General features: G+C 65.6%; 47 protein-coding genes and 1 pseudogene (2 of these 48 cut by a window edge). 26 read left to right on the forward strand and 22 right to left on the reverse strand.

Annotation, left to right across the window (positions count from 1 at the left end; all coding sequences use genetic code 11):
- A protein-coding gene (locus E3C22_RS09475; RefSeq protein WP_134761732.1) for a metallophosphoesterase family protein crosses the window boundary here: on the reverse strand, positions 1-255 show its beginning. Its footprint begins 879 nt before the window's first position; only the first 255 of its 1,134 coding nucleotides appear in the window; it begins with the start codon at positions 253-255; its stop codon lies beyond the left edge, outside the window.
- A gap of 201 nt (positions 256-456) precedes the next feature.
- Here E3C22_RS09475 and E3C22_RS09480 point away from each other — a divergent pair, with 201 nt between their 5' ends.
- A complete protein-coding gene (locus E3C22_RS09480; protein ID WP_134761733.1) occupies positions 457-996 on the forward strand; it encodes a gamma carbonic anhydrase family protein in 540 nt (179 codons plus the stop codon).
- Positions 997-1,117: 121 nt separating this feature from the next.
- On the forward strand, positions 1,118-2,230 hold the full coding sequence (locus E3C22_RS09485) for a pyridoxal phosphate-dependent aminotransferase (protein ID WP_134761734.1): 1,113 nt from the start codon (positions 1,118-1,120) through the stop codon (positions 2,228-2,230).
- 40 nt (positions 2,231-2,270) lie between these two features.
- On the opposite strand, the gene E3C22_RS09490 is transcribed toward E3C22_RS09485, so the two are convergent.
- Positions 2,271-2,543 (reverse strand): hypothetical protein, encoded by a 273-nt coding sequence (locus E3C22_RS09490; protein WP_134761735.1) that lies wholly within the window; start codon positions 2,541-2,543, stop codon positions 2,271-2,273.
- Between the two features lie 447 nt (positions 2,544-2,990).
- On the opposite strand from E3C22_RS09490, the gene E3C22_RS09495 reads away from it, so the two are divergent.
- Complete coding sequence (locus E3C22_RS09495) at positions 2,991-3,329, forward strand: DUF2147 domain-containing protein (protein ID WP_134761736.1); 339 nt, start codon at positions 2,991-2,993, stop codon at positions 3,327-3,329.
- Between the two features lie 43 nt (positions 3,330-3,372).
- On the opposite strand, the gene E3C22_RS09500 is transcribed toward E3C22_RS09495, so the two are convergent.
- The gene (locus tag E3C22_RS09500; RefSeq protein ID WP_167591706.1) at positions 3,373-3,942 is read right to left on the reverse strand and encodes a DUF4760 domain-containing protein; all 570 of its coding nucleotides are present in this window, start codon (positions 3,940-3,942) and stop codon (positions 3,373-3,375) included.
- A 318-nt stretch (positions 3,943-4,260) separates the two neighbouring features.
- On the opposite strand from E3C22_RS09500, the gene E3C22_RS09505 reads away from it, so the two are divergent.
- The 7 genes from E3C22_RS09505 to E3C22_RS09535 all read left to right on the forward strand — a co-directional run bounded on the left by E3C22_RS09505 (position 4,261) and on the right by E3C22_RS09535 (position 12,666).
- Positions 4,261-4,608: a DUF2147 domain-containing protein gene (locus E3C22_RS09505; protein ID WP_134761738.1), complete on the forward strand. Its 348-nt coding sequence runs from the start codon at positions 4,261-4,263 to the stop codon at positions 4,606-4,608.
- 262 nt (positions 4,609-4,870) lie between these two features.
- Complete coding sequence (gene rpsO, locus E3C22_RS09510) at positions 4,871-5,140, forward strand: 30S ribosomal protein S15 (protein WP_134761739.1); 270 nt, start codon at positions 4,871-4,873, stop codon at positions 5,138-5,140.
- A gap of 358 nt (positions 5,141-5,498) precedes the next feature.
- A complete protein-coding gene (pnp, locus tag E3C22_RS09515; protein WP_134761740.1) occupies positions 5,499-7,631 on the forward strand; it encodes a polyribonucleotide nucleotidyltransferase in 2,133 nt (710 codons plus the stop codon).
- A 221-nt stretch (positions 7,632-7,852) separates the two neighbouring features.
- Positions 7,853-8,581 carry a hypothetical protein gene (locus E3C22_RS09520; protein WP_134761741.1) on the forward strand — a complete coding sequence of 243 codons (729 nt, stop codon included), beginning with the start codon at positions 7,853-7,855 and terminating at the stop codon, positions 8,579-8,581.
- A gap of 17 nt (positions 8,582-8,598) precedes the next feature.
- Positions 8,599-10,251, forward strand: coding sequence for a COG3904 family protein (locus E3C22_RS09525; RefSeq protein ID WP_134761742.1), 1,653 nt, complete (start codon positions 8,599-8,601; stop codon positions 10,249-10,251).
- 136 nt (positions 10,252-10,387) lie between these two features.
- Positions 10,388-11,557, forward strand: a complete 1,170-nt coding sequence (locus tag E3C22_RS09530) for a pyridoxal phosphate-dependent aminotransferase (protein WP_134761743.1) — start codon at positions 10,388-10,390, stop codon at positions 11,555-11,557.
- Positions 11,554-12,666 carry an AbrB family transcriptional regulator gene (locus E3C22_RS09535; protein WP_134761744.1) on the forward strand — a complete coding sequence of 371 codons (1,113 nt, stop codon included), beginning with the start codon at positions 11,554-11,556 and terminating at the stop codon, positions 12,664-12,666. Before E3C22_RS09530 ends, E3C22_RS09535 begins: the two co-directional genes overlap by 4 nt.
- 65 nt (positions 12,667-12,731) lie before the next feature.
- On the opposite strand, the gene E3C22_RS09540 is transcribed toward E3C22_RS09535, so the two are convergent.
- From E3C22_RS09540 to E3C22_RS09550, 3 genes are all read right to left on the reverse strand, one after another.
- Positions 12,732-13,109 carry a cupin domain-containing protein gene (locus tag E3C22_RS09540; protein ID WP_134761745.1) on the reverse strand — a complete coding sequence of 126 codons (378 nt, stop codon included), beginning with the start codon at positions 13,107-13,109 and terminating at the stop codon, positions 12,732-12,734.
- A gap of 76 nt (positions 13,110-13,185) precedes the next feature.
- Positions 13,186-14,463 (reverse strand): 5-aminolevulinate synthase, encoded by a 1,278-nt coding sequence (gene hemA / locus E3C22_RS09545; RefSeq protein WP_134761881.1) that lies wholly within the window; start codon positions 14,461-14,463, stop codon positions 13,186-13,188.
- A 235-nt stretch (positions 14,464-14,698) separates the two neighbouring features.
- Positions 14,699-14,944, reverse strand: a complete 246-nt coding sequence (locus E3C22_RS09550) for a hypothetical protein (protein WP_134761746.1) — start codon at positions 14,942-14,944, stop codon at positions 14,699-14,701.
- 177 nt (positions 14,945-15,121) lie between these two features.
- On the opposite strand from E3C22_RS09550, the gene E3C22_RS09555 reads away from it, so the two are divergent.
- Entirely contained in the window at positions 15,122-16,438 is a 1,317-nt protein-coding gene (locus tag E3C22_RS09555) for an NAD(P)H-dependent oxidoreductase (protein ID WP_134761747.1), read from the forward strand.
- A gap of 15 nt (positions 16,439-16,453) precedes the next feature.
- Here E3C22_RS09555 and E3C22_RS09560 read toward each other — a convergent pair whose 3' ends face one another.
- Positions 16,454-16,888 (reverse strand): MarR family winged helix-turn-helix transcriptional regulator, encoded by a 435-nt coding sequence (locus E3C22_RS09560; protein WP_167591707.1) that lies wholly within the window; start codon positions 16,886-16,888, stop codon positions 16,454-16,456.
- A 138-nt stretch (positions 16,889-17,026) separates the two neighbouring features.
- Positions 17,027-17,743, reverse strand: coding sequence for a class I SAM-dependent methyltransferase (locus tag E3C22_RS09565; protein WP_134761749.1), 717 nt, complete (start codon positions 17,741-17,743; stop codon positions 17,027-17,029).
- Positions 17,744-18,109: 366 nt separating this feature from the next.
- Between E3C22_RS09565 and E3C22_RS09570 the strand changes: the two genes are divergently transcribed.
- The 4 genes from E3C22_RS09570 to E3C22_RS09585 all read left to right on the forward strand — a co-directional run bounded on the left by E3C22_RS09570 (position 18,110) and on the right by E3C22_RS09585 (position 22,743).
- Entirely contained in the window at positions 18,110-19,387 is a 1,278-nt protein-coding gene (locus E3C22_RS09570; RefSeq protein WP_134761750.1) for an NAD(P)/FAD-dependent oxidoreductase, read from the forward strand.
- 173 nt (positions 19,388-19,560) lie between these two features.
- Positions 19,561-20,001: an RDD family protein gene (locus E3C22_RS09575; RefSeq protein WP_134761882.1), complete on the forward strand. Its 441-nt coding sequence runs from the start codon at positions 19,561-19,563 to the stop codon at positions 19,999-20,001.
- 149 nt (positions 20,002-20,150) lie between these two features.
- On the forward strand, positions 20,151-21,977 hold the full coding sequence (locus E3C22_RS09580) for an SLC13 family permease (protein ID WP_134761751.1): 1,827 nt from the start codon (positions 20,151-20,153) through the stop codon (positions 21,975-21,977).
- A 16-nt stretch (positions 21,978-21,993) separates the two neighbouring features.
- Positions 21,994-22,743: an arginyltransferase gene (locus tag E3C22_RS09585; RefSeq protein ID WP_134761752.1), complete on the forward strand. Its 750-nt coding sequence runs from the start codon at positions 21,994-21,996 to the stop codon at positions 22,741-22,743.
- 48 nt (positions 22,744-22,791) lie between these two features.
- On the opposite strand, the gene E3C22_RS09590 is transcribed toward E3C22_RS09585, so the two are convergent.
- Both E3C22_RS09590 and parC read right to left on the reverse strand, forming a co-directional pair.
- Positions 22,792-24,621, reverse strand: a complete 1,830-nt coding sequence (locus E3C22_RS09590) for an ABC transporter ATP-binding protein (protein ID WP_134761753.1) — start codon at positions 24,619-24,621, stop codon at positions 22,792-22,794.
- A 436-nt stretch (positions 24,622-25,057) separates the two neighbouring features.
- Positions 25,058-27,310, reverse strand: coding sequence for a DNA topoisomerase IV subunit A (parC, locus tag E3C22_RS09595; protein WP_134761754.1), 2,253 nt, complete (start codon positions 27,308-27,310; stop codon positions 25,058-25,060).
- Between the two features lie 273 nt (positions 27,311-27,583).
- Here parC and E3C22_RS09600 point away from each other — a divergent pair, with 273 nt between their 5' ends.
- The 3 genes from E3C22_RS09600 (at position 27,584) to E3C22_RS09610 (ending at position 30,325) form a co-directional block, all read left to right on the forward strand.
- Positions 27,584-28,777: a hypothetical protein gene (locus E3C22_RS09600; RefSeq protein ID WP_134761755.1), complete on the forward strand. Its 1,194-nt coding sequence runs from the start codon at positions 27,584-27,586 to the stop codon at positions 28,775-28,777.
- A 322-nt stretch (positions 28,778-29,099) separates the two neighbouring features.
- Complete coding sequence (locus E3C22_RS09605; RefSeq protein ID WP_206026923.1) at positions 29,100-29,552, forward strand: DUF421 domain-containing protein; 453 nt, start codon at positions 29,100-29,102, stop codon at positions 29,550-29,552.
- A gap of 260 nt (positions 29,553-29,812) precedes the next feature.
- Positions 29,813-30,325: a 2'-5' RNA ligase family protein gene (locus E3C22_RS09610; RefSeq protein WP_134761757.1), complete on the forward strand. Its 513-nt coding sequence runs from the start codon at positions 29,813-29,815 to the stop codon at positions 30,323-30,325.
- A gap of 162 nt (positions 30,326-30,487) precedes the next feature.
- On the opposite strand, the gene aspS is transcribed toward E3C22_RS09610, so the two are convergent.
- Positions 30,488-32,278: an aspartate--tRNA ligase gene (aspS, locus tag E3C22_RS09615; RefSeq protein WP_134761758.1), complete on the reverse strand. Its 1,791-nt coding sequence runs from the start codon at positions 32,276-32,278 to the stop codon at positions 30,488-30,490.
- A 402-nt stretch (positions 32,279-32,680) separates the two neighbouring features.
- On the opposite strand from aspS, the gene E3C22_RS09620 reads away from it, so the two are divergent.
- The 3 genes from E3C22_RS09620 to rnd all read left to right on the forward strand — a co-directional run bounded on the left by E3C22_RS09620 (position 32,681) and on the right by rnd (position 37,581).
- Entirely contained in the window at positions 32,681-34,504 is a 1,824-nt protein-coding gene (locus tag E3C22_RS09620) for a tetratricopeptide repeat-containing sulfotransferase family protein (RefSeq protein ID WP_134761759.1), read from the forward strand.
- 354 nt (positions 34,505-34,858) lie between these two features.
- Complete coding sequence (locus tag E3C22_RS09625) at positions 34,859-35,800, forward strand: Hint domain-containing protein (protein ID WP_134761760.1); 942 nt, start codon at positions 34,859-34,861, stop codon at positions 35,798-35,800.
- 626 nt (positions 35,801-36,426) lie between these two features.
- The gene (gene rnd, locus E3C22_RS09630) at positions 36,427-37,581 is read left to right on the forward strand and encodes a ribonuclease D (protein ID WP_134761761.1); all 1,155 of its coding nucleotides are present in this window, start codon (positions 36,427-36,429) and stop codon (positions 37,579-37,581) included.
- Positions 37,582-37,744: 163 nt separating this feature from the next.
- Here rnd and ilvA read toward each other — a convergent pair whose 3' ends face one another.
- The 3 genes from ilvA to ccmA form a co-directional block, all read right to left on the reverse strand.
- Positions 37,745-38,998 (reverse strand): threonine ammonia-lyase IlvA, encoded by a 1,254-nt coding sequence (ilvA, locus tag E3C22_RS09635; protein ID WP_134761762.1) that lies wholly within the window; start codon positions 38,996-38,998, stop codon positions 37,745-37,747.
- 424 nt (positions 38,999-39,422) lie between these two features.
- Positions 39,423-40,082: a heme exporter protein CcmB gene (gene ccmB / locus E3C22_RS09640; protein ID WP_134761763.1), complete on the reverse strand. Its 660-nt coding sequence runs from the start codon at positions 40,080-40,082 to the stop codon at positions 39,423-39,425.
- 379 nt (positions 40,083-40,461) lie between these two features.
- Positions 40,462-41,190, reverse strand: a complete 729-nt coding sequence (gene ccmA / locus E3C22_RS09645; protein WP_425364965.1) for a heme ABC exporter ATP-binding protein CcmA — start codon at positions 41,188-41,190, stop codon at positions 40,462-40,464.
- A 371-nt stretch (positions 41,191-41,561) separates the two neighbouring features.
- Between ccmA and acnA the strand changes: the two genes are divergently transcribed.
- Together acnA and E3C22_RS09655 are read left to right on the forward strand one after the other, a co-directional pair.
- Positions 41,562-44,321: an aconitate hydratase AcnA gene (acnA, locus tag E3C22_RS09650; protein WP_134761883.1), complete on the forward strand. Its 2,760-nt coding sequence runs from the start codon at positions 41,562-41,564 to the stop codon at positions 44,319-44,321.
- A 308-nt stretch (positions 44,322-44,629) separates the two neighbouring features.
- Positions 44,630-45,427, forward strand: coding sequence for a DUF1223 domain-containing protein (locus E3C22_RS09655; protein ID WP_167591708.1), 798 nt, complete (start codon positions 44,630-44,632; stop codon positions 45,425-45,427).
- 42 nt (positions 45,428-45,469) lie between these two features.
- Here the strand turns inward: E3C22_RS09655 and E3C22_RS09660 are convergent, their stop codons facing one another.
- Entirely contained in the window at positions 45,470-46,471 is a 1,002-nt protein-coding gene (locus tag E3C22_RS09660; RefSeq protein ID WP_134761766.1) for a 2-hydroxyacid dehydrogenase, read from the reverse strand.
- A 180-nt stretch (positions 46,472-46,651) separates the two neighbouring features.
- Here E3C22_RS09660 and E3C22_RS09665 point away from each other — a divergent pair, with 180 nt between their 5' ends.
- Positions 46,652-47,203, forward strand: coding sequence for an SH3 domain-containing protein (locus E3C22_RS09665; RefSeq protein WP_134761767.1), 552 nt, complete (start codon positions 46,652-46,654; stop codon positions 47,201-47,203).
- Between the two features lie 451 nt (positions 47,204-47,654).
- Here the strand turns inward: E3C22_RS09665 and E3C22_RS09670 are convergent, their stop codons facing one another.
- The 7 genes and pseudogenes from E3C22_RS09670 to E3C22_RS09700 form a co-directional block, all read right to left on the reverse strand.
- Complete coding sequence (locus E3C22_RS09670) at positions 47,655-49,514, reverse strand: methyl-accepting chemotaxis protein (RefSeq protein ID WP_245514866.1); 1,860 nt, start codon at positions 49,512-49,514, stop codon at positions 47,655-47,657.
- A 445-nt stretch (positions 49,515-49,959) separates the two neighbouring features.
- A complete protein-coding gene (locus tag E3C22_RS09675) occupies positions 49,960-51,021 on the reverse strand; it encodes an ABC transporter ATP-binding protein (RefSeq protein ID WP_134761769.1) in 1,062 nt (353 codons plus the stop codon).
- Between the two features lie 12 nt (positions 51,022-51,033).
- The gene (locus E3C22_RS09680; RefSeq protein WP_134761770.1) at positions 51,034-52,083 is read right to left on the reverse strand and encodes an NAD(P)-dependent alcohol dehydrogenase; all 1,050 of its coding nucleotides are present in this window, start codon (positions 52,081-52,083) and stop codon (positions 51,034-51,036) included.
- Between the two features lie 3 nt (positions 52,084-52,086).
- Positions 52,087-52,257 (reverse strand): annotated as a pseudogene (locus E3C22_RS24930) (DUF2160 family membrane protein); the annotation flags it as partial.
- Between the two features lie 103 nt (positions 52,258-52,360).
- Positions 52,361-53,197 carry a carbohydrate ABC transporter permease gene (locus E3C22_RS09690; protein ID WP_134761772.1) on the reverse strand — a complete coding sequence of 279 codons (837 nt, stop codon included), beginning with the start codon at positions 53,195-53,197 and terminating at the stop codon, positions 52,361-52,363.
- Positions 53,198-53,202: 5 nt separating this feature from the next.
- On the reverse strand, positions 53,203-54,078 hold the full coding sequence (locus E3C22_RS09695) for a carbohydrate ABC transporter permease (protein ID WP_134761773.1): 876 nt from the start codon (positions 54,076-54,078) through the stop codon (positions 53,203-53,205).
- Positions 54,079-54,308: 230 nt separating this feature from the next.
- Positions 54,309-55,760, reverse strand: coding sequence for an extracellular solute-binding protein (locus E3C22_RS09700; RefSeq protein ID WP_134761774.1), 1,452 nt, complete (start codon positions 55,758-55,760; stop codon positions 54,309-54,311).
- A gap of 193 nt (positions 55,761-55,953) precedes the next feature.
- Between E3C22_RS09700 and E3C22_RS09705 the strand changes: the two genes are divergently transcribed.
- Positions 55,954-56,943, forward strand: a complete 990-nt coding sequence (locus tag E3C22_RS09705) for a sugar-binding transcriptional regulator (RefSeq protein ID WP_134761775.1) — start codon at positions 55,954-55,956, stop codon at positions 56,941-56,943.
- Between the two features lie 67 nt (positions 56,944-57,010).
- Positions 57,011-57,671, forward strand: partial view of a sugar phosphate isomerase/epimerase family protein gene (locus E3C22_RS09710; protein ID WP_134761776.1) — the 5' portion only. Its footprint extends 224 nt past the window's final position; the window shows 661 of its 885 coding nt (coding positions 1-661); the start codon lies at positions 57,011-57,013; its stop codon lies off the right edge, out of view.

The following is a 57,671-nucleotide window of genomic DNA, read 5'->3' on the forward strand; positions in this document are numbered from 1 at the left end:
GGGCAGGAACACCCAGGGACCGGCGAAACCCGACATCTGGTCGAGCACGCGGTTGAGGTCGCGATCCTGAACGGTGTTATCGTCGAAGGCGTCGCCGGCGACCAGCACGGCATCGGCGCCGCGCTCGGCCGCCAGCGCTGCGATGCGGCCAACGGCGGCAAAGCGCGCCGAGCGAAGCTCGACGCCGCGCTCCTCGTCGAAGCTGCCGAAGGGCTTGCCGATCTGCCAGTCTGCCGTGTGGAGAAGCCTGATCATCGCATGCTCTGATCGAATCGCATCGTGTGAGCGAAATTGCGCGGCGGACGGTGCCTCCCGGTCGCAGTCGAGGCAAGTGCAGCCATCAGTCTTTTCAACGAGTTTTTGGCGCGGCGGGGTCATGCCGGCAAAGCTGCCGGCTTGACCCCTTAGCAGAGCTTCGCGCAAGTTCGCCGGCAATCATTGAAAGGGAGGAATGCCATGCCGGTCTATCAACTCGGCGAAGATCGCCCTCAGATCGGCGAGGACGTCTTCATCGCCCCGGGTGCGCAGGTCGTCGGCCGGGTGCGGCTCGGCAAGGGCGCCAGCGTCTGGTTTGGCGCGGTCGCGCGCGGGGACAACGAGTGGATCGAGATCGGCGAAGGCTCCAATATCCAAGACAACGCCGTGCTGCACAGCGACATGGGCTTTCCGCTGACTATCGGTGCCGGCTGCACCATCGGCCATGCGGCGATCGTCCATGGTTGCACGCTTGAAGAAAACGTCCTCGTCGGCATGGGGGCGACGGTGCTGAACGGCGCCCGCATCGGCAGGAATTCCATCGTCGGTGCCAATGCGCTCGTCACCGAGGGCAAGGAATTTCCCGAAAACTCGCTGATCGTCGGCGCACCGGCCAAGGCGGTGCGCAGCCTCGATGCCGAAGCGGCGGAAAAGCTGCGGGAATCGGCGCGTCATTATAGGAGGAACGGCCGGCGTTTTGCCGAGGGCCTGAAACGCATCGACGAAGACGGTCTCGTGTGACGGTACACAACGGTGCGACATCGCCCTTTTCCGACCCGGCGACGTAGCGTAAGACGCCTCACCTCGATCGAACCGCCTTGTCTGGCCCGATGGCCGGGCGCGCGAGCGCCGGAACCCGCCGATGCCTCTCTTTACCGAACTTGCCCGCTCGCTTCCTGCCACCATTCCCTTTGTCGGGCCGGAAGCGCTGGAGCGTCGCATGGGCTTGCGGTTCCGCGCCAGGCTCGGCGCCAATGAGAGCGTCTTCGGCCCCTCCCCAAATGTCGTCGAGGCGATGGCCCGGGCGGCGCGGGACAGCTGGGCCTATGGCGACCCCGAGCAGTACGAGTTGAAGGCGGCGATCGCCGCCCATCACGGTCTCGCCATGGAGACCATCGCGATCGGCGAGGGCATCGACGGGCTGCTCGGCCATCTCGTCCATCTCGCCGCCGATCCGGGCGATACCGTCGTCACCTCCTACGGCGCCTATCCGACCTTCAACTATCATGTCGCCGGCCATGGCGCGAAGCTCGACTTCGTCGCCTATCGCCATGACGACCACGAGGATCCCGACGAACTCATCGAGCGTGCAAAGGCGCTGAGGCCGAAGCTTCTCTATTTCGCCAATCCCGACAATCCGACCGGCAGCTGGCACGACGCCGTCGCCATCGAGCGGCTGATCAACGCTGTGCCCGAGGAGACGATCCTCGTCCTCGACGAGGCCTATTCGGACCTCGCGCCCGAAGGCGCGCTGCCCTCGATCGCGCTGATGCGGCCGAATCTTCTGCGGTTTCGCACCTTTTCCAAGGCCTATGGCATGGCCGGCGTGCGGGTCGCCTATGTCGTCGGGGATCCCGCCACGGTCGGCCAGTTCGACAAGGTGCGCAATCATTTCGGCGTCTCGCGCATCGCCCAGGCCGGCGCGGTCGCAGCCCTCGCCGATCAGGCCTATCTGATGGACGTCACGAGGCAGATCGTCGCCGCGCGGGACGAACTCGCAGCCATTGCGCGGCGCGCCAACATGACGCCACTGCCCTCGGCGACCAACTTCGTCGCGATCGATTGCGGCGGCGACGGCCACTATGCCCGCGCCCTCCTCGCCGCCGTCCTCAAACGCGGAGCCTTCATCCGCATGCCGGGGGTGGCGCCGCTCGACCGGATGATCCGCGTCTCGGTGGGGCGGCCAGACGATCTCGCGCTGTTCGAGGACGCGCTTGCCGGTGCCATCGACGAGGTCGGGCGGCCCTCGGCCTGAGCGCCGTGCAACGGGCCGCTCGGCGCAATGCTCGTCTCGGTCAGTGCAGCGTCAGCCACTCCCGCGCGGCGCGCAGCGCCCGGGCGATCTCGGCCTTCGACATCTCGCCAGCGACGTCTTGCCGCTGCGAGGCGGCGCCGTCGATGCCCTTGCGGTCGGCGAGGTTGAAATACATGTGAGCGGCAACGAGATCGACGGCGCCGTCGCGGCCGAGCGCGGCGCGCATGCCGAGTTCCATCAGAACCGCTCCATCGACGAAGGCGGCGCCGCTGACCGCGGCCCTGTCGAAAGCGGAAATATCGATATGTGCCATGATCCCTGTCCCGTTTATCGTTGTTCGTGGGATGGATGATCGCCGAGACGATTTGCGAGGCACTTAAAATTTGCGCTTAATTCGTCGTGAATGCCAGTTGCTGACGTTACGGTAAAGAAACTGCGATCCCAGGCAGGTGTGCCGGTTCAGGCTGCATTCATTCAATGAGCCTATCACTGTGGGCAACATCACATTTGAGGGAAGCAACTTCCCGAACGGCAGGCGAAGGGATAGTTCGTCGCCAGAGGCCGCGGGGGTCATCGTATCGCCACATCGCTGCGGTCAAGGCGCGATCCCGACGCTCGCCGAGGCGTGGCGCAAAAAGCTTCAGGTCTTCAAGGCTTTCCGGCCGAAGCACCGCAATACCCCGGGCAAACGAGGCCCGGTCCATCGATGTCGAAGAGGCTGCGACAGCCGCCCCTTCGAGCCAATGAAGGAAATGACGCAATGAAGTCCCTGATCCTCGCGAGCGCCCTGATTTTCGCTTCTGCCGTGCCGTCGCTTTCCGCCGATCCGATCCTCGGCAAGTGGCGTGCTCCGGGCGGCGGTGTCGTCAAGGTCAGCAGCTGCGGCGGCGGCTACTGCGCCACCGTCATCACCGGCGAGCACAAGGGCAAGTCGGTCGGCCGCATGTCCGGCAGCGCCGGCTCCTATAGCGGCGAGGTCACCGATCCCCGCGACGACCGGACCTATTCCGGCTCGGCTACCGTCAGCGCCACGCAGTTGAAGCTTACCGGCTGCGCCCTGAAGGTGTTCTGCAAGACCCAGATCTGGGTCCGGGTGTAGCCGGCCCGCACTCCAGGCAACGGGCGAGCGAAGCCTGGCTGGCTCAGCGCCCGTAATATTTCGGGCAGGCAGTGCCGCGACCTGGATCGACGGGCTGGCCTCCCCACTTAACGGCCAGTCGTTCGAAACGCTCGAAGATCTTGTCGCTTTTCGTGAAGGTGCGGACATCCCGGATATAGGGCCTCAGACTGACGTAGTCCGTCAGCAGCGCCGTCCGGAACCAGTCGCGATAGAAGTCTTCGTCGAGAATGTCGAATTCGATGCCGACCGCAATCAGCTCGTAGTCGTTGATGATCGTACGGACGTGCTCACGCAGGTCCGACGGGGGCTTGCCAGCCAGGAACCCGTCGAATCCCCGATTGTCCCGCTGTTCGTTGAACTTCGTCTTGGCGAGGGAAAAGCCCGGGTCAGATTCTCTCGCGGCGATGAGATCGAGCGTGGCCTTCTGGCGCTGAAGCGTTCGGTTGTGGCGGGAGGTGTGGCGAAAGATCAGCCAGGCAATGATCGCAGAAACCGTCGCCGAAATCAAAACAGCCAGTGGTGCGAGCCACTGGCTGTTTTGATTTCCCCGAAGGGCCTCGATCAGTTCCGGTGAGGCGGTGAACTCAGCCACCGAACCCCTCGATGATGTTGCGCAACATTCTCGATCCTCCGTACCGGCCGGGCGGCTGTCCGCGCTGACCCTAAATCTAGACGCTGATCCGTAGCGAAATCCTTTATCACTGTAAAGAAGACCGCGCCTTGCGCGCGATTTCACCACGGAACTCTTCGAGCTATATGGAAATGCCAGTCCGCAGCTCAAGGGTCGCTCGCTCCCGATCATGCCGCCGCCGCCTGACATAGAAATGACTTGGCAGACACACGCGAAATCGCTTACGTTTACGTAAGAAGCAAAGGAGCGCCCGGAGGGCGCCGGATGGGAGGACAGACCATGATGAAATTCGCCGCGATCGCTGCCGCAGCCATGTTCCTTGGCGGCGTGTCCGCCGCCTCGGCGGCCCCCGCCCCGATCGTCGGGAACTGGACGACGGCCAGCGGCGAAACCGCCAAGATCGCCGCATGCGGCGGCGCCTATTGCACGACGATCGTGACCGGCAAGCACAAGGGCAAGCGGATCGGCCAGATGAGCGGCTCGGGCGCCAACTATTCCGGCGAGATCACCGACCCGAACAACGGCAAGACCTATGAGGGCACCGCCAAGGTCAGCGGCAACTCCCTGCGGCTTACCGGCTGCGCCCTGAAGATCTTCTGCCGCTCGCAGACCTGGACGCGCAAATAGCCCATTGCTTCATCGCGTGATCGGCGGGGGCGACCGATCCGCGGCGACGACGCCGGCGCCGTTCCTTGCCGAACGGTGCCGGCGGACGGTCGGCTGCGCGGTGCGGGCCGGCGCCGCGCTCTAGCAATTGCCGCCACGATCCGTTATAGGCGGCCCAGCGTTCGGGCGGTCTCACGTTCCGGCGCATTCACGGCCCGTGCTGGACGACATCCCGGCAAAGGGCGACCCGACCCCGAACAAAATACCAAGAAAGGGTATCGCGATGTCGATCACCGCAGAGCGCAAGGCTGCGCTCCTGACCGAATATGCGACGAAGGAAGGCGACACCGGTTCGCCCGAGGTGCAGGTCGCGATCCTCACCGAACGGATCAACAACCTGACCGATCACTTCAAGTCGCACAAGAAGGACAACCATTCGCGCCGCGGCCTTCTCAAGATGGTCTCGCAGCGCCGGCGCCTTCTCGACTATCTGAAGTCGCGCGAGGAAGCCCGCTACCAGACGCTCATCGAGCGTCTCGGCCTGCGTCGCTGACGCTTCTTCCGGCGGGCCCTCGACCGGATTAGTCCCCGGGGGCCCGCCGGCTCATCCGCGCGGTCGACCGAAAGGCCCGATCGCGCCGAAGACAAATGACCGGCCGCCCGTGCGGCCGCCGCCTGACCCGGAATGCCCGCGTCTTTGAACACGAGGACCGACGGGTTCCGGCCATGGAACGCTCACGGGGCAGGATTGCCGGACGCTTCCGGAATGGCCCTTTCGGCCTGGCGCGAGTGATGCGCCGTGCGAAGCCTCCCGCCGTCTTGCCCGTGGCGCGTTTTGAAGAACGACACAACGCGATAGTCCGCGCCGCCCGCCTCTTGCGGCCAAGCGTGGACACGAAAGGCAACAGACAATGTTCAAGACCCACAAGGTGGAAATCGACTGGGCGGGCCGTCCGCTCACCCTCGAGACCGGCAAGATCGCCCGCCAGGCCGACGGCGCCGTGCTCGCGACCTATGGCGAGACCTGCGTTCTCGCGACCGTCGTCTCCGAGAAGCAGCCGAAGGCCGGCTTCGACTTCTTCCCGCTGACTGTCAACTACCAGGAAAAGACCTTCGCGGCCGGCAAGATCCCCGGTGGCTTCTTCAAGCGCGAGGGGCGCCCCAGCGAGAAGGAGGTGCTGACCTCCCGCCTGATCGACCGTCCGATCCGCCCGCTGTTTGCCGATGGCTACAAGAACGACACCCAGGTCGTCCTGACCGTCCTGCAGCATGACCTCGAGAACGATCCGGACATCGTCGCGATGGTCGCGGCTTCCGCCGCCCTGACGCTCTCCGGCGTTCCATTCATGGGCCCGATCGGCGCTGCCCGCGTCGGCTATATCGGCGGCGAGTACAAGCTCAACCCGCATGTCGACGAGATGGCCGAGTCGGCGCTCGACCTGGTGGTTGCCGGCACCGACGCCGCCGTGCTGATGGTCGAGTCGGAAGCCTCCGAGCTCTCCGAAGAGGTCATGCTCGGCGCCGTCATGCACGGCCACAAGGGCTTCCAGCCGGTGATCGACGCGATCATCAAGCTCGCCGAGGTCGCCGCCAAGGAGCCGCGCGAGCATGTCACGCCGGACCATTCCGAGCTCGAGGGCGAGATGCTCAAGCTCGCCGAGAGCGAGCTGCGCGAGGCCTACAAGAACACTGACAAGATGGCCCGCTACGCCGCCGTCGACGCGGTGAAGAAGACCGTCACGGCGCACTTTCTGCCCGAGGGCGCCGAGGAGACGAAGTACAGCAAGGAAGAGGTCGGCGCGGTCTTCAAGGAGCTGCAGGCGAAGATCGTCCGCTGGAACATCCTCGACACCTCCTCGCGCATCGACGGGCGCTCGCTCGACACCGTCCGCCCGATCGTCTCGGAAGTCGGCGTCCTGCCGCGCACCCACGGCTCGGCCCTGTTCACCCGCGGTGAGACCCAGGCCCTCGTCGTCGCGACGCTCGGCACCGGCGAGGACGAGCAGTTCATCGACGCCCTGACCGGGACCTACAAGGAGAACTTCCTCCTTCACTACAACTTCCCGCCCTACTCGGTCGGCGAGACCGGCCGCATGGGCTCGCCCGGCCGCCGCGAGATCGGCCACGGCAAGCTCGCCTGGCGGGCGCTCCACCCGCTGCTGCCGGCGCCCGAGCAGTTCCCCTACACGCTGCGCGTCGTCTCGGAGATCACCGAGTCGAACGGTTCGTCCTCGATGGCGACGGTCTGCGGCACCTCGCTGGCGCTGATGGATGCGGGCGTTCCGCTGAAGAGCCCGGTCGCCGGCATCGCCATGGGCCTCATCAAGGAAGGCGAGCGCTTCGCCGTCCTCTCCGACATTCTCGGCGACGAAGATCATCTCGGCGACATGGACTTCAAGGTCGCCGGCACCGCGACGGGCATCACCTCGCTGCAGATGGACATCAAGATCCAGGGCATCACCGAGGAGATCATGCAGATCGCCCTCGGCCAGGCCAAGGGCGGCCGTGAGCATATCCTCGGCGAAATGGCCAAGGCCATCTCCGAAGGCCGCGCCGAGCTCGGCGAGTTCGCCCCGCGCATCGAGGTCATGCAGATCCCCACCGACAAGATCCGCGACGTGATCGGCTCCGGCGGCAAGGTGATCCGCGAGATCGTCGAGAAGACCGGCGCCAAGATCAACATCGACGACGACGGCACGATCAAGATCGCGTCGGCCTCGGGCAAGGAGATCGAGGCGGCCAAGAAGTGGATCCACTCGATCGTCGCCGAGCCGGAAGTCGGCGAGATCTACGAGGGCACGGTGGTGAAGACCGTGGAATTCGGCGCCTTCGTCAACTTCTTCGGCTCGCGTGACGGCCTCGTCCACATCTCCCAGCTCGGCGCCGGCCGCGTTGCCAAGACGACCGACGTCGTCAAGGAAGGCGACAAGGTCTGGGTCAAGCTCATGGGCTTCGACGAGCGCGGCAAGGTCCGCCTGTCGATGAAGGTCGTCGACCAGACGACCGGCGAAGAGGTCAAGAAGGAAGACGCCGAAGAGGCGTAAGGCGGACCACCCTTCGAGGTGAAAGCCTCATCGGACATGACAGCGCGCTCGGGGAAACCCGGGCGCGTTTTCGTATGGGGCCACTGTGATTCCGGCATTGTCCGCTACGGAAGGCCTTGCCACGACCGCAACCAGACTGCCCGCCTGGGTTGATAGAACGACATTTTCTCGGCAGACTTCCAAGATCGCTGACCTTGAGCGCTCAACCAGACGAGAGCCGGATGTGGAAGTCGCTGACCTTGGTTCTCGCTTTTTTGGCTGCGACGCCTTTGCAGGCAGCCGACATCAAGGTCACCGGCAAGGCTCAGGTCGGCTACGGGAACAACGATGTGGTTGCCTTGTCAGGCATCATCGTCGCCGGAGACGCTGCGCGGTTGGACGCGTTTTTGCGTGAGCGACAAAGCGGTAACCCCAGTCTCTCGAGAGTCGGACGCGTCACCCTCTCAGGCGATCACGGCGATTTCGCCGAAGCCGTCCGGATTGCCAGACTGCTTCGCGAAAACTACGTCCAGAGTGTTGTCATGCCGGGTACTTTCTGCGCAGACGCCTGCGCCGTTGCCTTCATGGGTGGTTCAGGAGGGCCATTCGAAGACACGACGGTCATCAATCCTGCAAGATGCCTGCAGCCTGGAGGCCAAGTCGTATTCAGCTTGCCATCATTCTCAGAGGAGCTGCAACGGCAGACCGGACAGGCCGGACGGCCATTGCTGCGTCAGACGCGGCAGGAGGCGTTCCAGTTCGTCGTCGAACTGTTGCGGCTTGCGCGCGAGCATCAGTGGCCGGAGCCGCTGGTCGACCGGATTCTTGACGGGGGTATTGGCCAAGAAACACTCGTCTCGGCCGGCCATGATCCTTTGCAATTGCTCAAACCGGCCGGTGACGACGGCCAATCAAACTGGGGCGCTCCAATCGATTTCGGAAACCCGTGCCCCGCTCCTTTGTGGAATTGAACCGAGGAGAGTGCAGCATGGTGCGGCGGACACGACGGAAATCCGTGAAGTGGATAATCTCCGTTTTGCTGCTCTCCGCGATGCCTGCGGTCGGTGCCGAGTTGACGATCGCAACCGACGTTCCTGGCCCGAATGACGGGTGCGGGTCTCCCGTTACGGTTGCCCTGAAAGGCCAGATTGCGAAGGGCGACGTCGATCGCCTGCAGCAGATGCTTTCCGGACATCTTCCAGCGAAGCAAAGCGACCGTCATCCGGGGGTAACGGCACGACTGACCCTCGATAGCCCCGGCGGCAACCTGCTGGAGGGGATCAGGCTCGCGAATTTCGTCCATGACAACGCCATCCGCACCCATGTAGGCGCCGGTGCATCCTGCCTTTCCGCTTGCTCGCTTGTTTTCATGGGCGGAGCTACCGTCACCCCGGAAGGAAAACTCCAGTCACTGCGGGAGCTCTCACCCGGCGGTCGGCTCGGCTTTCACGCCCCCGCCCTTCCAGACGATGCTCTGGATCGGATTGATGCGGACGAGTTCGAGCGGCTGATGGTGAATGCGGCTCGCGAATTCCTCGGCTTGCTGAGGGAGCACAACTGGGCGCAGTCGCTTGTCGAGGCAAGTCTGTCGAGGACGGCGCCGGGCGAGTTTGTCGAGATCGACACGGTGGATGATGCCGGACGATGGCGCATTGGCGTGACGAATAAACGGCGACTGCGTGTAATGCCGGGGAAATCTCTTCTTGAATACTACGGCGATGACAGCAGATGGTTGGGAAATAAAGCCTTTTGCTATAACACCGAGCGGTGGGTCGCAGATCGTGCAGCTACTGATGTCAACGGTAGCATGAGTGACTATGCTATCGAACTCATGAATTCGAGGCTACCGGATCTGCGTACCGCTATTCGCGCGAAAAACTCTCGCTTCGCGCGCACCTCGATCGATCGCTACAGAGAGTTCGTTCTACAGTATCAACCATCTGACGGTTATGACATTACCTGTCATGATAGTACGGATAGCGAAGGCCGTATCGACGCGGCGTTTTGGCCGGGTGATGGCGTCGAAAATCGTTCAGCTCTCCCCAACATCGACAATCAGGGCGTCGCTCTCATTCCCGTCGACCGTATCCGCGCATGGCATGCCCTTCCACCAGACACGCCGATTGCGCGCGTAGAGGAAGCCATCGCCGAAACCGGTATCTTCCGGACGGTCGGGCCGGAAGATGACACGGCTCCCTTTGTCGTCGAAAGCAAGACGTCCACCTGGAATCACAACGGATCTCGGATGGAACTGCGACAGGAGCGACTTCAGAGTGGTACCACCCACGTGACGATAAGCTACTCGCAACCGAAGGACACGCTCATCCGGCTCGGTTTTGAATCCGGCCGCCTTCTATTCGAGGGCTATTCCGATAGTGGCGTGTTGAGCGGCCGAGCCCATGTCTTCCGCCGCGGCTGCGATCCCATCGCCTACGGAGTGACAGGCTCATTCGATCCGAAAGGGAGCAGCTTTCGCCTCACGGGCGCGGCACCCGATCAGTCCGGCGATCGATGCCATCCATCCGGAATGACCTTTGACAGCAGTGCGGCGAACCTCCTCTTCGATCAACAGGGGATCTCAGAGTACGAGCGGACTGGGCAGACGCAGAAGGTTGTTCTTGCCTGCCCGGCCGCCAACTGATCACATTGCCTCGCACTGCAGCATCATCGCTTTGCGCATCCTGCGGTGAATGCTATGGCCGTTCAAATTCCGGGCGCGGGCACCTATTTCTGCCGGGACCAACGCCACCCACTGTCCTTGCCTGAAAGCCCACCCCATGCTCGACCTTTCCCGCCTGCGTCGCGAAGCCGTGGAGGCGCCTGAAAGCGGTATCGTTGCCGTCGTCAACCATGCCCGCGGGCGTGAGGGCATCATTCCGATGTGGGCCGGCGAGGGCGACCTCTCCACGCCGAAATTCATTGCCGACGCTGCCGCCGAGAGCCTTTCGGCAGGCGAGACGTTCTACACGTATCAGCGCGGGCTGCCTGAGCTGCGCGAGGCGCTCAGCCGCTATGCGAGCACGCTCTACGACCAGAATCTCGAACCCGAGCGCTTCTTCGTCACCGGTTCGGGCATGCATGCGATCCAGATCGCGCTGACGGCGCTGGCGGGGGCAGGCGACGAGGTCGTCTATATCGGTCCGCTCTGGCCGAACTTTGCCGCTGCCGCCGGGCTGATGGGCGCGGTCAGGCGCGAGGTGAGCCTCGATTTCGACGCTGGGCGCTGGAGCCTCGATCTCGACAAGCTGAAGGCGGCGATCTCGCCGAAGACCCGCGTGCTCTTCGTCAACACGCCGTCGAACCCGACTGGCTGGACCGCCGACCGCGAGACGCTGGCGGCGATCCTCGCGATCGCGCGCGAGGCAGGCGTTGCCATCATCGCCGACGAGATCTATGCGCGCTTCTACTACGAGGGGCCTCGGGCGCCGTCCTTCCACGACGTGATGGCTGCCCACGACGCGATCATCTTCGTCAATTCCTTCTCCAAGAACTGGGCGATGACCGGCTGGCGCATCGGCTGGATCGAGGCAAGCCCGGCCCTCGGCCAGATCGTCGAGAACCTCATCCAGTATTCCAATTCCGGCGTCGCCGCGTTCATGCAGAGGGGGGCGATCGCTGCTTTGACGAAGGGCGAGGACTTCGTGGAAAACCAGATCGCCCGGGCCGAGACCGCCCGCGACATCTTCTGCGATATCCTGACGGCCACCAACAAGGTCGAGCTGACGCCGCCGGACGGCGCCTTTTACGCCTTCTTCAAGATCGACGGGGTAGCCGATACCAGGGCCGCGGCCTTCCGGATCGTCGATGAGGCGAAGGTGGCGATCGCGCCGGGAACGGCCTTCGGGCCGGCGGGTGCGCCGTTCTTCCGGGCCTGTTTCCATCGCCGGCTCGACGAGGTCGAAGCGGCCGCCCATCGTCTTGCGGAGTGGATCGGATACCAGGTGTGAAGCCAGCGGAGACGGGCGACGGACGGGCTGCTTATCGTCGCCTGCGGAACCTTTGCATCACGGTCACCGCGGCTGTCGCCGGCGGCTTCGTCGCCAGTCTCTTCGCCCTGCCGGTCGCCTGGCTGCTCGGCCCGGTGGTGGCGGTGACGGTCTGCGCGCTGTCCGGCCTCGACACCCGCTTGCCGAAGGGGCTGAAGACCTTTGCCTTCTACATTCTCGGCATCCAGGCGGGCTCCGGCGTCTCGCCGGAGATCGCCAACCAGATCGCCATCTGGCCGCTCTCCTTCATCATCCAGCTTCTCGGCGTGCTCTTCGCAGCGCTCCTTTGCTACGGCTTTCTGAAGCGCAGCCTCGGCTTCGACCACGCGACGGCGCTGTTCGCCTCGTTGCCGGGCGCCCTCTCCTTCGTGGTCGCGGCCGCCTCCGAGACCAGGGCGGACATGGGCCGTGTGGTGGTCATCCAGTCGATCCGGCTGCTGATGCTGATCGCCGCCCTGGTGCCGCTGCTCGGCGCGCTGGAGGGCGGTGACGCGATGGGCCCGGCGATCCGCCCCGGCGGCGATGGCTCGCTCATCGAATATGCCCTGATGTTCGGCCTTTCAGCCGTCAGCGCCTGGCTGGCGGCAAAGCTCAACGTGCCGGGCGGCATGATGCTCGGCGCCCTGATCGGAAGCGCGGTGCTGCACGGGGCGAATATCGTTTCGGTGTCGCTGCCTGTCTGGCTGGCGCTGCCGAGCCTCGTGCTTCTCGGCGTCATCGTCGGCGGCAGGCTGAACGGCATTTCCGCGAGAGCCTTCCTGAAGCTTCTGATCCCATCGCTCGGCTGCTTCGCCCTCAGCCTGCTCGGCACCGGCCTTGCCGGGATTGCCGCGGTGGTCTTCGTCGACCTGCCGGTGCCCAATGTCGCGCTCGCCTATGCGCCGGGCGCTCTCGAGGCGTTGACGGTGCTCGCTTTCCAGTTCGACATCGATCCGGCCTATGTCGCCTCCCATCACGTGGTGCGCTTCTTCGCCATCGCGATGATCGTGCCGTTCCTCGCAAGGCGCGTGTCGCGACGCGAGGCGCGGGACAATCTCGGCGGCGACACGGTCAGCGCGCCCGGCGAATAGCCGGAAGGCAGGACTCGCCACGGGCGGACCGTGCCGCCCCTTGCAATCGCAGCTTTTGGGAAACGTCAGGCGTCGATGGCGGCGAAGACCGACGGGTTCGGCGCTTCCGCTTCGCCGCCCTCCGGCCCCCAGGAGACGATCCAGGCGACGAAATCCTCGCTCGTCGCCTCGAAAGTGAACGCGTCATGGGCCTCGACGAGCAGCGCGTCGCCTTCGCGAACCTCGCCGCGCTCGCCGTCCGTGAGCGTGGTGGCGCTGCCCCTGGTCACGATGAACACCCGGTCCTGAAAATGCGAGGTTTGCTGCGCCTCACTACGCGGCGCGAAAGCTTCGAGCGTCATCGTGCCGTGGGCGAAAGCCTCGGCGACGAAGAGGCCGTCCGGCCGTTCGGCCGTGGCCTGGCGGGGAAGCTTCGACAAAAGGGAGGCGAGCGAGACCTTCATCGGCGGATCCTCGAGACGAAAAGGGACCCGCCGGACAGTCTCGCATTTGCCGCGGCTAAAGCCGGGAAAGACCGGATCAGCCGCCCGCCTGGGAAACGACCAGCGGGGTCACCTTCTCCGAACGCTCCGGGCTTGCCGGGCGTTCCGTCGCAAAGGGAATGCCCACCGCCTGCCAGGTCTCGACCAGCGCATCCTTCAGCGCCTCGATCAGCCCGTCGTCATGGAGCGGCGTCGGCGTGATCCTGAGCCGCTCGGTGCCGCGCGGCACCGTAGGATAGTTGATCGGCTGGATATAGATCGCGTGTTCGGCGAGCAGCCGGTCGCTGGCCTTCTTGCAGAGCTCCGGATCGCCGACGAGCAGCGGCACGATATGCGTGTCGGACGGCATCACCGGCAGGCTCGCCGAGGCGAACACCGCCTTGGCCCGCGCCGCCTGGCGCTGCTGGGCGTCGCGCTCGGCCTGGGAGGCCTTGAGATGGCGGATCGAGGCGGTCGCCGCGGCGGCGAGCGCCGGCGGCAGGGCGGTGGTGAAGATGAAGCCCGGCGCATAGGAGCGGACCGAGTCGACCAGCGCCTTGGAACCGGTGATGTAGCCGCCGAGAACGCCGAAGGCCTTGGCCAGCGTTCCCTCGATCACGTCGATCCGATGGGCGACGCCGTCGCGCTCGGAAATGCCGCCACCCCGCGGGCCATACATGCCGACCGCATGGACCTCGTCGATATAGGTCATGGCACCGTAGCGCTCGGCGAGATCGCAGATCGCCGCGATCGGCGCGACGTCGCCATCCATCGAATAGACGCTTTCGAAGACGATCAGCTTCGGCCGGTCCGGCTCTGCGCCGGCGAGCAGTTCCTCGAGATGAGCGAGGTCGTTGTGCCGGAACACCTGCTTCTTGGCGCCGGACTTCCTGACGCCCTCGATCATCGAGGCGTGGTTGAGTTCGTCGGAAAGGATCAGGCAGTTCGGCAGGAGCTTGGCGATGGTCGAGATCGACGCCTCGTTGGACACGAAGCCCGAGGTGAAGACCAGCGCCGCTTCCTTGCCGTGGAGATCGGCGAGCTCGTGCTCGAGCTCGACCAGCGGGTGGTTGGTGCCGGAAATGTTGCGGGTGCCGCCGGCGCCCGAGCCCATCGAGCCGGCCGCCGCGGTCATCGCCTCGATGACGCCCGGATGCTGGCCCATGCCGAGATAGTCGTTGGAGCACCAGACGGTGATCTCCCGCGCCGTCCCCTCATGGCGCCAGATCGCCCGCGGAAAGCTGCCGGCGATGCGCTCGAGATCGGCAAACACCCGATACCGGCGCTCCGCATGCAAAGCCTCGATCGCTGAGGCGAAATGGCGCTCGTAGTCAATCATCGTGCACTCCTTGTCGGAATGGTTCTAAGTCGGCCAACCCGCCTTGTCCACACGCCGGTTGGCCGCTGCCGAGCCTGACTGTCCAAACAATATGACACATATTCCGACGGGAATGACAACTGAATTTGACAGCCAGCAGATCATGGCAGAAGTCTGCACCACGAGCCTTGATTTAGAACAAACCAGGAGTGGTCATCGTGACAATAGTCACTGTAGACGGCCCGCCGGCTGTTCACCCCTCCTTGCCGCCCTCACCCGGCCGGCTCGCGGTCGATCCGCCTTGCCCCGGCTCGGATGCCGTACTGGCATCGTCGGCCTTCGTGTGCTCGACGGGCGCGGCGTCCTGTTCCGCCGTCTCGGCTTCGCTCTGGCGGCGGGCCCGAGCCTGCACCTTGCGGCGTGCGAGATTGGCGCGCAGCGCCTGTTCCAATCGCGCCTGGCGGCTTGACTTCTTCCGGTCGGACGGGGTCTTCGTCATGCCGCGGATGTATCGATTCCAGAGTGGAAAAACCAGAGCCCGTTTGGGGTGCCTCGGGGGAGAGAGCCGCAGGAAATTCGGATGGCGGCTTCAGCTCCGGATCAGCGGGCCGGGCGCCGCAGCCGAGCCGCAAAATCGCATCCGCTCTGTCGCAGAGGGTGCCTGGGAAGCTGGATCATGATCGACCGCATCGGCTTTGCCGCCGAACTCGCCGCCTATACCGAGCAGCATGGCCCGGTGACCATCGGCCTTGCCGGCGCCGGCCAGATGGGCACCGACATCGTCGTCCAGACGGCGCTGATGACCGGCGTCAGGGTCGGCGCCATCGCCGCCAACAGCCCGCGCCGGCCGATGGAGGCGATCGCGATGGCCGGCTACGACGCGGATCACGGGATCGTCGCGACCTCGCCGGCGGCGATCGACGCGGCGATCGAGGGCGGCCGGATCGCCGTCACGAGCGACATCGCCGATCTCTGCGCCAGCGGCCGGGTGGACGTCATCGTCGATGCGACCGGCAGCCCGGAGGTCGGCACGCGGCTGGCGCTTCTGGCGATCGAGAACGGCAAGCACATCGTCATGCTCAATGTCGAGGCGGACATCACCGTCGGCCGGCTGCTGGCACGCAAGGCGAAGGCCGCCGGCGTCGTCTATTCCGGCTCGGCCGGCGACGAGCCCGCCGCGACGCTGGAACTGATCGCCTTCGCCCAGGCGCTCGGCATGGAAGTGGTCGCCGCGGGCAAGGGCAAGAACAATCCGCTCCGCCACGACGCGGTGCCGGAGGAATACGAGATCGAGGCCCGCGAGCGGAACATGAATGCCCGCATGCTGGTCGAGTTCATCGACGGCTCGAAGACCATGGTGGAGATGACGGCGATCGCCAATTCCACCGGCCTCATCCCGGACGTTCCCGGCATGCACGGTCCCGAGGCGAGCCTCGACAATCTCGCCCAGATCCTCTGCTCGCGCGAGGACGGCGGCGTCCTGTCGAAGCCGGGACGGGTCGACTACACCGTCGGCAAGGGTGTCGCGCCGGGGGTGTTCTGCGTGGTCAGGCCGCGCCATCCTCGGGCCATCGAACGGATGGCGGATCTCAAGGTCGGGCCGGGGCCCTGCTTCGCCCTCGTCCGCCCGTTCCATCTGACCAGCCTCGAGACGCCGCTTTCGGCGGCGCGCGTCGTGATGCACCGGCGGCCGGACATGGTGCCGGTGGATCGGCCGGTGGCCGAATGCGGCGCCCGCGCCAAGCGGGCGCTCGAGCCGGGTGCGACGTTGGGTCGCATCGGCATGGCCGATTACCGCGGATACGCTTTCGAGTGGCGCCATGCGAAAGGCGAGCACGCCCTGCCCCTCGGGCTCGCCGAACACTCGCGCGTCACCCGTCCGATCGCGGCCGGCGAGCTGCTCACCTATGAGAACTGCACGCCGGACGAGACGCTTTTGGTCACGAAAATTCGGGCCGAGCTGGACGCTGCGGACAGTCAGAGCTTCGGCTGATCTCAGCTGGAGCGTTCAGGCACGTCCGTGCTGCATCGAACGGGTCGCGTCGATCGCCGCCTCGAGACCTTTCGCGAGCACGCTTCGCTCGTGGATGGAGAGGTTTTCCAGCGCAGTACAGATCGACCGCAGTGGATCACGCTTGAGAAGCTGATGGCCCTTTTCGGTCAGTTCCAGCCGCTCCGCCCTGCCGCGGCCGATCGTGCCCATCTTGGTCACCAGCCCCTTCTCGACGAGGGTTCGCACCGTTCGGGCCACGGCGCCGGACGCCAGTCCCTGATGCCTGGCGAGATCGATCGCCGTGCGACGATCTGCTTCGGCCTGGTGGATGTAGCGCAGGGCCGACCACTGGGCCGGAAAGAGCTGCGCCGCATAGCCATTGGAGTGCAGGCGGCGCGCCACCTGCTCGAAAAGCCCGGTCAAGGCTTCGGTGGATTCGGTCTCCGTCATCTTGTCAAGTCGCCCCATTCATTACTGCGACCACGTGAAGCAGTCACAAGCACTATAGGCGGGCAAATCCGTTTGCGCGATAACGGAATGATTGCAAAATATATGGGTGACGTATTTTGGTGTCACATTAGAATTGTTCTACGTTTGGAGCGGTCTGAGCCAGTAGATCCGCAATGGCTGGCGTAGAGCGAACTGGTCGCCATCCTTCGCAGCCAGTCTTTCGAAGAGTGCCTCGACCTCGGCGCGGCAGCGTTCGGCTGCGGCCTGGCGAGCAGGGTCTACCGCGACCAGGCGGTCGAGAAACGCCCCGGCGCTGCGGTAGCGGACGGTCTCCTGGAAGACGACATTGCCCTTGAGCTCCAGCTGCTCGCCTCGGACGGCATCGGCAATGGCGACGCCGGCGGCGTGGTAGGCCGAAGCCTCGTCCTCGACCGGCCGCATCACCTCGTAGAGGCTGCCCTCGGGGAGCGGCTCGACGATCAGAATCGGCGCGTCCGGCCGGGCAATTCGCCTTGCCTCGCCGAGCGCGCCCGGAAGGCTTTCTGAAGGGACGTGATGGAGCGAATTGAGAAAGACGACCGCATCGAAACTCTTATCCTCGAAGGGTAGATGCTCGGCGTCGGCGAGCTCCAATCGGGCGGCGGAAGCCTTTTCCCGCGCCTTTTCGATCGCACGCGGACTGGGGTCTGCGCCGGCCACTTCGAAGCCGTCGTCGAGAAGCCGCGCGGCCAGCCGGCCTTCGCCGCAACCGACGTCAACGACCGTTTTCGCTCCGGCGAAACGCAGGCTCTCGACGATGACATTGTGCGGATCGCCCGAGGCGAAGGCGGCATTCAGCGCTTGCGGCGTCTGCATCGGTCTGTCTCCCAACTCATGGTCCGGCCAATATTTCTTAAATGACGGGCCGGCTACCGGAGCGCGCCGTTCTATCGCGGCATGGCGCGTCTGTCGCGATCGAGCGCGATGCGTGCGAATGGACGCACCGGGGACGCTCCCAGCTTTTCCGATCACCGCATCGTGCCTTTTCAGAAATTCGATTCCGATTTCCGGGCCGATGCTGCAGGCTTCATCATTCGGCTGCGACCTGTCAAAACTCCGGCTGTGATGGACCGCGAATCGGGCGCCGCGACGGATCGTGGAGGCTATCGAGCGAACCCGTTTGGGTCCGGCGGGACAGGACGCAGGCGGCTTGCCGCCGGGGTGGCAGAGGGAAGACGAGCGATGACCGGTCCGACCAGCAATCCAGCCGAGAACGGCGGCGTCGTCATCGCCGGCGGCGGCCAGGCCGGCTTCCAGGTTGCGGCGAGCCTTCGCCAGGGCGGCTACGAGGGTCCGGTGACCATTGTCTCCGAGGAGCAGCGGCTGCCCTACCAGCGCCCGCCACTGTCGAAGACCTACATCAAGACCGACGCCGCCTTCGACAGCCTGCTTCTGAAGCCCGGGAGCTTCTTCGACAAGAACGCCATCGCGTTCCGCTCCGGTCTCACGGTCGAGGCGATCGACCGGGCGGCCGGTCGGGTGACGCTGTCGACCGGCGAGCACCTCGCCTACGACCACCTCGTCGTCGCCGTCGGCGCGGCCAACCGCGCGCTGCCGATCGAGGGCCGCGACCTTTCCGGCGTCCACCAGCTGCGAACCGCCGAAGACGCCGAGCAGCTGAGAGCCGATCTCGGCACTGTTCGAAGGGTCGTCATCATCGGCGGCGGCTTCATCGGGCTGGAAGTGGCGGCCGCCCTTCGCGCCATCGACAAGGAGGTCACCGTCCTCGAAGCGGCGGACCGGCTGATGGGCCGCACCGTCTCGCGGGAGGTCTCGCGCTTCTTCCTGGACGAGCATCGCCGCATGGGCACGGAGATCCGTCTCCGCACGGCCGCCGCCTCGATTCGAGGCCATGGCCGCGTTGGCGCGGTCGCATTGCCCGACGGCAGCGAGATTGCCGCCGATCTCGTGCTCATCGCCGCCGGCGTCTTGCCCAACGACCGGCTTGCCCGGGATGCCGGCCTTGCCACCGACAACGGCATCCTCGTCGACCATCACATGACGACGGACGACCCCCGCATCTTCGCCATCGGCGACTGCGCGGCGTTTCATTCGCCCTTTTCGGAGCGGATCGTCCGGCTGGAGTCGGTGCAGAACGCCGTCGACCAGGCAAAGCTCGTCGCCCAGCGGATCATCGCCGGCGAGGCCGGTGGCGAGATCGCGCCCTACCGGGCCGTGCCATGGTTCTGGAGCGACCAGGGACCGTTCAAGCTGCAGATCGTCGGGCTGACGGCCGGCGCCGACCATGTCGAGATGGCGAGCCTCGGCGAGGCCGGCCGGCTGGTCGCCTATTGTTTTCGGGGCGACAGGCTGCTTGGCATCGAGACGGTGAACCGGCCGGGCGAGCACATGCTCGGGCGGCGGATCCTCGCGGAGGATCTGGTGATCGCCCGCAGTGAGGTCTCGGCCGAAGGCTTCGACCTGAAGGCCCATGTCGCGGCCCTCAAAGCCGGTAGCTGACACCGCAGCGCCGGCCTTGCGCAACGACGTCGGCCAAGCCTCAAGCCAAGACCGCTTCCATTGCAGTGCCGCGCTGCGATCACCATCTTCGATGGAGCGCCGGCAATCAGGCCGGGCTTTTTCTTGAGGGAGGATCAGACTCTGTGACCGATACGACGCTCGACACGACGCGCATGGACTATCTCGAAGTGCGCCGCGCCTATAGCGGCGTCAGGACGCGGCGGATGCTGTCCTTCGTCTTCGACTATACGATCGTGCTTCTGCTTTCCGTTCCGGCGGCGATCGTCGTCTTCCTGCTCGGCATCCTCTCCTTCGGTCTCGCCTGGGGACTCTATGCGGTTCTCCTGCCGCTGATCGCCATCCTCTATCTCACCTTCACCCTTGGCGGAGCCAGCCAGGCGACCCCCGGCATGCGCTTCGCCGGCATCCGGATCGCCCGCCTCGACGGCGGCCATGTCGATCCGCCGCTGGCGGTTCTGCACGGCGTGTTGTTCTGGGCGGCGAATGCGGTGCTGACGCCTCTCGTCCTTTTGGTCGGCCTGTTCACGCCGAGGAAGCAGCTGCTGCACGACCTCCTGCTCGGCACCGTCATCGTGCGCGACCGCCCCCTCTGACGGCGGATCGTAAGCCCTTGACGGGGCTGTCACCGACGGCGCCGGCACAACCTGAATGCCACGCCGGCCAGAGGATTCGCGGCAGGCCGGGTTGTCAGCCGGCCTTTGGCCAGAGATAACGGCGCGGGGACAACAGCTCGCGACGTTTCATGGATTCCTTGCACATCTGGCTCACCTACCTGCTGATCCTGGTGAGCATCGTGGGCTATGCCATGGAGCGCTGGGCGATCGAGGCGGTCGCCGCGGCTTCCCTTGCGGGCTTCCTGCTCCTCTTCGCGATCTTTCCCTACAGCGATGCGACCGGCCATGCGGTCACCAGCGCCGATCTCCTTTCCGGTTTCGCCAATCCGGCCCTGATCACGGTGATGGCGCTGCTGATCGTCGGCCAGGGGCTGTTCGCCACCGACGCGATGGCCCGGCCGACCGCGTGGCTGACACGGATCGGCGGCAATGTCGGCGCCGGCGCGGTGGCGATCGTGCTGATTTCGGCCGCGACGCTCTCGGCCTTCCTCAACAACACGCCCGTCGTCGTCATCTTCATCCCGATCCTGACGATGCTCGCCACCCAGCGCGGCATCTCGCCGAACCACGTCTTCATGCCGCTATCCTTCCTGTCCATCCTCGGCGGCCTGACGACGCTGATCGGTTCCTCGACCAACCTGCTCGTCGCCGGCGTCGCGGCCCGCGCCGGCTTCGAGATGAACTTCTTCGACATCACCGTGCCGGGCCTCGCCATCGCCGTCGTCGGCGCGATCTATGTCATCCGCTTCATGCCGCGGATCCTGACGCCCCGCGAGGCGCAGGACGGCCGGGTGGTCGATCCGGGCGGCAAGCAGTTCCTGGGCGAGATCGACATCACCGAGGGCCACGCCTTTCTGGGGCTCAGGGCACGATCCGGCCTGTTTCCGGGCCTCGGCGACCTGACGCCGCGGATGATCATCCGCAACGACCAGACCATCCTGCCGCCCTTCGACGACATCGAACTCACGGTCGGCGACCGGCTGATCGTCACCGCGACCCGCCGGGCCTTCTCCCGGGCGCTCTCGCGCGGCAATCTGAAGGTCAAGACGCTCGATCCCTCCGGCGGCGACAACGGCTCCAGGTCGAACAAGATCGGACCGGACATGGTGATGGCGGAAGCGGTGGTCGCCCCTGGCTCCCGCTATGCCGGACGGACGATGCAGTTCTCGGGCCTTCGGACCCAGTTCGGCATCACCCTCTTCGGTCTGCAGCGAAAGAGCCGCATGGCGCGGGCGGCGCTGTCGGAAATCCGTCTCGAGCCGGGCGACACGCTGCTCCTGTGCGGTCGCGAGGCCGATCTCGCGGCACTGCGCGGCAATCACGACCTCCTGCTGCTGGAATATTCCGCCCAGCCCATCCCGCAATCGGCCAAGGCGCTGCTGGCAACGCTGATCTTCGTCGCCATCGTCTCCTTCTCGGCCGCCGGCATCCTGCCGATCGAGGTTCTCGCGGTCTGCGGCGCCATCGCCATGGTCGCCAGCGGCTGCCTGACCATCGGCGAGGCCGCCCGCTCGATCGACCGGTCGATCTTCATGCTGGTCGGCGCATCGATCGCCGCGGCCACCGCGCTGGAGCGCACCGGCGGCGCCCATCTGATCGCCGAAAGCGCCCTCGACGCGCTTGGCGGCGCGCCGCCCGTGGTGCTTCTGTCGGGGCTGTTCCTGGTGATCGCCGCCTTCACCAATGTCCTGTCGAACAATGCGACGGCAGTCCTCTTCACGCCGATCGCCCTCGACATCTCGCGCCGGCTCGGCGTCTCACCGGAACCATGGCTCGCCTGCGTCATTTTCGGGGCGAACGCCTCTTTCGCGACGCCGATCGGCTACCAGACCAATCTCCTCGTCATGGGGCCCGGTCGCTACCGATTCTTCGACTACGTAAAAGCCGGTGTTCCCCTCGTGCTCCTGGTGTGGTTAACATTCACGATCGTCGCTCCATGGTATTACGGGCTTTGACTTCTCGGGATAGTACGTGACCGTCCATCACCCGCAGACGCCGCAGTTCTTCCTGACGTCGCCGTCCGCCTGCCCCTATCTTCCCGGCCAGGCGGAACGAAAGGTCTTCACCCATCTCGTCGGCGAGCGCGCCCCGGCGCTGCTCGATCTCCTGAGCCAGGGCGGCTTCCGCCGCAGCCAGAACATCGCCTACCGGCCAGCCTGCGAGCGCTGCCGCGCCTGCGTTTCCGTCCGCATCCTGGTCGATGAGTTTTCGCCTGGCAAATCGATGCGGCGGATCCTGGCAAAGAATTCCGACCTCGTCGGCCGGATGTCGACGCCGAGCCCGACCAGCGAGCAGTATTCCCTGTTCCACAACTATATCGACCACCGTCACGCCCGCGGCGGCATGGCCGAGATGAGCGTCCTCGACTATGCGATGATGGTGGAGGACAGCCAGGTCGACACCCGGCTGATCGAATACCGCCGCAAGGGTCCGGACTCGCGCTTCACCACCACGTCCGACGGCGAACTCCTCGCAGTGGCACTCTCCGACGTGATGGCCGATGGCATGTCGATGGTATATTCCTTCTTCGATCCCGACGAGGATCAGCGCAGCCTCGGCACCTACATGATCCTCGACCATATCGAGCGCACGAGGCGGATGGGCCTCTCCTATCTCTATCTCGGCTACTGGGTCGAAGGCTCCAAGAAGATGGACTACAAGATCCGCTTCCAGCCGCAGGAACATCTGAGCCCGAAGGGCTGGGAGCGCTACCAGGGCTAGGACGGAGGGGACGGCAACCCCATCTTCGAGGTTGCCGCCGATTTCCTCTCACGACACCATATCGAGCGCCGTGACCTCCGCCGGCAGACCGCGCATCAGCTCCACAGCCTGGCGCTGGAACAGCCGGCGGTAGATCCCGTCAGGTCGCGCAATCAGCGCCGCATGGTCGCCCTCCTCGACGATCCTCCCGCGATCGAAGACCAGAAGCCGGTCGAGGGATTTGACCGTCGACAGCCGATGCGCGACCACCATCGTCGTCCGCCCGGCCATCAGCCTCTCCATCGCCCGTTGGATCAGCACCTCCGATTCCGAATCCAGGCTCGACGTCGCCTCGTCGAGGATCAGGATCGGCGCGTCGGCGAGGAAGGCCCTGGCGATCGCCACCCTCTGGCGCTCGCCGCCCGACAATTTCACGCCGCGTTCGCCGACGAGGGTCTGGTAGCCCTTCGGCAGGCGGGTGATGAAACCGTCGGCGCCGGCGAGCCGCGCCGCCTCGACGATCTCGCTCATCCGCGCCCCCGGCCGGCCATAGGCGATGTTGTCGGCGAGCGAGCGGTGAAACAGGATCGGCTCCTGCTGCACGATGGCGATCTGCGAGCGCAGCGATGCCTGCCGCACGCCGGCGATGTCCTGGCCGTCGATCCTGATCGCACCATCCGTCACGTCGTAGAGACGCTGGATCAGCTTGACGAGGGTCGACTTGCCAGAACCCGAATGGCCGACGAGCCCCACCCGCTCGCCCGCAGCGATGGTGAGCGACAGATCGCGGTAAAGCGGGGTCGCATGCGAGCCGTAATGGAACGACACGCGGTCGAAGACGACCTCGCCGCCGCCGATCGCGATCTCCGGCGCTCCGACCTTGTCGTCGACGCCGATCGCCAGTGCCGACAGATCGACCAGCTCCTCCATGTCGTTGACCGACCGCTGGACATTGCGCACATGCTGGCCGACCTCGCGCAGATAGCCCTGCATGACGAAGAAGGCGGTCAGCACATAGGTGATGTCGCCCGGCCCCGCCGTGCCTTCAGCCCAAAGGACGATCGCCAGCGCGACGACGCCGACCCGCAACAGGAAGAGCATCGCATTCTGCACCGTGCCGTTGATCGTGCCGCGCCGCCAGGAGCGCCCGGCCCTCGACCGCCACTTCTGCGACACGCGTTCGAGGATCGCCTCCTCCCGGGTCTCGCCGCCGAAGGCCTTGACCACGGCGTTGCAGGAGATCGCATCGGCGAGCGCGCCGCCAAGCCTCGTATCCCAGACATTGGCGAGCCGGGCCGCAGGCGCGACATAACCGAGCGACAGCGACACGGTCAGCGCCAGATAGGCGAGCGCGCCGGACCCGATCAGGAGGCCCATCACCGGCCAGTGCCAGCCGAGCAGAACGGTCGTGCCGACCAGCATGACAAAGGACGGCAGCAGCGAGACGAGGACGGTGTCGTTCAAGAGGTCGAGCGCCCACATGCCGCGGGTGATCTTCCTCACGGTCGAGCCGGCGAAGCTGTTGGCGTGCCAGTCGGTCGAGAAGCGCTGGACGCGCGCAAAAGCCTCCGCCATCACCTCGGAGATCATCTTGAGGGTGAAGGGGATGATGGTCATGAAACTGGCGAAGCGGCAGACGACGCCGGCGAGAGCGAGCACCGCCAGCATCGCCAGCGCGGCGAGCGCCGCGTCCAGGGCACCCTCGGCATCCGTCGTCCCCGCGATCGCATCGACGAGGCGGCCGGAATAAAGCGGCGTCAGCACGTCAGCGAGCGTGCCGAGCGTGATCGCGCCGCAGATGGCGGCCATCCTGGCCGGCTGACGCCGCCAATGGAGGACGGTGAAGGAAAACGCCGCGGCGAAGGCCGACCGGCGCCACTCGAACAGGCGAAACGGCATCGGATCACGACCGGAGTGGCCCGGTCCCCTGACGATCCTCCACGAAAAACGCACAGCGACGACTTCAGCGTCGAATATGACAGTCGGCGGGAGGAAGCTGACGGCGGGCCGGCTGAAAAGCTCGAGGGCGGCCCATTCGAAGACGCGCGCGCTAGGCGCAGATCAGGAGTGCGTAACCCCTGCGAGGGCGGTACCGTACAGATTCATCGCGGCCCTCCCTTCGGTTGGCGTCATGTCAGGATGAGCGACGCTTAGCCGAACCCGAATCGTTTGGCAAGCGTATGGATGCGACTGCAGGTCGGCGAAGCAGAGATGGCGGCGCCACGTCAAAGGAGTGGGCGCCGCTGACATGGCTTCGGTCGAGGCCGCGATCAGGCAGCATCGCTCATCGAACTGATACCGTCACACGGCGACAACCGGCCTTTGGCCATTCCCATCAACCGACGAACTTGTTGTTCTTCGGAAAGCCCTTCGGGACCAGCCGGCCGGCCTGGGCGCGGTCGCCACGCCATTCCAGGAGTTCGTCCTCGCGCCGCAGGAAGGCCCTGCCGGCGGAATCTGTCCAGGCAAGGCCCTCGGCCAACTTGAACACCTTCACGTCCGAGACGCCGCCATCCTTGTAGCGCTGCAGCCGGACGCCCTTGCCCCTCGCCATCTCGGCCACCTGGGCTAGCGGGAAGACCAGGAGCTTGCGGTTCTCGCCGACGATCGCGACCATGTCGCCGCCGGCGACCGGCACGGCAAAGGCGAGGCGGGTCTTGCCCGAGACGTTGACCAGCTGCTTGCCCTTGCGGGTCGAGGAGATCATGTCGGCTTCCGCGGCGACAAATCCGGCGCCGTCGGAGGAAACCAGCAGCCGCTTCATCTCCGGATCGTGGACGAAGCCGGCGATGATGTCGTGCTCGTCCTCCATCTCGATGGCAAGGCGGATCGGCTCGCCCTGACCTCTGCCGGAGGGCAGCTTGTCGGCCGACAGGGTGAAGGCCCGCCCGCCAGTCGACAGGAAGATCAGCTTGTCCGTCGTCATCGCGTGGAAGGCGAGCTTCAGCCCGTCGCCCTCGCGGAAACTCAGCGCCGAAGGGTCGGACAGATGCCCCTTCATGCCGCGCAGGAATCCCTTCTGCGACAGGACGACGGTCACCGGCTCCTTCTCGATCAGTGCGACGGTGATGTCGTCGAGATTGTGCGTCGGCGCATCGGCAAAGCGGGTGCGGCGCCGGCCGAGCTTGGTCTTTTTGGAGAAGGTCTCGCGCACCTCGCGGACCTCGTCGGCGACCCTCGCCCATTGCCTGTCGTCGGAGGCAAGCAGCGCCTCCTTCTCGGCCTTCTCGGCGGTCAGCGCGTCGAACTCCCGCCTCAGCTCGAACTCCTCGAGCTTGCGCAGGGAGCGCAGCCGCATGTTGAGGATCGCCTCGGCCTGGTTGTCGGTGAGCTCGAAGGTCGCCATCAGCTCCTTCTTCGGCTCGTCCTCCTCGCGGATGATGCGGATCACCTCGTCGACATTCAGGAAGACGACGAGATAGCCCGAGACGATCTCGAGCCGCCGCTCGATCTGGCCGAGCCGGTGGCGCGTGCGCCGCTGCAGAACCTCGCGCTGGTGGGCGAGCCATTCCGACAGCACCTCCCTCAGCGACAGCACCTTCGGCACCTTGCCGCCGGACAGGACGTTCATGTTGAGCGGAATGCGGCTCTCGAAATCCGTCAGCCGGAACAGGGATTCCATCAGGAGTTCGGGATCGACCGTGCGGCTCTTCGGCTCCAGCACGATCCTGACGTCCTCGGCGGATTCGTCGCGGATGTCGGCGAGGAGCGGCAGCTTGCGGGCCTGGAGGAGCTCGGCGATCTTCTCGATCAGCCGCGACTTCTGCACCTGATAGGGAATCTCGGTGACGACGACGACATAGTTGCCGCGGCCGACGTCTTCCTTCTCCCACCGCGCCCTCACCCGGAACGAGCCGCGGCCGGTCTCGTAGGCCTCGCGGATCTGCGCCTGGTTGTCGACGACGACGCCGCCGGTCGGAAAGTCCGGCCCTTGGACGAAGCGCAAAAGCTGGTCGGTGGTGGCGTCCGGCGTCTCGATCAGCTTCAGCGCGGCGTCGCAGAGCTCGGCAGCGTTGTGCGGCGGGATCGATGTCGCCATGCCCACGGCGATACCCGACGAGCCGTTGGCGAGAAGGTTCGGAAAGGCGCCGGGCAGGACGACCGGTTCTTTGTCCTCCTCGTTATAGGTCGGACGGAAGTCGACAGCGTCCTCGTCGATGCCCCGCAGAAGCAGCGTCGCGACGTCGGTCATCCGCGCTTCGGTGTAGCGCATGGCCGCGGCACTGTCGCCGTCGACATTGCCGAAATTGCCCTGACCGTCGATCAGCGGGTAGCGGACAGAGAAATCCTGGGCGAGGCGGACGAGCGCGTCGTAGATCGCCGCGTCGCCATGGGGATGGAACTTGCCCATCACGTCGCCGACGATGCGGGCGCATTTCTTGTAGGCGTCGCCCGGATCGAGCCTCAGGATGCGCATGGCATGGACGATGCGCCGGTGGACCGGCTTCAGCCCGTCGCGCACGTCCGGCAACGCACGGCCCATGATGGTCGACAGCGCATAGGCGAGATAGCGCTCCTCGAGCGCCGTCTTGAGGTCGATCGGTTCGATGTCGCCGCCGTCTGATGGCGGTTCCGCTGCCTTGCCCATGGCACGCGTCTAGCGAAGGTCAAGGCATGGAACAAGACCGGAACGGAACCATCCTCAGCTTTTTGTGCCGCCGAGAACGCGGAGGCCTCTTCGACCATCCGGTCCGGTCAGTCTCCCTGGCGCTCGGCCGGGCAAGCCGGGAGAGAAGCGCTACGATGTCTTCTCCCTGCCTGATTTCTCCATAGATTGGCCGCCGTCATCGCGCTAAGTCTCGCGCGGGGCATGACCCGCTCCGCGCCAGGCGCCGGGCTCAACGCTGAAAGAAGGTACTGCATGTTCGCCAAGACTTCCGTGTCCCTGACCACGACCGCCGTCGCGCTGATGTGCTCGACGGCCGCGTTCGCCGCCGACGCGAACGCCTTCGGCGAGCGCCTCAAGGCGGTCGCCGCCAGCCAGAACATGATGGTCGCGTATGACAGCGCCACCTCGGAAGGCGACAACGTCGTCCTGAAGGGCATGACCCTCGCGCCGAAGGGCGAGGACCCGGCAAAGCTCGGCGACATCACCTTCGAGGATGTCAGCGGCTCCACCGAAGAGGGCTGGAAGGTCGCGCGGGTGCCGATCGCCGATATCGACGTCACCGAGGGCGAGAGCCACACCGTGGTCACCGGCATGTCGATCGAGGGCGTCGAGCTCCTGCCGGCGGAGCGCAGCGGCCTGCCGGCGGTCAAGCAGCTGTCGGAGTTCTATTTCGACAAGGCCGGTCTCGACAAGATGACCGTCGAGAAGAACGGCGCCAAGGTCTTCGACCTTTCCGGCGTCTCGGTGGAAAACACCATCAACGACGACGACACGCTCTCTTCGGACTTCAATTTCGGCACCTTCAATGCCGACTTCACCAAGGCCGATCCCGAGGCCGCGAAGACGATGACCGATCTCGGCTACGACACCCTGACCGGCAGCGTCGAGGGCAGCGCCGGCTGGGACCCGAAGACCGGCACGCTTTCGCTCGATCCCTTCGACATCAATGTCGAGAACGCCGGCAACCTGTCCTTCACCTACGAGATGGCGGGTTACACGCCGGCCTTCATCCAGTCGATGCAGCAGATCTCCAAGCAGATGGCCGAGAACCCGGAGGGCAACCAGAACGCCGGCATGGCGATGATGGGTCTGATGTCGCAGCTCTCGCTCGGCTCGGCGGACATCACCTTCACCGACGATTCGCTCACCGGCAAGCTGCTCGACTACTATGCCAAGAAGCAGGGCCAGACGGTGGACCAGCTGATCGCCCAGGTCGAGCAGATGGTGCCGGCGATGCTCGCCCAGCTGCAGAATCCGGACTTCCAGAAGCAGGTGAGCGATGCGGTCTCGACCTTCCTGAAGGATCCGAAGTCGCTGTCGATCTCGATCGACCCGGAGACCCCGGTGCCGGCCATGCAGATCGCCGGCGCGGCGATGGGCGCGCCGCAGACCCTGCCGCAGGTGCTGTCGCTGGAAGTGACGGCGAACGACGCGACGGAGGACTGACCTCGCGAGGCACCGGGCGCGGCTGAAGCGGGCTCCGCCGCTCCAGGGCGGGCCTCGCGCCGCTTCTCGATCACGTCGCGGCAGAACCCTTAGCCGCAACCTCAAATTCTTTCGCCGGCCGGGCTGCCCTGCCCGGCCGGCGTTTTATCTGGCGGCTCGACAGAAGCTTTAGCGGCCATCAAGCCGCGGACGGAGGGAGGCCGCCATCTTCGCGCAATCACCGATCCTCGACGCCGTCCTCGGCGGGATTTTCCTCGCCGCTATCGGGCTTTGCGTCGTCATCTTCCTCGTTCGGGTGATCGGGCTTCGCTCGTTCTCCAAGATGACGGCCTTCGACTTCGTCATCACGCTTGCCACCGGCTCGCTGCTCGCCTCCGCCGCGACCACGTCGAGCTGGCCGGCCTTCCTGAAGGCGCTCGTCGCCATTGCTGCGCTGATGGCGATCCAGGTCGCTCTCGCCTTCGGCCGGCGCAACAGCCGGATGGTGACCAGCGTGGTCGACAACGAACCGCTGCTTCTGATGCGCGACGGCGTCTTCATCGACGCGGCGATGGCGACAAGCCGGGTCTCGCCCGGCGACGTCTATGCCAAGCTCCGCGGCGCCAACATTCAGGCGATGGACGAGGTCCGCGCGGTCGTTCTGGAGACCACCGGCGACATTTCGGTGCTGCATGGCGAGAGCTTCGCGCCGGAGCTCTTGCGGCACGTGCGCGGCGCCGAGGCGGCCGGGATGGTCCCGGACGACAGTGCCCGCAGCGCCAGCCGCAAGGCCTGACCCGGCAGCGTCCGGGCACGACGTCGCCCGTCGCCAGCCGGGCCGGCGACGTTCCTCGTGATCGTCACAAGAGCGCCAAGAGCGACGAGTTGTCCGACTTTCGCGCCCTCTTCGAGCGCCCTATCAGTGAACGGCCGGCCGACCCGGGCTCGGGTCTCGCCCGGAAGACCGAGGCAGCGGCGCTGGCGGGCCGATCAGCCAATGTTCGTCACGATCACCGGCGATCCGACCGACAACCGCCCGCCGGGGGAGATCGCCGCATGGCCGAGGCACCGCTGATCCTGACGCTGCGTTTCGACGAAGCGAGCTACGAATACTTCGAGGCGTTGCGCCGGCAGCACTTTCCGCCCGAGCGCAATGTCATCCCGGCGCATCTGACGCTGTTCCACCATCTGCCCGGCGAGAAAGCTCCCGAGATCGCCGCGACGCTCCGCGAGGCCGCCCGGCAGACGGCGCAGATCCCCCTCACCGTCACGGGCCTGCGTTTCCTCGGCCGCGGCACAGCCTTCGAGATCGCCGGCCCGCCCCTTGCCGCGCTCCGTCGCGATCTCGCCACCTGCTGGCAGGCCGATCTGACGCCGCAGGACGCGCAGGGCTTTCGCCCGCATGTGACGATCCAGAACAAGATGCCGGCAGACGAGGCACGGGCGACCTACGAGGCGCTGCGTGCGGCGTTCATGCCTTTCGAGGCGACCGGCACCGGCCTTCTCCTGTGGCACTATCGCGGCGGACCGTGGGAGCCGGCGGGGACGTTCCCCTTCGAGGGCGGGTGAAGCGCCAGCTAAGATTTGGACCGCAGGGGCGAGGCGGGCTCCAAAGTCCCGTCATTCCGATACAGGGCAGCCTCTCGGCAGGGTCGGGCCGAAGCAAGATCGGTCGGCGGGACGGCTGACAGGGCTCGTCTCGTCATGCTCCGCCGCGAAGCCTTCCGCGCCTCACCCCTTCTTCTCTACCGGCGCCACCCTTAGCCCCAACTCCCGCAGCTGCGCCGGCGACGCCTCCGCCGGCGCGCCCATCAGCAGATCGAACGCCTGCTGGTTCATCGGGAACAGCGCGATCTCGCGGAGGTTCTTGGCGCCGCACAGAAGCATGACGATGCGGTCGATGCCGGCGGCCATTCCGCCATGGGGCGGGGCGCCGTACTGGAAGGCGCGGTAGAGGCCGCCGAAGCGCTCCTCGACGTCGGCGCGCGAATAACCGGCGAGTTCGAAGGCTTTCACCATGGTCTCGGGCAGCTGGTTGCGGATGCCGCCGGAGGCGATCTCGTAGCCGTTGCAGACGATGTCGTACTGGAACGCCTTGATCGACAGGGGCTCCTGCGTCTCCAGCGCCTCGATCCCACCCTGGGGCATCGAGAACGGGTTGTGTGCGAAATCGATCTTCTTCTCGTCCTCGTCCCATTCGTAGAACGGGAAGTCGATGATCCAGGCGAGCTCGTAGGCGTCGCGGTCGAGGAGGTTCAGCTCCTCGCCGACACGGGTGCGGGCGGCACCAGCAAACTGCACGAACTTCTCCGGCCGGCCGGCGACGAAGAAGCAGGCGTCACCCGCCTCGAGGCCGAGTTGGTTGCGCACCGCCTCGGTGCGCTCCTCACCGATGTTCTTGGCGAGGGGGCCTGCGCCGGACACCGCGCCGTTCTCCTCGCGCCAGAAGATGTAGCCGAGGCCGGGCTGGCCCTCCCCTTGCGCCCAGGAGTTCATCCGGTCGCAGAAGGCGCGTGATCCGCCGGTCTTCGCCGGAATCGCCCAGACCTCGACCTTGTCGTCATTGGCGATCATGCCCGCGAAGACCTTGAAGCCCGAGCCGGCGAAATGCTCGGTCACCGCCTGCATCTCGATCGGATTGCGGAGATCCGGCTTGTCGGAGCCGTATTTCTTCATCGATTCCGCATAAGGGATGCGCCGGAACGTTTCCGACACGCGCTTGCCGTCGGCGAACGTCTTGAAGACGTCGCGGATCACCGGCTCCATGGTCTGGAAGATGTCCTCCTGCTCGACGAAGCTCATCTCGACGTCGAGCTGGTAGAACTCGCCATAGAAGCGGTCGGCGCGCGGGTCCTCGTCGCGAAAGCACGGCGCGATCTGGAAATAGCGGTCGAAGCCCGACATCATCAACAGCTGCTTGTACTGCTGCGGCGCCTGCGGGAGGGCGTAGAACATGCCGTTGTGAAGCCGCGACGGCACGAGGAAGTCGCGGGCGCCCTCGGGGCTCGATGCGGTGAGGATCGGCGTCTGGAACTCGGTGAAGCCGGTCTCCTGCATCAGCGAGCGGATCTTGGCGATGATCTGCGTGCGCCGCATGATGTTCCTGTGCAGCGTCTCGCGGCGGAGATCCAGAAAGCGGTATTTGAGGCGGATGTCCTCCGGGTAGTCGGGCTCGCCGAAGACCGGCAGCGGCAGCTCTTTCGCCGGCGACAGCACCTCGATCTCGCGAGCGAAGATCTCGATCTCGCCGGTCGGAAGCTTCGAATTGACGGTCTCTGCAGAGCGCGCCTTCACCTCGCCGTCGACCCGGATCACCCATTCGCCGCGCACGGTCTCAGCGGTCTTGAAGGCCGGAGAGTCGGGATCGACCACAACCTGGGTCAGGCCGTAGTGATCGCGGAGGTCGATGAACAGGAGGCCGCCATGGTCGCGGATGCGGTGCGCCCAGCCGGACAGGCGCACGGTCTCGCCGACATTCTGCTTCGACAGGTCGGCGCAGCGATGGGTGCGGTAGCGGTGCATGGCGGTCTCGTCGCTTCATGGCAGCGCGCTTCGCCAGAGGCGAAACGCGCTGCAAAATCGTCGTGGAATCGGTGGCGGACAAGCGCATGGGCGCCGCGCGATGTCAAGGTCGCGCGGCGCCGCGCTTGGCCATAGGTCCGGCTCCCGGCGGACACATCGACGAAGCCCGGGGACCCCGCAAAGGACCCGCCGCGACGCCTCCCGGATGGCGACCCTCCGCACCGCTGGCGGACGGCGGCGCGCCTCCCCGCCGCGCGAAACCTGCTCCATCCTTCACTTCTGATAGTAGTTTCACTCGACCCGCCGTTGTCCTACACAACGATATTGACGGAGCGGCCGCGCGTTCGGACCTTGCTTGGGCTTGAGCGTTTGCGGCCGCACTGTCGGAAGCGGGAGGAACTGATGGACGCCGTCAATGTCGCCTTCGGCGAGCGATCGCCCTGTCCCTGCAGGAGCGGCCTTTCCGCCATGTCCTGCTGCGAGATGGACCTGGAGGCGGCGCGGCGCGTCACGCCCACGCCAGGCATGCGGCAGGCGGTGGCGAACGCCGCGGCGAAGCTGAAGTCGGGCCATCTGGAACGGGCGGTGCATTTTGCGACGGCCGTCCTCGAACGGGCGCCGCTCGACATCCAGGCGCTTCGCACGCTGGCCAGCGTGCGCCTCGAACAGAACCGCCAGCATCCCGCCGCGATCCTCCTCGAGCGGATCGCCATCGAGGATCCTTTCAATTTCTGGGCGGTCAGCAAGCTGGCGCTGCTGGAGCTCTCCCGGCAGCATTATTTCAAGGCCGAGCAATTCGCCCGCCAGGCGCTGCGGCTTTCGCCGACGAGCCCGCAATCGCACAATCTGATGGGCGTCGCGCTGACCAATATCGGCAAGGCGGCGGCCGGCGAATATCACCACCGCAAGGCCCTGGAGCTGACCGGAAGGCGGGTGCCGCTGGTGCTGGCCAATCTCGCCCTCAGCCTGAAGAACCAGGGCCGCATGGAGGAAGCCCGCGAGCTTTACCGCGAGGCTCACATGGCGGAAAAGCGCAACCGGCAGACGCTGCTCGCCTGGGCGCAGCTCGAGGAGGCCGACCGCAATCTCGATGCCGCCAAGGAACTGCTCGACAAGGTCGAGGCAATCAGCGCGCCCTCGCCGGCGACGCGGCAGACCCGTGCGGCGATCCTCGGCCGCGAAGGCCGGCTGGAGGAAGCGCTCGCCGTCCTCGACCTCGACGACCCGCGGACGCTGCGGCCGATCGAGCTTCTGGAACGCGGCCGGCTGCTCGACCGGATGGAGCGCTACGACGAGGCGTGGCAGGCCTTCCTCGCCGGCAAGGCGATGGCCATCAGGATGGGCGGGCGGCGCTACCTGCAGGCGGAGGCAAAAGCGCTTGCCGAACAGCTGTCGGATTTCTTCTCGCCGGAGCGCGTCGCCATCCTGCCGCGGGCCAGGGTCAGGCAGGACGTCGCCCAGCCGATCTTCATTCTCGGCTTTCCAAGATCCGGAACGACGCTGCTCGAGCAGTCTCTGTCGGTCAGCCCGGACATCGTCGCCGGCGACGAACTGACGACCATCCACGAGATCGTCGCGGCCATGCCGCGGCTGCTGGCGAGCCCGAATGAATATCCCGGCGCACTCGCGGAAGTCTGGATGGGGGACAAGCGCGAGGAACTCGACAGCCTGCGCGACTACTATCTCCAGCGGGCCCGCCAGCTGAACCTGCTCGCCCCCGGGGCCCGCTTCTTCACCGACAAGATGCCGCTGAACGAAATGCATCTCGGGCTGATCGGGCTGATCTTTCCGAAGGCGCCGCTCATCCACATGATCCGCCATCCGCTCGACATCATGGTCTCGGCGATGTCGAACTTCTTCACCCATGGCGGCTTCTGCGGATCGGAACTCGAGACCGCCGCCGAGCATCTCGTCCGCTCGACCTCGCTCGTCGTCCACTACCGCTCGGTCATGGAGCTGAACTACAAGGCAGTGCGCTACGAGGATGTCGTCGGGGCCCAGGAGGCGACGATGCGCGGCGTCTTCGACTTCATCGAAACGCCGTTCGACAGGCGCTCGCTCAGCTTCGAGGAGAATGTCCGCTTCGCGCGCACCGCCAGCTATGCGCAGGTGACCGAGCGGCTCTACGATCGCTCGCGCTACCGCTACCGCCACTATCTGCGCCACCTGGAACCGGTGCTGCCGGTCCTCGAGCCGTTGATCGCGGCATGGGGCTATGACGTCTGAAACCGCAGGAAATCGCGCCTCGTCTTTATGAGGATCTCCGACCGAGTGCCTTTGCGGCACCGTGCGGCCCGCCGGGGATCAAGCCATGCAATTTCCGCTGGACTAACGCAGCAAACCATACTAAATTTCTTGTGAAGATAAGAGGTATTGCAACGTTCTCTTATAAGGTACCTTGACCGTTGCTTTTCGCAACGGATTTTTTGACCGAAGCGTGAGATCGCCCGCGTTTTTTGGGCGCAAGACCGACCTGACCGCGCTGCGATGCTGATAGTTTGCGCGCCGTGACCATGTCGTCTCATGATCATGCCTGACTGACGACCAACAGATCATCCCTCGAGCGACGACAAGGACATCATGGCGACCTCAAATCCGCTTCAGTTTTGGCGAGTCACCAAGAATTCCCAGTACAATTACACCGTCGTCAGTGATACGGGGTCGGTCTATACGGTTACCGACGACGGCACCGATCCGGGCGACAATCCCAACATTCTCGGCGATGTCGATCCGGACAATTTCCAGGACTCCGGCGGTTTGTCGGACATCTACCGCAGCGCGCTCCAGAACGGCCGCGGCTTCATCGCCTACAGCCCCACCTACGGCTACTATCTCTTCCAGTATGCCGCCTATTACACCGCCGGCGCCACCATCACGACGGTGAATGCCGACTTCGCCATCTGCTTTGCGAGCGGCACGCGGATCGAGACGGCCCGCGGCCCGGTCGCGGTCGAGGATCTTGAGATCGGCGACATGGCGGTGACGGCCAGCGGCGCCGAGCGGCCGATCCGCTGGATCGGCCGGCGGGTTGCCGACTGCACCGGCAAGCATGCCGACGAGGCTCCCGTCAGGGTCCGCGCCGGCGCCTTTGCCGACGGCGTACCCGCTCGCGACGTCCTGCTGTCGCCGGGCCACCCGGTGCTGGCGCGGCGCGGCGGGCGCGAATTCCTCGTGCCGATCAAGCAGCTGGTCAACGGGACGAGCATCACGCGCAGCCGTATCGGCCGGGTCACCTACTGGCATGTCGAGCTCGACGAGCACGACATCCTTCTTGCCGAGGGCCTGCCCGCCGAAAGCTTCTTCGAACGGGGCGGACGCAACTGGTTCGGCGCCGTCGATCTCGACGAGGTCGCCGCCAATCCCGGCCTCGTCCCGGAGGGCGAGCGCCGTCGCTGCCGTCCGGTGGCCTTCCAGGGACCACTGGTCGAAGCCGAGCGGCAGCGGCTTGCCGCCCGCGTCGAGGCCGGGCAGGTCGACCTCATCGAGAAGGACGCGCAGTTGCCCGAGCGCCGCGTCGCCTGACATCCCCATGCAAGCCCGGCTCTCGCCGGAGAGCCGCGCAGGCTTCGCCGGCGTTATTGCGTCCTCCGGCGAAGCCTGGGCGCTGCGTTCCCGTTCGTCGCATGCAGTTGCGGTATCGCAAGGTCTCCCGCGCTGCGACGGGCCGCCAGATCGGCTCAGAGCGCCGAGCGTCCGAATGGACGCACGCGCTCTGAGTTATTGAATCACCGCATCGTGCTTTCCAAAAATCGATTCCAATTTCGGGCTGATGCTGTCGCTCGAATCGGTCCGTCGTATTGGCTGCCTTGCCGTCAGTCGCCTTGCTGCAGCCGCCAGCAGTTTCCTCTGAGTGTCGGTTCTCCGGCAGCTTTCCCCGACGAGGCTTTTATACCCTGCGCGTCGGGGAATCCCTTCCCATGGAGCGACAGCGTCGGCGCGAAACCACAATCGATTTTCCCAAGACACGACGTTTCGATTCAATGGGGTAGAGCGTGCCCTTGCGCGTGCCATCGAGAGCGCCGCGCTCCGGCGGGCTGCCGCGTCGCGACGTGACGAAGCTGTCGCTGATCGACTGCCCTCCGGCGAATTCATGGCTCGCCGCCCGGAATCGCTTTCGCGCGGAGCTTTCTTCGGTCTAAAGAAGAATCATGCGCCTTATCACCACCACGGCGGAACTCGCCGAAACCTGCCGATCCTTCGCCAAGTTCGAATTCGTCACCGTCGACACCGAGTTCATCCGCGAGACGACGTTCTGGCCGGAGCTCTGCCTGATCCAGATGGCGTCGCCCGATGAGGGCGTCATCGTCGATCCTTTGGCAGGCGGCATCGATCTTACGCCGCTGTTCGAGCTGATGGCGGACAGCTCGGTGCTGAAGGTGTTCCATGCAGCGCGGCAGGACATCGAGATCCTCTACAAGCTGGCCGGGCAGGTGCCCGAGCCGCTGTTCGATACCCAGATCGCGGCGATGGTCTGCGGCTTCGGCGAATCCATCGCCTATGACCAGCTGGTGGCGCGGCTGACCGAGGCGCGGATCGACAAGACCTCCCGCTTCACCGACTGGCGCCGCCGTCCGCTCACCGAGAAGCAGCTCGACTATGCGCTCGCCGACGTCACGCATCTGCGCGACGTCTATCGGGCGCTGGCAGCGCAGATCGAGGCGAGCGGCCGCAAGAGCTGGCTCGACGAGGAAATGGCGCTGCTCGCCAATCCCGACACCTACGATCTTCATCCGGACGAAGCCTGGACGCGGCTGAAGCTGCGGGTCAGGAAGCCGATCGAGCTGCAGGTGATGAAGGAGGTCGCCGCCTGGCGCGAGCGCGAAGCGCGCGATGCCGACAAGCCGCGCGGCCGCATCCTGAAGGACGAGGCGATCTACGAGATCGCCCAGCAGCAGCCGCGCGACGAGCAGGCGCTGTCGCGGCTGCGGACGCTGTCGAAGGGGTTCGAGCGCAGCGCCGCCGGCCGCGAGATCATCGCTGCGGTGAACCGCGCCCTGGCTTTACCGAAATCCGAGCTGCCGCCGGTGCCGCGCCCGCAGGCGCTGCCCGAGGGCACCGCGGCCGCCGTCGAGTTCCTCAAGGTGCTTTTGAAGATCGTCGTCGAGGAAGAGGGTGTCGCCGCCAAGCTGATCACCTCCTCCTCCGACCTCGAACAGCTCGCCTGGAAGGGCGAGGAGGCCGAGGTCGCGGCGCTGACCGGCTGGCGGCGGGAGATCTTCGGCGAAAGGGCGCTCGAGCTTCTCTCCGGCAAGGCCGGCCTCGTTTATCGCAACCGCCGGGTCGAAGTCCTGCCGATCGGGTAACGGCGAGGCAGCCGCGGGGCGTTGACGCCCGCGCCCGCCCGGCTCCCCGGCGATGCCCAAAGCGCCGTGCGTCTGAACGGACCCACAAAGGACGCTCTGAGTTCTCGAATCACCGCATCGTGCCTTCCGACAATCGATTCCGATCTTCGGGCCGATGCTGTCGTCAGATCAAGAGGTCGGCGACGATCTGGTCCTCGGTGATGTCCTGGTAGCGGATGCCGTCGCGCTCGAAGCGTTCGAGCAGCGCCGGGAAGTTCGCCGGATCCTTGGTCTCGATACCGAGCAGGATCGAGCCGAAGTCCCGGGCCGATTTCTTCAGATATTCGAAGCGCGCGATATCGTCGTCCGGGCCGAGCAGGTTCAGAAAGTCCTTCAGCGCGCCGGGACGCTGGGCGAGCCGCAGGATGAAGTACTTCTTCATCCCGGTGAAGCGCAGCGCCCGCTCCTTGACGTCCGGAAGCCGCTCGAAGTCGAAATTGCCGCCGGAGACGACGAGGACGACGCTCTTGCCGCGCACCTCGTCCTTGAGGCTTTCGAGCGCATCGATCGCCAGGGCGCCCGCGGGTTCCAGCACGATGCCCTCGACGTTCAGCATCTCCAGCATGGTGTTGCAGAGCCGGCCTTCCGGCGCGAGGATCACGTCGTCCGGTCCGAAGCGCCGCAGCGTCTCGAAGGGGATCATGCCGATCTGTGCCACCGCCGCTCCGTCGACGAAACCGTCGATCTGCGGCATACGGGTGAGCGCGCCGTTTTGAAGACTCGAACGCAGGCTCGGCGCGCCGAGCGGCTCGACGAATTTCAGCCGAGGGCGGGCCTGATCGTCGAAATAGCGCGTCATGCCGGAGGCGAGCCCGCCGCCGCCGACCGGCATCACCACGAGGTCGAGGGGCTCGTCCCCCAGCTGCTCGCGGATCTCCCGGGCGACGCTCGCCTGGCCTTCGACGATGTCCTCATGGTCGAAGGGCGGCACGAATTCCGCGTTCGCCGCCTCCGAATAGGCCTTGGCCGCGGCATAGCAGTCGTCGAAGAAGTCGCCGGTGAGCTCGATCTCGACGGCATCGCCGCCGAACACGCGGGTCTTGTCGATCTTCTGCTGCGGCGTCGTCACCGGCATGAACACCCGGCCCTTCACGCCGAAATGCTTGCAGGCGAAAGCAAAACCCTGGGCGTGATTGCCGGCCGAGGCACAGCTGAAGCGGCCGCCAGCGCCGCCGGAAGCCATCTTCTTGCGCATGAAGTTGAAGGCGCCGCGGATCTTGTAGGAGCGCACCGGCGTCAGGTCTTCGCGCTTCAGATGGATGCGGGCGCCGTATTTCGCCGAAAGGTGCTCGTTGAGCTGCAGCGGCGTTGCGGGAAAGAGATCGCGCAGCGCGTCCTGCGCGGTCGCGACACGGGTGGAAAAGGTTTCTTCGCTCATCACTCGTCGAATGTCTCGTCTTGGTCCGGCTTCGGAGTGGCCGCGTCTGCCGCAGCGCCGACGCCTCGGAAGGCTGCGGCGCGAAGGCGGCCTGGCTGCGGGCGCTCAGTGGCTGCGCCTGCCGGAATCTTGCCGCGGCAAACGCGGCGGAAAATCGTGGGTCGTCGGCGGGGCGCGCTCGGCGCCGCGCAGAACGGCCGGTCGCGGCCGGAGGCTCAGTTCGCGGTGGAACCGGCACTCCCGGCGGCGCCGGCGCCGATAATCGGAATGAAGCGGCCAGCGATGATGATCTGGAGCGAAACCTCGTTCGCGAGCCGATCGATCGTCATCTCAAAGCGCTCCTTCTTCTCAAATAGCCGACTGTCCGGGCGTCATGCGCCAGCCCGGCGGATTTGTCAAAATCTGCAGTACCGGGCCCGAGCTGCTAATCGCCGCTCGCCCGCAGGGCCGCGCCGGCCGCCACTGGGCCCAGCGCCCCGAAAAACAGAGTGAGCGCGCACAGGATCATGAAGGGCGGCCAGAAAGGGTCGGGCTCGTTGACCGCGGCATAGGTCGCCGAAACGCCGAAGATCAGGACGGGAATCGCCAGCGGCAGCACCAGCACCGAGACGAGCAGCCCGCCGCGCGGCAGCGCAACGGCGACGGCCGCACCGACGGCGCCGATGAAGACGATCGCCGGGGTGCCGACGAACAGCGTCGCCATCACCGCGAAGAGGGCGGCCGGCTGAAGGGCGAGGAACAGGCCGAGCACCGGCGAGGCGAGCACCAGCGGCAGGCAGGACGCCGCCCACAGGGCGAGGCATTTCGACAGGACCACCAGCGGCATCGGCAGCGGCCCGGCGATCAGGAGATCGAGCGTGCCGTCCTCCCTGTCGGCCTGGAACAGCCGGTCGAGGGTCAGAAGCGCCGACAGGAGAGCGCCGATCCAGAGGATCGCCGGGCCGATGCGCGAGAGAAGGTTGAGGTCCGGCCCGACGCCGAAGGGGATCGTCGCGACGACGGCGAGGAAGAAGATGACGCCGGTGGTCGCCCCGCCACCGCCGGAAAAGACGAGCTTCAGGTCGCGGAAGAAGAGTGTCGTCACGGGCGGAACTCGGCGCGAGATTGCAATAAGGTTCCGGGGATAGGTGCCGGCCTCTCCGTTTCGTCATTCTCGGGCCCCGTCCCGAGAATCCAGGGGCGACCGCCGCAACATCGGCAACCTCCTTCTTTGGCAGCTGACGCGGACGGCGCCCGATGATCTCTGGATTCTCGGGACGGGGCCCGAGAATGACGGCGCTTTGGACAGGGGTGCCGCGCTGCTTCGACAGGCTCCGGCGGCATCGCACGATGCGGAGCTTCATCCTGCCAACTGTGGCTAGTCGAAAGGCCGAACGGTCCAATAGGCAGAAGCGAGCACCGCCCTTTTCGGCAACGACCACCGAAAGGGGTACACCAGTACCTGCTCCTCGCCATCGGTGCGCTCACAACCAGCCCTCGGCTTCGGCCAATGCGGCGTCGTCGATTGCGGGCGCTGCCTCGCCATCCGGGCCCGGCACGTCACCGCTTCCGGAGCGCGGCGGGATGTGCAGCGTCGTCGCGCCGTCGAGGCCGAGCGGCTGGTGAGTCGCCGCGATCGCCATGCCGCCGGCGGCAAGGTGGTTCGCGACGAGGGCGGCGAAGCGCTGCTGCGAGGCAGCGTCGAGGGCCGATGTCGGCTCGTCGAGGATCCAGACCGGCCGCCATGCGACGAGAAGCCGCGCAAGGCTCGCCCGCCGTTGCTGGCCGGCGGAGAGATAGCCGAAGGGGATCGCCTCGAGCCCTGGCAGGCCGACGGCAGCGAGCGCCTCTGCCGGCGACAGCGGAGCGCCGCCGGGCCTGCCGGCACCCGCCGCACCGGCGCCGAGATAGCGCGCCCAGAAGGCGAGGTTGTCGCCGGCGGCGATCTGGCTCTTCATGCCGTGGCGATGGCCGACATAGTGGGCGACTTCGGCGATCCGCTCGGCCGGCTCGCCGTCGATGGCAAGGCCCGAAAGGCGAATCGCCCCGCCGAGCGGCGGCAACAGGCTGGCAAGCGTGCGCAGCAGGGTCGACTTGCCGGCGCCGTTCGGCCCGGTGACGACCAGCGCCTCGCCGGCGGCGAGCGCCGCATCGAACGGCCCGGCGACGACCGCACGCCCCCTGCCGACGACGAGGCCTTCGAGGGCGATCACGCCGGCGCTCAAGCCGCCACCTTCGCTCTTGCCGCCACTTTCGCACCCAACGTCGTCGTCACGCTCGCGGCCCCGCCTGTCTTCGGCGCCGGGCCGCCGGCCGGCATTTCGCGCCGCGTCATATTTTGTCGCCTTCGTCCCGGATAGGCCTTTATAGCCATTACAAACTTGCCTATAACGCCCTCAACCACTCCAGCGACCGGCGTGGAAACATCAAGCGCCGATCTCATGGCGCCCGCACGGCACCGACGGGCGTCAGGGCGGACAGCGGAAATGGTCGTACCCGCATCTTCGAGCGCGCTGATCCGCGGCGCATGAAGGCCGTTCGCCCTTCGGACTATTTCATCGGTTCGAGAAGGAATGTGAGCCTCGTGACCAATCACCTCGACAGTTTCAAAGCCAAGAAGACGCTTTCCGTCAACGGCAAGGACTATGTCTATTTCGATCTGAAGGAAGCCGAGAAGAACGGCCTGACCGGCGCCTCGCGTCTGCCCTTCTCGATGAAGGTGCTCCTTGAGAACCTGCTGCGCAACGAGGACGGGCGCACCGTTACCGCCGACGACGTCAGGGCCGTCGCCAAATGGCTGGACGACAAGGGTAAGGCCGGCCACGAGATCGCCTACCGGCCGGCCCGCGTTTTGATGCAGGACTTCACTGGCGTTCCCGCCGTCGTCGATCTGGCGGCGATGCGCGATGCGACGACGAATCTCGGCGCCGACCCCAAGAAGGTGAATCCGCTGGTGCCGGTCGATCTCGTCATCGACCACTCAGTGATGGTCGACTACTTCGCCTCGCCCGACGCCTTTTCGAAGAATGTCGATGCCGAATACGGCCGCAACGGCGAGCGCTACACCTTCCTGCGCTGGGGCCAGGAAGCCTTCCGCAATTTCCGCGTCGTGCCTCCCGGCACCGGCATCTGCCACCAGGTGAATCTCGAATATCTCGCCCAGACGGTCTGGACGAAGGAAGAGAACGGCGAGACGGTCGCCTATCCGGACACCCTCGTCGGCACCGATTCCCACACCACCATGGTCAACGGCCTGTCGGTTCTCGGCTGGGGCGTCGGCGGCATCGAGGCTGAGGCGGCGATGCTCGGCCAGCCGATCTCGATGATGATCCCGGAGGTCATCGGCTTCAGGCTCGAGGGCAAGCTGCCCGAGGGCACGACGGCGACCGACCTCGTCCTCACCGTCACCGAGATGCTGCGCAAGAAGAAGGTCGTCGGCAAGTTCGTCGAGTTCTTCGGCCCGGGCCTGTCGAACCTCACACTCGAGGACCAGGCGACGATCGGCAACATGGCGCCGGAATACGGCGCGACCTGCGGCTTCTTCCCGATCGACAAGGACACGCTCGCCTATCTCGAGGCGACCGGCCGCGACAAGGACCGCATCGCCCTCGTCGAGGCCTATGCCAAGGCCCAAGGGATGTATCGCGAGGACGGCACGCCCGATCCGGTCTTCACCGACACGCTGGAGCTCGATCTTTCGACCGTCGTCCCTTCGCTTGCCGGCCCGAAGCGCCCGCAGGACCGCGTCGCATTGACCGATGCGGCGAAGAAGTTCGTCGACGCCCTCGACGAGATCAAGGGCGGCCGCAAGAAGAGCGAGACGCCGCAGTCGGCTGGCGATTCGCGCTACATGGACGAAGGCGCCGTGCCGCCGAACGAGACACCGGAGACCGTTCGCCATGCGGTGGAGGGAGCCGATCACGGGCTTGCCGACGGCGATGTGGTGATCGCCGCGATCACCTCCTGCACCAACACCTCGAACCCCAATGTGCTGGTGGCCGCCGGCCTCGTCGCCCGCAAGGCCTTCGAGAAGGGGCTGAAGGTCAAGCCCTGGGTGAAGACCTCGCTTGCCCCGGGCTCCCAGGTGGTGACGGAATATCTCGCCAAGGCCGATCTCCAGAAGGATCTCGACGCGATGGGGTTCAACCTCGTCGGCTATGGCTGCACCACCTGCATCGGCAATTCCGGGCCGTTGCCCGAGCCGATCTCCGAGGCGATCAACGAGAACGACCTCGTCGCCTGCTCGGTGCTCTCCGGCAACCGCAACTTCGAGGGCCGGGTCAATCCGGACGTTCGGGCGAACTATCTCGCCTCGCCGCCGCTGGTCGTCGCCTATGCCATTGCCGGCTCGATGTTCGTCGACATCACGTCGGAGCCGCTCGGCAAGGACAAGAACGGCAACGACGTCTATCTGAAGGACATCTGGCCGACGACCCAGGAGATCGCCGAGATCGTCCGCAAGACGGTCACCCGCGACATGTTCGAAACCCGCTATGCCGACGTCTTCAAGGGCGACGAGCACTGGCAGAAGATCGACGTCTCCGGCGGCCTCACCTATGACTGGGACGACCGCTCGACCTATGTCCAGAACCCGCCCTATTTCGAGGGGATGGACGCCGAGCCCAAGCCGGTCACCAACATCGAGGGCGCACGCGTCCTCGGCCTGTTCGGCGATTCGATCACCACCGACCACATCTCGCCCGCCGGCTCGATCAAGAAGGACGGCCCGGCCGGCGAATATCTGGTCTCCCACCAGGTGCGTCCGGTCGACTTCAACTCCTATGGCGCCCGTAGAGGCAACCATCAGGTGATGATGCGCGGCACCTTCGCCAATATCCGCATCAAGAACCAGATGGTGCCGGGCACCGAGGGCGGCGTGACGATCCACCATCCCTCGGGCGAGGAGATGTCGATCTACGACGCGGCGATGAAGTACAAGGACGAGGGCGTGCCGCTCGTCGTCTTCGCCGGCAAGGAATACGGCACCGGCTCGTCGCGCGACTGGGCGGCGAAGGGCACCGTGCTCCTCGGCGTCAAGGCGGTGATCGCCGAGAGCTTCGAGCGCATCCACCGGTCGAACCTCGTCGGCATGGGCGTCGTGCCCTTCGTCTTCGCCGAGGAAGGCACCTCCTGGTCGTCGCTGGGCCTGAAGGGTGACGAGAAGGTCACCATCGAGGGGCTGACGGAGCTGAAGCCGCGCCAGGAGATGGAAGCGAAGATCGAGAAGGCCGACGGCACCACCCAGACTGTCAAGCTCAAGGCCCGGATCGATACCGAGGACGAGCTCGAATACTACAAGAACGGCGGCATCCTGCACTACGTGCTGCGCCGTCTCGCCGCCTGAGGCAGCGTCTCTTCGGCCGGGCGCCTGGCGCGCCCGGCCGTCGCCATCCGACACGCCAGAGGCATCGGCGCCTGCCGCCGGCCCTCTGGCGATCAACGGAAAACTCACGTTTCACCCGCAATTGACTAGCCCGTGTGATGGCCGATCCCTTAGGGTCCGGCGCGAATAGGGCACGAACCCATGCATTGCTATCCATCCGCCAACCCCACCCTTCGACGGGACGGGCCAATCTCTCGCGTATCCCTCGGTCTTCAGGCCGCTTGCCGGCCGTGCGGGGCGGCCCCGGCGAAGCGATCGGACAGTTTCTGATGCGGCATTGGCCGATCCGCCCATGGCTGCGCCGCGCGATGCCCTGCGCCCTCATTGCGGCGATCGTCGTCCTGCCGGCGCGGGTTGTCTGCGCCGAGCGGGTGAAGAACCAGATCACCCATGTGCTCGAACTCTTCACCAGCCAGGGATGCTCGTCCTGTCCGCCGGCGGACAGGCTTCTGGCGACTTTCGCCGACAAGCCGCATGTCCTCGCTTTGTCCTATCATGTCGACTACTGGGACTATATCGGCTGGCGGGACACCTTCGGCTCCGGCCACAACGGCGAGCGCCAGCGATCCTATGCCAGGGCCTTCGCCAACAAGATGATCTACACGCCGCAGCTGGTGATCAACGGCCTCTACGACATCGTCGGATCGCACGCCGAGAAGATCGGCCATCTGATGGCGAAGACGAAGCTGCCCGGCAGCGCCACGCCGCCCCAGGTGACGATCCGGCGGGCCGGCGACAGCCTGCACATCAGCGCCAGCGGCGTCACCATCGAGCCGGGCCAGCGCCGGCCGATGCTGCTGCTCGTCAACTTCGCCGACAGTGCCAAGGTCAAGGTGGATCGCGGCGAGAACCGCGGCGAGACGCTCGTCACCACCCACCCCGTGCGCGGCTGGCAGCTGATGGGCATGGTCGGCGAGGATGGCATCAATATCGACATGCCGGTCTCCTCCGTCACCCCCGACGGCGAGGAGACCTATGGCTGTGCGGCGATCCTCCAGGCGGTGCGCCCCGACGGCTCGCCCGGCGCGATCCTCGCCGCGACCCAGATGGAAATCGATCCGGACTGAGCGGCTGGCTGCCGCCTCGCCGCAGACGAGCCAGGTGCTGGGTCAGTGCCCGCCCGGCAGGATCCGGTCCGGAGGCCGGTGACCGTCCATCAGCGTGCGGATGTTGATGATCACCTTCTCGCCCATCTCGATGCGCCCTTCCAGCGTCGCCGAGCCCATATGCGGCAACAGGACGACGCGGTTCTCCTCGGCCAGCCGCAACAGCTTCTTCGACACCGTCGGCTCCTCCTCGAAGACGTCGAGGCCGGCGCCGGCGATCCTCTCCGCCTCGATCGCCGCGATCAGCGCCTTTTCGTCGATGATCTCGCCGCGGGCGGTGTTGACGATGAAGGCATGGGGCTGGACGAGGCCGAGGCGGCGCGCCGACAGGAGGTGATAGGTCGCCGGCGTCGACGGGCAGTTGACCGAGATGATGTCCATGCGGGCGAGCATCTGGTCGAGGCTCTCCCAATAGGTGGCGCCGAGCGCGGCCTCGGTCTTCGGGCTGACCCGGCGGCGATTGTGATAGTGGATCTCGAGACCGAAGGCCTTCGCCCGCCGCGCCACCGCCGTGCCGATGCGGCCCATGCCGACGATGCCGAGCTTCTTGCCCCAGATCCGCCGGCCGAGCATCCAGGTCGGCGACCAGCCGGGCCAGCGCCCGCCGGCGACGAGCCGGGTTCCACCCTCGACGAGGCGGCGCGGCACGGCAAGGATCAGCGCCATCGTCATGTCGGCGGTATCCTCGTTGAGGACGTTCGGCGTGTTGGTGACGTAGAGATTGCGCGACAGCGCCGTCTCGACGTCGATATTGTCGACGCCGTTGCCGTAATTGGCGATCAGCTTCAGCCGCTCGCCCGCCTGCTCGATCACCGCCCGGTCGATGCGATCCGTCACCGTCGGCACCAGCACGTCTGCCTCGCGCACGGCGGCGACGAGCTCGGGCTGGGTCATCGGCCGGTCGGCTTCGTTGACGCGCGTGTCGAAGAGCTCGCGCATGCGATCTTCGACCGGCTCGGGCAGCTTGCGGGTGAGGATCACGAGAGGCTTCCTGCGCTCGTCCATCACCGGCCTTTCCTGCCTGCTTTCAAGAGGTTGTTAACCGAAACGGCCGAATATTCGGGCAATGCCGGTGGCCATCAGTAGCAGCCGGGCCGCGGGAGGAAAAGTTCCGCCGGCCCGTCTCGGCCATTTCGCCGGCGCGATTGCATCGGCCGCAGAGCGGCCGCGATGGAGAGTGCCCCCATGTCGTTTTCCGACATCCGCCCCCGCCTGAGCCGCGGCCTGCTGGCGGCGCTGGCCGTCCTGGCCGCTTCGCCCGCTCTTGCCCCGGCGCCGGCCGCCGCGGTGGAGCTCGGCCCGGTCTCGAAGCTGCCGCTGCCGCGCTATGTCAGCCTCAAGTCGTCACGGGTCAATGCGCGAATCGGCCCGGGCCGCGACTACCCGGTCACCTGGCTCTATCTGAAGCCGGGCCTGCCGGTGGAGATCATCCAGGAATTCGGCCTGTGGCGGCGGATCCGCGATTCCGAGGGTGCCGAGGGCTGGGTCTATCACTCGCTCCTGTCGGGCGAGCGGACGTCGATCGCCGCGCCCTGGCTGAAGGGCAAGGCGACGATGATCGACGTCCATGGCAGTCCGGCCCTCGACGCGCCGCTGGTGGCACGGCTCGAGCCCGGCGTCGTCTCCAAGGTCAGGGAATGCGCCACCGGCTGGTGCGAGATCGAGGCGTCGAGCCGCGAAGGCTATGTGCGCCAGGAGGACATCTGGGGCGTCTATCCCGACGAGAGTTTTGACTGACGGGGAGCTAGAGACAGCGCCTTTCGCGCATTTTCGCTCCATCGCAGCACGACTTATGGAAATATCGGCCCGCAGATCGGCAGATCTGCGGGCCGACGGCGTTTTGGCTGATGATCGTCGCGGGTGGTTCGGAGAGAGTTCAGCGAGATGGCGCGGCTTGCCTTGAGCGCGGCAGCGCGGGACCGACGGGAAACGCCAAGCACCAAGCGCCGCGGACATCAGCGGTCAGCGGCTCGGTCTCCGCCTCGATGCGGTCGCGCTGGGGATTTGTCGCATCGTCTTACAAAGCCCGACCAGAAATAGCTCGGCGATGATAAAGCGGGGCGGCAGGAGCGGCGGTCCCTGAACAAGGGGCCAAAACAATTGGCCCGGCGCTGTTTGAACACCGGGCCTTTCCGTGTTTCCAGCCAGATGCCTTTCGGCGCCCGGCAGAGCCGATCGGCTCTCGCGATCAGAACTCGCTCCACTCTTCCGCGTCGTTGGCGGCCGCGGGCTTGGCCTGCGCGGCGCTGCGCATCTGGGCGACCGGCTTTTGCCGTCCGGCGGGGGCGGCTGCCCGGGTCTTTCCGTCCCTGCTCTCGCGCATCTTGAACTTGGCGACGATGCCGGCGAGACGCTCCGTATCGCTGCCGAGTGCCTGGCAGGCGGCGGTCGCTTCCTCGACCATGGCGGCGTTCTGCTGGGTCACCTTGTCCATCTGGTCGGCGGCTGTCGAGACTTCCTTCAGGCTCGTCGCCTGTTCCTTGGCGCTGGCAGCGATCTCGCCGATGATCTCGGCCATCGAGGCGACCTCGGCGACGATCTCGTCGAGGCTCTTGCCCGACGCCGTCACCAGTTCGACGCCGCGCTCCACCTGCTCCGAAGAGGCGTTGATGAGACCCTTGATCTCTTTCGCCGCTTCCGCCGAACGCTGGGCCAGAGCCCGCACTTCCTGGGCGACGACCGCAAAGCCCTTGCCGGCCTCGCCGGCCCGCGCCGCCTCGACGCCGGCATTCAGCGCCAGAAGATTGGTCTGGAAGGCGATCTCGTCGATCACCGAAATGATCTGGGTGATCTGCTGCGAGGAGCCTTCGATGGCATTCATCGCGGTGACGGCCTCGGCGACCACCTCGCCGCCCTTGGTCGCCTTGCGGCGCGCCGATTCGGCAGTCTGGCGGGCATGCACCGCACCTTCGGCGGTGTGGTCGACGGCAGCGGTGACTTCGCCGATCGAGGCGACGGTCTCTTCCAGGCTCGCCGCCTGCTGCTCGGTGCGCTGGGCGATGTCGTTGGTCGCGACGATCATCTCGGAGATGCCGGTGCGGTTCGAGCTGATCAGCGCCATCACCTCGCCGAAGGCGCTCTCAAGCGTCGCGACGCTATCGTTGAACAGGCTGCGGACGCCCTCGTAGTCGGAGGAGAAGGGCTTCTCGAGGCGGATGGTCAGATCGCCGCCGGCGAGCCGGCCGAAGCCGTTCTCGACTTCCGACATGAAGAACTGGTGGGCCTTGACGTATTCCTCGCCCATCTCGTCCTGGCGGCGGCGCTCGATCTCCTTCTGTGCTGCGACCTCGATCGCCTCCTGCTTCAGGGTCTGCTGCTCGATCACCGCGTGGCGCAGCGTCTCGACCGAGCGGGCCATCTGGCCGATCTCGTCGCGGCGGTCGAGGCCTTCGACGGTTCCCTCGGTCCTGCCCTCGGCGACGTTGGTGATGGTCTGCGCCAGGCTCTGCAGCGGCTTGAACATCCGGCGCGAGACATAGAGGGCGAGAAGGCCGATCGCCACGGCGACGACGATGGCGATGAAGCCGAAGCGCATCTGCAGGGCTTCGACCGAATTCAGGAACTCGGCCTTGGGCACGCCGACATAGAGGATGCCGATGGTCTCGCCGTCCTTGTTCTTGATCGGATCATAGGCGGTGAAGAACGCCGTGCCGAGGATGTCGGCCTCGCCGCGATAGGGCTTGCCGTCCTTCAGCACCGCGTCATAGACGGGGCCCTTGGCGAGGACGGTGCCGATGGCGCGGCTGCCGTCCGGCTTGGTCACGTTGGTCGCGACGCGCTTGTCGCCCATGAACACCGTCGCGGTGCCGCCGACGAGTTCCTTGATCCGGTCGACCGGCATGTTGAAGTCGTTGAGCGGCTGGTAGCCGGCATAGAGATACTTGCCGTCGGCCTTGAAGCTGTCGCCATAGCGCTCGATGACGTCCCAGGCGACGCGCATGTTGGCTTCCTGGCGCTCGTTCGCCCGCCGCAGGCTGTCGCTGCGAACTTCCATCAGCGCGACGATCGACAGGATGACCGCGACGATCGCGATCGAACCGAGAACCATTGCGGAGACTTTTGCCGAAAGGCTGGACTTCAACATTGGGCGACCTGCCACCTGATCTTGCGCTTCGAACATCCATCGGAGATGGGACGAGGCGGCCGGTGCGGTCTTCTGCTTCCGGCCGACAATTTCTCGCAGACGTTGTCACGGAAAGACTAAAAATTCCGTTTCCGAACGGTCAGCATGCCGGCGTAATGCTTGGGAAACAGATACTCTCGTATACAACCGTCAGAACTTCGACGGTCCAACGAGGAATTTGGCGGCAGCAGACGGTGTCGACGTCGATCTTTGCCGGCGCGCGCAATGCTACCTGACGGCGTGCGCGGGATCGCGGAACAGCGCCCGTCGGCGGCCTCGACCACCAACATTCGAGCGGTTACCGAAGAGCAGGTCTCGCGATCGCCCCATCGGAGCGACGCGCACTTTCAGGGAGACGTTGCGTCGCGCCTCAGATCCGCTTTTCGGTCTTCTGGTCGAAGAGATGGACGTTGGCGGGATCGATGACGAAGCCGATCTCCGTCCCGGGCCTTGCCTGGATGCGCTCCTTGACGATCGCGTCGATGAGGTCGTGGCCGGACCGCGCGAAGACCTGCGTCTCCGATCCGGTCGGCTCGACGACGACCACCTGCATCGCGATGCCGCCGGGCCCGATCTCGATGTGCTCCGGCCGGATGCCGTAGGTCACCTCCTGGCCTTCGGCGGCGTTCGTCCGGGGGATCGGCAGCACCAGGCCGCCATTCGAGACGAACCGCTTGGTCCCGCCTTCCGAGGCGATCCTGCCCTTGACGAAGTTCATCGAGGGCGAGCCGATGAAGCCGGCGACGAAGACGTTTTCGGGCCGGTCGTAGAGGTCGAGGGGGGCGCCGATCTGCTCGACCCGGCCGTCGCGCATGACGACGATCTTGTCGGCCATGGTCATGGCTTCGATCTGGTCATGGGTGACGTAGACGATGGTGGTCTTCAGCCGCTGGTGCAGTTCCTTGATCTCGACCCGCATGGTGACGCGCAGCTTGGCGTCGAGGTTCGACAGAGGCTCGTCGAACAGGAAGACCTGCGGATCGCGGACGATCGCCCGGCCCATCGCCACACGCTGGCGCTGGCCGCCCGACAGCGCCTTCGGATAGCGGTTCAGATATTTGGTGAGGTCGAGGATCTCGGCGGCCTTGCCAACCTTCTCGGCGATCTCCGCCTTCGGCCGCTTGGCGACCTTCAGCGGAAAGCCCATGTTCTCCGCCACCGTCTTGTGAGGATAGAGCGCGTAGGACTGGAACACCATGGCGATGTCACGCTCTTTCGGCAAGACGTCGTTCACCACCTTGCCGCCGATCGAGATCGTTCCCTCGCTGACCTTTTCGAGACCGGCCAGCATCCGCAGCAGGGTCGATTTCCCGCAGCCGGACGGGCCGACAAGGACGACGAATTCGCCGTCGTCGATGTCGACGCTGACGCCGTGCATGACCTGCGCAGAGCCGTAGCGTTTGATCACATTGTCGATTTGGACGCCTGCCACTGTCTTTGCCCTCTATTGCGGAAGTTCGATCTGCATCTTGACGTCCGCCGGCGGCGCCGAGGCGGCGATCTCGAACGCCCTGACACTCTCGTCGAAAGAGAATGTCCGGGTGATCAGCGGCTTCACGTCGATGGCGCCGGAGGCGAGCATCGCCACACAGCGCGGGAAGACGTGGGCGTAGCGGAAGATGTTCTCGACGCGCGCCTCACGGATCATCGCCGCGCCGGCGTCATAGCTGATCGGATCGGGCTGGCCGCCGATCATCACCACGCAGCCGCCGGGGGCCAGCGGCTCGAAGACCTGCGCCGCCGCCTTGGGCGAGCCGGTCGCCTCGAAGACGACGTCGCAGCCCCAGCCGTCGGTGTCCGCCTTGATCTTCTCGACGATGCTCTCCTTGGCGGCGTCGACGCCAGTGATCGCCGGGCTGAGGCTCTCGGCGATCTGAAGCTTCTTCTCGGCGAGATCGGTGACGTAGACGCGGGCGCAGCCGCCGGCGAGCGCCGACAGCGCGGTGACGAGGCCGATCGGGCCGGCGCCCATGACGACGGCGATGTCGCCGGGCTTGATCATCGCCTTGGTCGCGGCGTGAACGCCGACGGCCAGCGGCTCGACCATCGCCGCCTCGGCGAAGGACACGCTGTCCGGCAGCTTGAAGGTGAAGGCCTCGGGATGGACGCAGGTCGGCCTCAAGATGCCGTGGACCGGCGGCGTCGCCCAGAAGCGCACCGCCGGATCGACATTGTACATTCCGAGGCGGGTGGCCCTGGAATTCGGGTCGGGGATGCCCGGCTCCATGCAGACCCTGTCCCCCACCTTCAGGCTCGCCACCTCGGCGCCGGTCTCGATGACGGTGCCGGAGGCCTCGTGGCCGAGGATCATCGGTTCGTTGACGACGAAGGGGCCGATCCGGCCATGGGTGTAGTAGTGGACGTCCGACCCGCAGATGCCGACGGTGTGGAGCTTGATGCGGACGTCGCGAGGGCCGAGCGTCTCCTCCTGCCGCTCGATCGGGAAATCGCGCAGCGAGAGTTCGTCTTGCTTTTCGAGGACCAGGGATTTCATCGGTCAGCCTTTCCAGATGATGTAGACGGCAAGCGCGATGGAAATGGCGTTCGAGATCATCAGCGGCAAACCGGCAGGCTCGAGAAAACGGAGCCAGAACAGCGACATCGCGACCCAGATGACGACCGAGATGAACAGCCTGTCGAACCAGTTGGTCTCGATCGGCAGGAAGCCGCCGCCCGGCGCCTCGTCGAAGGCCGACTTTCGGCTCTCCTCCTCGAACTCGGCAAGGTCGAGCGGCGTCTCGATGTCTTCGGGTCGGGCACGGGTCATCGCCTCAGCCTTTCACTGCGCCGAATGTGAGGCCGGCGACGATGTGCCGCTGCACCATCGAGAAGATGATCAGGGCCGGGATCAGGGTGAAGACCGAGATCGTCGCCATCACGCCCCATTCGGTGCCGGTGGTGGTGACATATTCCGACAGGCCGGTCGTCAGCGTCCGGGCGTTGAAGTTGGTGAGCGTCGCCGCCAGGAGATATTCGTTCCAGGCAAACACCCAGGTAAGGATCAGCGTCACCGCGAGACCGGGGCGGGCAAGCGGTAGGATGATCTCTGTGATCACCGTCCAGGCGCTGGCGCCATCGACGAAGGCGGCCTCGTCGAGTTCCTTCGGGATGCCGTCGACGGTCGGGCGCAGGGTCCAGATGGCGAATGGCAGGTTGAAGGTGCAGTAGACCAGGATCATGCCGATCTTGGAATCGAGCAGCGTGAAGTCGCCGAATTTGTAGACCTGGGTGAACAGCAGGAACAGCGGCAAGAGGAACACCGCCGGCGGCGCCATGCGATTGGTGATCGTCCAGAAGAAGATCGATTCCTTGCCGCCGAGTTCGAACCGCGTCAGCGCGTAGCAGGCGAGAAAGCCGAGCACCGTGACCAGCGCGGCGTTGCCGGTCGAGATGATCAGCGAATTGACCATGTAGCCGCGCAGCGTCGAGTCGTTCATGACGTCGATGTAGTTCTGCCAGTAGACCGAGCTCAAAAGCACCTCGGGCGTCGAGAACAGCTCGACCGCCGGCTTCACCGAGATCACGAAGAGCCAGTAGATCGGGAACATGGTCAGGAAGCTGACTACGATCCAGAACAGCAGGTAGAGCCAGGTCGCGTGACGTTTCATGGCGCTCAGCCCTTCGTGTTGCGCGGCGCGATCAGCGAGACGTAGAGCAGCCAGCAGGCGACGATCGTCAGATAAAGGACGATGATCGAGATCGCCGAGCCGTAGCCGTAATTCGTTCGCGGGAAGACTTCCTTGAAGATGTGGACGCCGAGATAGCGGGTCGCAGAGCCCGGCCCGCCGCCCGTCAGCATCAGCACCTCGTCGACGGTGCGCAGCGCGTCCATCAGCCGGATGAAGACGGTGGCGAGCACCGCCGGCATGATCATCGGAAGCGTGATGTGCCAGAAGATCTGGCGCTTGTTCGCCCCGTCGATCTGCGCCTGCTCGAACGGATCGCTCGGCAGCGAGACCAGCGCCGCGATCAGCGTCAGCGTGACCAGCGGCGTCCAGTGCCAGATGTCCATGACGACAGTCACGGTGAAGGCCGCGACGGCGCTGGTGCCGATGTTGAGGTCGTAGCCGAACCAGGAGCGCAAGAGCGACGGGATGATGCCGATCGACGGCGTCGTCATCAGCTTCCAGATCGAGCCGACGATGATCGGCGCCATGATCAGCGGCAGGGTGTGGATCGTCCGGAAGATCGCCTTGCCCGGAAAGTCCTTCAGGAAGGCCTGGGCGAGCGCGTAGCCGATGACGAGTTCGGAGAGGACGGCGAAGAACACGAAGGCGATGGTGACGCCGAGCGAGGAGAGAAAGCCGTTGTCGAAGACCAGCGCGCGGAAATTGTCGGCGCCGTTGAAGATGACGTTCGGGTCGGCGGCGAACGGGTTCCACTGGTGGAACGACAGCCAGAGCACGTAGAAGAACGGCACCACCCCGAAGAAGAACAGGATCACCAGGGTCGGCGCCAGGAGGATCCAGCCAAGTCTATTGGATTGCATCGAACTCCCCTTCGCCGAGGCGCGGTGTTTCATGCTCGGTCATGGCATCCGCCCGGCATCTCACGGCCCACCTGTCGGAGCCCCGCGTCGGGACGCCGCGAGGGCGATCGCCGGACAGCGGGTGGTGGAGCCGCCAGCCGCGACGATCCGGCGATCGAGCGTGATGTGGCAAGGACTGCCGGCGAGACCGCGGGCCGCCCGAAGGCGGCCCGCGTCGCAAGGGCGATGCCCTACTTGCGATAGCCGAGGGACTTCAGCTCTTCCTCGGTCTTTTCCGCCATCTGGTCGAGGCCGTCGTCGACGCTGATTCCGCCGGTCAGGATCTGATAGAAGGTCGGCGTCGTCGCCTCGATCACCTGCCGGTGGAACGGGTATTCCGGAGCGCCCTTGAAGAGCTTTCCGTCGTCGCGCAGCATCGTGTAGTAGCCGCCGAGTTCCTCGTCGATCTCCTTCACCTTGGGGGTGTCGTAGGTCGAGGTCAGGGTGATGCGCGAACCGGCCGCGGCCCAGTCCTCCTGGACCTCTGGCAGCGCCATGAACTGCAGGAAGAGCAGCGAGGCCTCCTGGTTCTTCGAGGTCACCGGCAGGCCGAAGGCGCCGCCGTCATAATAGCCGATATAGCCTTTGCCGCTCTCGGCATCCTCCATGACGCCCTTTTCGAGCGGAGGCAGCGCGACGCCGACCTTGCCGACGACCCGCGACTTCGATTCGTCGGTGGCGATCCAGGCGGCGTTCTCGCCATAGACGAGCCCCTGGGCGGCACGGCCGGCGGCGAAGGTGGTGGCGACTTCCGTCCAGGTCGACTGCACCGATTCCGGCGGCGCGATGTCGCGCATGGACAGCCACCACTTCAGCGCCTTCTTCGCCTCGGGCGAGTTCATCGTGCCGCCATGCTCGACGGTCGCCGCATAGTTGTTGTCGGCATCGATGCCCCAGTTGTAGACGCCGAAGGTCGGCGCGACCGACTCGTAATATTCGTACCAGGAGGCCGGATGGCCGGTATGGGCCTGGGCCGTGGTGCCCCAGAGGTCCATGCCCTTTTCCTTGCCGTAGTCGGTGAAGAACTGGGCAATCTCGGCATAGTCCTCGTGGGTGGTCGCCGGCTTCAGCTCCTTGCCGGTCTTCTCCTTGAAGGCGGCCTTGATGTCGGGGTCGTCGAAGAGGTCCTTCCGGTAGAGATAGACCTTGATGAAGGCCTCCATCGGAAGGCCGTAGAGATCGCCGTCCTTGCCGCGGAAATTGTCGGCGAAGGTGGTGAAGTTGTCCTCGGAATATTCGGGGGCGTTGAGGCCCTCATTCTCCTTCAGCGCCTTGGTGACATCGACGAGGAAGTTGCGGGCGAGATAGGCGTAGACGATGTCCTGCTCGATATAGACCATGTCATAGATGCCGGTCTTGGCCTCCATGTCCTTGATGGCCTTGTCGTACATCTGGTCCCAGGACGTCGTCTCGATCTGGACCGAGATGCCGGTCAGATCCTCGAATTTCGGCGCCAGCACGTCGGAGATGTAGTTCGAGGCGGGCGTCGATTCGGTGACGCCGTGCAGCGTCACGCCCTCGAACTGCTTGCCGGCCTCCTGCCACCATTCCGGATTCTTGACGTCGATTTCCTGCGCGAAGGCCGCCCCTGCGATCATCGACAGGGCGACCACGGATGCACTGAGTTTGAGGTTGAGCTTCATCGGTTCCTCCCGTTCGAACACTGGGGCCGCTCCAGACGATGGCCTCGCCCCCTCGCTGCAGCAGCTTCTCCCGCGGCAACCATGCAAATGTATGGGCCTCAATGCAAGTGAATTTTTTACAGATGTATATATTGCCTTCCATTTGTAACATATGCCAGTGTCACGAACGGAAGTCGGAGATCGGAAGACGCCAATGGTTCGGGAGGCAAGCGACGAGACGGAGGCGTTCACCGTCGAGGTCTGCTGGCACTACTACGTCAACGGAATGACGCAGGCAGAGATCGCCGGCCATCTCGACACCACCCGGCTGCGGGTCAACCAGGCGATCCAGAAGGCGAAATCGCTGGGAATCGTGAAGGTGCAGATCGACTCGCCCTTCTCGGCGCGGATCGAGCTGCAGGAGCGGGTGCGCAGCCATCTCGGCATCGAGAGGGTGCAGATCGGACCGGCAAGGCGCGACGAATACAACTACCACACCGCCGTCGGGGCGGCGCTGGCGAGCTTTGTCGCCGAGCGGATCCGCTCGAAGACCTGGAAGACCGTCGGCGTCTCGTGGGGCATGACGCTGGAGGCGGCGATCCAGAAGCTGCCGCCGATGTCTGCGCCGGATCTGGAAATCGTCTCGATGCTTGGCGGCACCATGCAGGGTGCCTCGTTCAATTCCTTCAGCATCGCCTCGGGCTTTGCCGCCTGCCTCGGTGCGAACTATTCCCTGCTGGCGGCGCCGATCTTCCTGTCGGAGGGCGTCGATCGAGAGATCTTCCTGTCCCAGGAGATCTTTGCCGACCATTTCGCCAAGTTCGAGACCCTCGATGCGGCGATCCTGACCTGCGCCGACGTCTCGCCGCGCTCGTTCCTCGTCGCCAACGGCATGCCGAAGGAATTCTCCGCCGAGGCGCTGATCGAAGCCGGAGCCATCGGCGACGTGCTCGGCCGGTTTCTCGACGAGAGCGGCCGGTCGATCGGCCATCCCCTCGACCAGCGGACGATCGGCGTCGACATCGCCGTGGTCGAGAAGATTCCGGAAAAGATCCTGGCGGCCGCCGGCCCGCACAAGATCGACATCATCCGCGCGGCGGCGCGGCGGGGCCTCGTCGACACGCTGGTCACCGACGACGTGACGGCCGAACTGCTCATCGCGTCCGGGGAGCAACGCGCGACCAGGCGATCCGCCGCCGGGTAACCGCCGGGAAAATCGGCGCAATCTGCCGCGCCCTTTGCGCGGCAGTCATTTCTGGGAGGAAAACCGCATGCGACGCCTCGGCATACACTCGTTCGTCTGGACCGACGGCAGGACCCAGGAGGGCCTGGAAACGGCCCTCGAGAAATCCGCCGAGCACGGCTACCGGATGGTCGAGCTCGCTTATCTCTTTCCCGGCCGCTACGACCTCGACCGCATCGCGACGAGGGCCCGCGCCCTCGACCTCGACATCGTCGTCACCATGGGTCTGCCGGCCGACTGCGACGTCTCCAGCGAAGACGGCGACATCGTCGCGCGCGGCCGCAGCCTCCTTTCCGACGTCGTCCACGCCGTGCGCGACGTCGGTGGCATCCGCCTCGGCGGCATCCTCTATTCCAAGCACGGCAAATACGACCGGATGCCGAGCCGCGACGGCTGGATGAACAGCGCCGAGGCGATCGCCGCCGCGGCAGGGGTCGCCAAGGAGAGCGGCGTCGAAATCGTGCTCGAGATCGTCAATCGCTTCGAATCCAACCTGCTCAACACCACGGCGCAAGGGCTGCGCTTCATCGCCGACACCGGCCGGGACGACATCTTCCTGCATCTCGACACCTTTCACATGAATATCGAGGAGGCAGATCCCGCCGCGGCAATCCGGCTCGCCGGCGACAAGCTCGGCTATTTCCATATCGGCGAGAGCTATCGCGGCTTCCTCGGCACCGGCACGGTCG

The organism is Jiella endophytica, from assembly GCF_004519335.1.
In the GTDB taxonomy this organism is placed as follows: Bacteria; Pseudomonadota; Alphaproteobacteria; order Rhizobiales; family Rhizobiaceae; genus Jiella; species Jiella endophytica.

Bases quoted from the DNA above. Each gene is read 5' to 3' on its own strand.
- E3C22_RS09670 (WP_245514866.1), bottom strand. From the start codon at position 49,514: ATGGTTCTCGGTTCGATCGCGATCGTCGCGGTCATCCTGTCGATCGTC.
- E3C22_RS09590 (WP_134761753.1), bottom strand. From the start codon at position 24,621: ATGCCGTTTCGCCTGTTCGAGTGGCGCCGGTCGGCCTTCGCCGCGGCG.
- E3C22_RS09570 (WP_134761750.1), top strand. From the start codon at position 18,110: ATGACCGGTCCGACCAGCAATCCAGCCGAGAACGGCGGCGTCGTCATC.
- E3C22_RS09495 (WP_134761736.1), top strand. From the start codon at position 2,991: ATGAAGTCCCTGATCCTCGCGAGCGCCCTGATTTTCGCTTCTGCCGTG.
- E3C22_RS09565 (WP_134761749.1), bottom strand. From the start codon at position 17,743: ATGCAGACGCCGCAAGCGCTGAATGCCGCCTTCGCCTCGGGCGATCCG.
- E3C22_RS09610 (WP_134761757.1), top strand. From the start codon at position 29,813: ATGGCCGAGGCACCGCTGATCCTGACGCTGCGTTTCGACGAAGCGAGC.
- E3C22_RS09560 (WP_167591707.1), bottom strand. From the start codon at position 16,888: ATGACGGAGACCGAATCCACCGAAGCCTTGACCGGGCTTTTCGAGCAG.
- E3C22_RS09695 (WP_134761773.1), bottom strand. From the start codon at position 54,078: ATGCAATCCAATAGACTTGGCTGGATCCTCCTGGCGCCGACCCTGGTG.
- E3C22_RS09580 (WP_134761751.1), top strand. From the start codon at position 20,151: ATGGATTCCTTGCACATCTGGCTCACCTACCTGCTGATCCTGGTGAGC.
- E3C22_RS09600 (WP_134761755.1), top strand. From the start codon at position 27,584: ATGTTCGCCAAGACTTCCGTGTCCCTGACCACGACCGCCGTCGCGCTG.
- E3C22_RS09620 (WP_134761759.1), top strand. From the start codon at position 32,681: ATGGACGCCGTCAATGTCGCCTTCGGCGAGCGATCGCCCTGTCCCTGC.
- E3C22_RS09700 (WP_134761774.1), bottom strand. From the start codon at position 55,760: ATGAAGCTCAACCTCAAACTCAGTGCATCCGTGGTCGCCCTGTCGATG.
- E3C22_RS09690 (WP_134761772.1), bottom strand. From the start codon at position 53,197: ATGAAACGTCACGCGACCTGGCTCTACCTGCTGTTCTGGATCGTAGTC.
- E3C22_RS09555 (WP_134761747.1), top strand. From the start codon at position 15,122: ATGATCGACCGCATCGGCTTTGCCGCCGAACTCGCCGCCTATACCGAG.
- E3C22_RS09665 (WP_134761767.1), top strand. From the start codon at position 46,652: ATGTCGTTTTCCGACATCCGCCCCCGCCTGAGCCGCGGCCTGCTGGCG.
- E3C22_RS09655 (WP_167591708.1), top strand. From the start codon at position 44,630: ATGCGGCATTGGCCGATCCGCCCATGGCTGCGCCGCGCGATGCCCTGC.
- E3C22_RS09490 (WP_134761735.1), bottom strand. From the start codon at position 2,543: ATGGCACATATCGATATTTCCGCTTTCGACAGGGCCGCGGTCAGCGGC.
- ilvA (WP_134761762.1), bottom strand. From the start codon at position 38,998: ATGAGCGAAGAAACCTTTTCCACCCGTGTCGCGACCGCGCAGGACGCG.
- E3C22_RS09485 (WP_134761734.1), top strand. From the start codon at position 1,118: ATGCCTCTCTTTACCGAACTTGCCCGCTCGCTTCCTGCCACCATTCCC.
- E3C22_RS09530 (WP_134761743.1), top strand. From the start codon at position 10,388: ATGCTCGACCTTTCCCGCCTGCGTCGCGAAGCCGTGGAGGCGCCTGAA.
- E3C22_RS09575 (WP_134761882.1), top strand. From the start codon at position 19,561: ATGGACTATCTCGAAGTGCGCCGCGCCTATAGCGGCGTCAGGACGCGG.
- E3C22_RS09520 (WP_134761741.1), top strand. From the start codon at position 7,853: ATGTGGAAGTCGCTGACCTTGGTTCTCGCTTTTTTGGCTGCGACGCCT.
- E3C22_RS09625 (WP_134761760.1), top strand. From the start codon at position 34,859: ATGGCGACCTCAAATCCGCTTCAGTTTTGGCGAGTCACCAAGAATTCC.
- E3C22_RS09660 (WP_134761766.1), bottom strand. From the start codon at position 46,471: ATGGACGAGCGCAGGAAGCCTCTCGTGATCCTCACCCGCAAGCTGCCC.
- rnd (WP_134761761.1), top strand. From the start codon at position 36,427: ATGCGCCTTATCACCACCACGGCGGAACTCGCCGAAACCTGCCGATCC.
- E3C22_RS09525 (WP_134761742.1), top strand. From the start codon at position 8,599: ATGGTGCGGCGGACACGACGGAAATCCGTGAAGTGGATAATCTCCGTT.
- E3C22_RS09540 (WP_134761745.1), bottom strand. From the start codon at position 13,109: ATGAAGGTCTCGCTCGCCTCCCTTTTGTCGAAGCTTCCCCGCCAGGCC.
- E3C22_RS09705 (WP_134761775.1), top strand. From the start codon at position 55,954: ATGGTTCGGGAGGCAAGCGACGAGACGGAGGCGTTCACCGTCGAGGTC.
- E3C22_RS09505 (WP_134761738.1), top strand. From the start codon at position 4,261: ATGATGAAATTCGCCGCGATCGCTGCCGCAGCCATGTTCCTTGGCGGC.
- rpsO (WP_134761739.1), top strand. From the start codon at position 4,871: ATGTCGATCACCGCAGAGCGCAAGGCTGCGCTCCTGACCGAATATGCG.
- E3C22_RS09550 (WP_134761746.1), bottom strand. From the start codon at position 14,944: ATGACGAAGACCCCGTCCGACCGGAAGAAGTCAAGCCGCCAGGCGCGA.
- aspS (WP_134761758.1), bottom strand. From the start codon at position 32,278: ATGCACCGCTACCGCACCCATCGCTGCGCCGACCTGTCGAAGCAGAAT.
- pnp (WP_134761740.1), top strand. From the start codon at position 5,499: ATGTTCAAGACCCACAAGGTGGAAATCGACTGGGCGGGCCGTCCGCTC.
- E3C22_RS09680 (WP_134761770.1), bottom strand. From the start codon at position 52,083: ATGAAATCCCTGGTCCTCGAAAAGCAAGACGAACTCTCGCTGCGCGAT.
- E3C22_RS09480 (WP_134761733.1), top strand. From the start codon at position 457: ATGCCGGTCTATCAACTCGGCGAAGATCGCCCTCAGATCGGCGAGGAC.
- E3C22_RS09605 (WP_206026923.1), top strand. From the start codon at position 29,100: ATGACGGCCTTCGACTTCGTCATCACGCTTGCCACCGGCTCGCTGCTC.
- parC (WP_134761754.1), bottom strand. From the start codon at position 27,310: ATGGGCAAGGCAGCGGAACCGCCATCAGACGGCGGCGACATCGAACCG.